The sequence below is a fragment of the Kitasatospora sp. NPDC059160 genome (genome assembly GCF_042755465.1).
Lineage (GTDB): Bacteria > Actinomycetota > Actinomycetes > Streptomycetales > Streptomycetaceae > Kitasatospora.
This window is the reverse complement of record NZ_JBHZCN010000035.1, coordinates 1-56,007: the sequence shown is the minus strand read 5'-3', so window position 1 is coordinate 56,007 and position 56,007 is coordinate 1. Positions and strand designations below refer to the sequence as shown.

Here is a 56,007-nt window from a genome sequence, read left to right as displayed (position 1 = left end):
CAGGTGGTGCGGATCCCCGGCGTGGCGGCCGTCCTGGCCGTCACGGCGACCTTCGTACTCGCCCACAACGTCCTCTACACCTACGTCGCGGCCCTGCTCGAACCGCTGCACCTCGGCGGACGGACCGACACCGTGCTGCTCGTCCTCGGCCTGGCCTCGCTGGTGAGCATCGCCGCCACCGGAGCCCTGATCGACCGGCACCTGCGCACCCTGACCCTCACCGCCTGCCTCCTCGTCGGCGCCGCGACCCTGACCCTCGCCGGCGCCCTGCTCGGCTCGTCCCCCTGGCCCGTCCACGCCGCCGCCGCGATCTGGGGCCTCGGCTTCGGCGGCGTCGCCACCCTGCTGCAGACCGCCGTCGCCGACGCCGCCGACACGGCCGCCGACCTCGCCCAGTCCCTGCTGGTCACCTGCTGGAACCTCGGCATCGCCGCCGCCGCGTCGGCCGGCGGCCTCCTCCTCGACCACGCCGGACCGCGCTCCCTCCCCTGGTCGGCCCTCGCCCTGCTGGCCCTCGCCCTGGCCGTCACGGCGGCCGCCCGCCGCCACGGGTTCCCGGGCAAGGGGTGACGCCCGTCCGGGTGAACCGGCCGCCCCGGGCCAGAGATCAGGACTGCTCGACCGGGTGGCGGCCGGGGAGTTGATCGGAATCACCCGCGAGGGACGGCTGATCGCCGTACTCACACCGCCGGCCCCGGAGCAGCGGGTGCTGGAGGACCTCGTACGCGACTGCACCAGTGGCCGACTGGATCCCGCCCTCGATCGCCGTCCGACTCCCGTCGGCCACCGAGGCCCTCCACGGGATGCGCGACGAGGGAGGTCGCTGATCGGCCTCGGCTCCTGCCCGCTCCGATCCCCCGGGCCACCGGCGGCGCCCCTGCCTAGGCGGCCGTCCCCCCACCCGGGGGCAGTCCGCCGATGAAGGTGTCCAGGCGGGCGACGGCGGTGCGGAGCAGGTCGATGGATCCGGTCGGGTCGTCCGGGAGTTCGAGGCCGTGGTCGGCGGCGGGGAGTTCCAGGACCTGGTGGCCGGTGGCGTCGGCGACGCTCCGGTCCCACAGCCTGTCGGCGCTGCCGCCGATCAGGAGGGTCGGCGCGGTGGCCCGGCCGAGGGCGTGGGCCACGTGGTCGAGGGTGAGCACCGGGGTGAGCCAGGCGGCCGGGAGGGCGCGGTCCGCGGCGAGGCCGGCGGCCAGGGAGCCCAGCGACTTGCCGACCAGCAGGCGGCAGGCACCGCCCTCCGCGTCGACGGCCGCGCCGACCTGCCGCTCGACCCAGGCGATCCGCTGCTCCGTCGTGAACTCGGCGAACGCCTCTGGGATCCACCACCACAGCTCCTGGACCGTCCAGCCGTGCCGGGCCAGGACCGAGGAGGCGAAGTGCAGCAGTGGACGGGCGGGCGAGTAGCCGACGCCCGGGACGACCAGCGCGACCCGGTCCGGGTCGCCGTCGATGCGGGTGGGGAGGCTCGGTGCGGGGGAGGCGGACATGCCCGCAGGCTACTGCCGTCCGCCCTGGCGGGTGCCGGTCAGGCCCGGCTCCCCTCCGGGAGGACGGCCTGGGGCCGGGTGCCGACCACCGCGAGGATGCCGGCCACGGCGATCGCGGCGAAGACGGCCAGCGCCCCGGTGACGCCGACCGCACCGGCCAGCGTGCCGCCCAGCAACGCGCCCACCGGCATGACGAGTTGGCCGATCGAGCGGGACAGGCCGAGCACCCGCCCCAACTGCTCCGGCGGGGACAGCTGTTGCTGCAGGGTCACCCAACTGACGCCCCAGACCGTCGCGCAGAAGCCGAACACCGCCTGGTAGACGACCAGCACCGGAAGGGCCGCCCCGAGCGAGGCCAGCGGGATCAGGAACAGGGCGGCCGCGGCCAGCGGGCCGAAGAGCGGGATCACCCTGGTCAGCCCGACCCGCCGGATCACCCGCTTCGCGGTGAGCACCGCCGTCACCGCGGCGATGCTGTAGACGGCCTGGGTCAGACCGAGCTCCCCGGGGCTCAGGTCCACGACCTGGTAGGCGAAGTAGGCGAACAGCCCGGCCAGCCCGGCCCCGCCCAGGTTGAGCGCCGCCGCGGCGACGGCCAGCCGGGCCAGCAGCGGCCGGCCGCGCAGGACGTCGACGCCCTCCCGCAGCGAGGCCGCGACCCCCGGCCGGGCGGCGGCCTGCGGCGGCTCCTCGTCCCGGCGGAGCCGGGGCAGGCTCATGGCGAGGGCGGACAACCCGTAACTGACCGCGTCCGCGACCATCGCGGTGGCCGCCCCGACCGCCTGCACCAGCGCGGCGGCCAGCCCCGGCCCGGCGATCTGGCCGACCGAACGGGCCCCGGCCAGCTTGGCGTTGACCGCCACCAGGCCGTCCTTCGGCACGAAGTCCGCCACCACGGTCGGCACCGCGATGGCGGAGATCCCGCCCAGCGCCCCGGAGACCGCCGCGACCGCGCAGAGGTGGGCCAGCGTCAGCGCACCGGCGGCGTGCGCCAGCGGGACGGTGGCGATCAGCAGCAGCTGGGCGAGGTCCACCGCGACCAGCAGCCGCCGCCGGGAGGCGACCCGGTCCACCAGCACCCCGGCGAACGGGCCGGTCAGCCCCTGCACCCCGTACTCCAGGGCGAACAGCAGCGAGGCCGCCAGCGGCCCGGCGTCCAGCAGCAGGATCGCCAGCGCGGGCAGGGCCAGCGCCGTGACCTGGGTGCCCGCCACGCTGACGCCCTGCGAGAACATCAGGGCCGGTACGGCGTTCCGCGAGGCCCGCGGAGTGACCGACGGACCGGCCGCGGGGGACGTCCTGCGCCATCATCTGCCATGCGCCCCAAGCTACTTCAGCTATGGCGGACGGGCACCCCGGTCCGCGATACTTGGTTCGCACAGTGATCGAGTCCGAAGGAAGGGGGAGCTCATGAGCTTCGTTCTCGCGTTCCTGGCCGCCCTGGCGGCCGTCGTCGTCGGCACCACCCTGTTCCTGGCCCGTCGCGACCGGGCCCACCGACGGTGGGCGGACGGCACGGAGGGCCTGCTGATCGAGCGGCGGCGGACCTCCCAGGCCGCCCGGATCCGCACCACCCACTCCACCTGGGCCACCCACCACGGCAACGGCCTGTTCCCCGACGACCTCCAGACGCACTACGTCTGACGGGGCGACGCCAGGGCGGACGCGGCGGTACGGCGCCGGGCGGAAACCCGGGTGCACCCACCGGCCCGGCCGCGCGACACTACCCGGCATGAGCTCCGACGCCGCCCCGACCCCGCAGGTCCGGGCCCTCGACCACGTGGCCTCGCTCGCCGCCGGCCCGCCGGTCGACCCGGCCCTGCGGGTGACCCTCAACTTCCACCCGGACCGGGTCTCCCGCGGCCGGGCCGTCCTCGACGCCCTGGCCGAGGACGGCGTCTACCTCTCCCAGTTCGCCACCGGCACCAGCAACGGCGGCCTGACCGCCCACCCGGGCGGGGACCGCTGGCGCTGGGAGAGCCGGATCTTCAACGGCGCCTACGACGACGCGGCCCCCGGCGAACGCCCCGTCTACGGTGCCCTCGACCACCGCCGCAATCCCGTCGGCGCCGCACCCCGCTTCGGGTCCGCGCACTTCCGGCTCACCGCCCCCGCCCTGGAGCGCACCACCTTCTGCTACCCGGACAGCTTCCTGGAGCCCACGGACTTCGGCACCGCGGCCCACATGGGGCTCATCCCGCTCGCCCTGGCCGACGACCGGGACGCCCTCGACGACTGCATCGAGGCGCACGTCCACGGCCCGGTCCGGCTGGCCGTGGACGTCGAGGCCCTGGTGCTGGACCCCTGCTACCGGAACACCCCGGTCGAGGACGCCGCCCGCCGCCTCCCCTGCCCGCTGGAGTGGCACCCCGGCTTCCGGCTCACCGTCGAGGAGCTCCGCCGCCACCCCGACTACCGCGGCCGGGAGTTCGTCGACCTCGGCGCCCGGATCGCCGAGGACGGCGCCCTCGACCCCCGGATCATCGGCGCCGCCGCCGCGACCGGCCGCCACGACCCCCAGGACCTCAAGAGGGTGTGGCACTACCTCGCCCGCTTCGGCGCCCCCGCGTAGGGGGGTCGGCGGATCCTCGCGGCCCGGTGCGACAGTCCGGCGCCGCCCTGCTCCGGTGACCCGCGTCGCTCCTCCCGCCGCGGTTACCCTGGGGGCGGCGCCGGAGCCGGGGCGCGATCGAGAACCGAGGTCTCCCCTTGTCCGAGTACCAGGCCGCGCCGCGGACGGTCGTCGAGGCCTGCTTCGACCCGCAGGGCACCGCTTCCCTCGCCTACGTCTACGACCTCGCCGCCGCGGCCGGACTCGCCGACCAGCCGGTCCGGCTGGCGATCCGCCGGCTGGAGGCCGCGGGCGTCCTCCGGCAGGAGGGCCGCGGCCGCAAGGGCCGCCTCCTGCTGACCGACGCGGGCCGGCTCCGCTCCGACACGGACGTCCGCCTCGTCCGCCTCGCCTACGCCCAGGACGCCGGACTCGCCCCCTGGGACGGGCTCTGGCGGCTCCACACCTTCTCCGTACCGGAACAGCGCCGCCCCGAACGCGACGCCCTCCGCACCGCGCTGACCCGCCTCGGCGCCGCCCCGCTCGCCCCCGGCGCCTACCTCAGCCCGCACGACCTGCTGGCCGAACTCGTCGGCGAGACCTCGGAGTCCACCGTCGGCAGCTACCTGGTCACGGCGGAGGCCACCCGGCTGACCGGCCCCGGGTTCACCGACCCGGCCTCCGTCGCGGAGCGCCTGTGGCCCGCGGCCGACACCCTCGCCGCCTACCGGCCGCTCGCCGAGGCGCTCGCCGCGGAACCGGTCGGCACCGACCACGGCTCCACCGCACTCGTCGCCTCCGCCCTGGGGTTGGCCGACGCGTTCAGCCGGGCACTGGAGCACGACCCACTGCTGCCGCCCGAACTGCGGCCCGCCCCCTGGCCGCCCGCACGACTGCGCCACGCCTTCCGGGAGCGGTGGGCGGCGATCCGGCGCCAGGCCCCCGACCTGTCCCTCTTCCGCTCCTTCGACCCGCCCGGGGCAGAAAAGGCCTGAGTGCCGAGAAAAGCAGTTGGCCCGGCGGCGCCGCCGCTCCGACAATCGCCGGATGACCGATGACCAGATCGACCCGGCCCGCCTGCGCGCCGCCCGCCGGGCCTGCACCCGCTTCCTCTCCGGCGCCCGCCCGCTGACCATGCGCGAGCGCCTCACCGCGCTCGCCGAGGCGGTCGAGCCGGACGCCCACCCCGACATCTACGGGAACGGCGGGCCGGTCGGGGAGCTGGAGGAGCGCACCGCCGAGCTCCTCGGCACCGAGGACGCGGTGTTCTTCCCCAGCGGGACGATGGCCCAGCAGGTCGCCCTGCGCCACCACGCCGAGCGGACCGGCAACCCGGCCGTCGCGCTCCACCCGCAGAGCCACCTCGAACGGCACGAACGCCACGCCCACATCCAGCTCACCGGCCTGCGCAGCCTCTGGCCCACCACCGAGGCGCGGCAGCCGACCGCCGACGACCTGCGCGGTCTCGGCGAACCGTTCGGCACCCTGGTGGTGGAACTCCCACTCCGCGACCCGGGCTTCCTCCTGCCCAGCTGGGACGAGCTCACCGAACTGGTCGCCGCCGCCCGCGAGGCCGGTGCCCGGGTGCACTTCGACGGCGCCCGCCTCTGGAACACCACGACCCACTTCGGCCGGCCGCTGGACGAGATCGCCGCCCTGGCCGACAGCGTCTACGTCTCCTACTACAAGGACCTCGGCGGCATCAGCGGGGCCGCCCTCGCCGGGGACAAGGCCTTCACCGCCTACGCCCGCACCTGGCGCCACCGTTACGGCGGCCAGCTCTACCAGCAGTGGCCGGCCGCCCTCGCCGCGCTCGCCGGCCTGGACACCGAGCTCCCCCGGATCCCCGGCTACACCCGCCACGCGGCGACCCTCGTCCCCGCCCTGGCCGCCCTTCCCGGGGCGCGGATCCTCCCGGAGGCGCCGCCCACCCACGACTTCCAGCTCTGGCTCCCCCACCCGGCGCGCGTCCTGAACGCCGCCACCCTCGCCCTCGCCGAGCGGGAGGGGACCTGGTTCCTGGACTGGACCGACGCCGCCCCAGGCCTCGCCATGGCCGAGGTCCGACTGGCGGGCTCGGCCCAGGACTGGACGGCGCAGGAGGTCACCGGACTCGGGCTGCGCTTCCTGGAGCTGGTCGCCGCCGCCGAACGGGACTGACCCCCGGGAGGGCCGGCCCTCCGACGGAGCCCGCCGTCAAACGGATGGCGGGCGCCCGACCCTTCGTGTCAGAATGACGATTATGAGCAAGCAGCAGGCCGGAGACTTCGCCGACGTCCGCAGCCGCGAGCAGTTGGCGGGCCTGATGGCCACCGGGGCGCGGCCGAAATGGGTGATGTTCTGGGGGCACACCGCCCGCAAGGGCGGCGGAACGCGACAGGAGTGCCTGAGCCAGTGGTGGCCCGGGCAGTTCACCGTCGACGGAGTGGCGTACGCCTCCGCCGAGCACTGGATGATGGCCGGCAAGGCCCGGATGTTCGGCGACCGGGCGATCGAGCAGCAGGTGCTGGCGGCCCGGACGCCCGCCGAGGCGAAGAAGCTGGGCCGGCTGGTCCGGGACTTCGACGACGAGACCTGGACGGCGGGCCGGTTCGACCTGGTGGTCGAGGGGAACGTCGCGAAGTTCGGCCAGGACGAGGCCCTGCGGGAGTACCTGCTCGGCACGGGCGGCCGCGTCCTGGTCGAGGCCAGCCCGGTGGACCGGATCTGGGGCATCGGCCTCGGCGCGGACGACATCCGGGCCGAACGCCCGCTGGAGTGGCGGGGGTTGAACCTGCTCGGGTTCGCACTGATGGAGGCGCGGGCGCGACTGGCCGGATGAGGCCGGTCGCTCCCCGGCCGGACGGGGCGGCCCCGCCGCGGAGCGCGACCGGCGCACTTCTCGCAACGGCCGCCCTCTGCGCGCTCCTTGACACCACTCGGGCACGACTGGTCGCGCTCTCGTAACTCCATCGCCACATTCCGACGCCAGGATGTCCCGCAGTCAGGGTACAGATGGACAGGTTGGGGCGATCATGCGCATGCGGTCGACGGAAGAATCCGCAGGCCAGCAACCGGAGGGCGAGCAACGGGCCGCCGAACTCCGGTCGGAACTGGACGAGTTGCTCCGCGCGAGCCGTTACGCGGGCCAACGCGAACGCCGGCTGAACGAGGCGATACGGGCGGCCCCGGGCCGCCGGCGCCCGGACGACGACCTGCTGCGGCAGCTCGCCCAGGCCCGCACCCTGCGCGAGGGCCTGGGTGCGCGCTGCCTGCAACTGAGCGATCAGTTAAGGGAATTGGAGATCCACCTCAGACAGCGGCCGCACCCCCGACCCGCCCCGGAGCAGGCGGATCACCCGCCCCTCTCTCCTCACCAGCCCCCACCGCCCCCGCCACCGGCGCCGACCCCACCCCCGGCCCCGATCCCGGCGACGGCCCCGCCCCCCGCAGCGGCGCCGTCTCCCGCTCCACCCGTCCGCCCCGACCTCGGCGCCCTCACCGAGCGGATCACCGGACTCCACCGCAGCGGCGCCCTCCCCGAGGCCGGGGAGCTGCTGGACCGGGCCGCCGCCCACCTCGCCCCCGCCGACGCCGCCCTGCTGGTCGGGATGCTCTCCCGGCGCGGCCCGACCGGCGCCTCGCTCCAACTGGCCCGGACGGCCGCCCGGGGCGCCCCCGAGCACGCCGTCACGGTGCTGGCGGAGCTGCGGGAGCTGGGCCTGGCCGAGGAGGCCGCCGAACTGTTCCACGCCTTCCGGGCCTACCCGGCCGCCGCGGTCCCGGCCCTGCTCGCCGCGCTGGAGCGGGCCGGGCAGCACGCCGACAGCGCCACGCTGCTCTGGGAGTGGGGCTCGGCACCGACCCCGGAGCTGACCTCGCTGGCCGCCGGCCTCCAGCAGCACGGCCGCCCCGCCGACGTCCGCACGCTGCTGCGCCAGGCGGCCGGCCGCCCGACCGCGGACCTGGCCGGACTCGCGACCGAGCTGCCGCCCGCGCTCGCCACCCTCCTGCTGCACGAGCTGGCGGCCCTGCGCCCGCCGGTCGAACTGGTGCGCCTGGCCGCCGCGTTGGAGAACCACCGGGACCTCTACGGGCAACTGCTGGCCGCACTGCTCGCCGACGGCACCCGCCACCGCACCACCCTGGCCGCCCTGCGCACGGCCGGCCTGCCGACCGCCCCGCCGGCCGCCCCCCGCTCCCGCTGGGGCCGGCGGTAGCCCCCCGCCCCCGGAACGACAGGAACGCAGGGAGCCCCCGGCCCGCCTCCACGAAGGAGGACGGCCGGGGGCTCCCCGAAGTACCGCAGTACCGGACTACCGCAGTACCGGACTACCGAAGGACCGGACTCAGCAGCCGATCAGCCGCGCCGCCAGGTAGCCCTTCACCTGGTCGAGCGACACGCGCTCCTGCGACATGGTGTCGCGGTCGCGCACGGTCACCGCGTTGTCCTCGAGGGTGTCGAAGTCGACCGTGACGCAGAACGGCGTGCCGATCTCGTCCTGGCGGCGGTAGCGCTTGCCGATCGCGCCCGCGTCGTCGAACTCGACGTTCCACGCGGTGCGCAGGTCGGCGGCCAGGCCGCGGGCCTTCGGGGAGAGCTCGGCGTTGCGCGACAGCGGCAGCACGGCGACCTTGACCGGGGCCAGGCGCGGGTCGAGCCGCATGCCGACGCGCTTCTCCATGACGCCCTTGGCGTTCGGCGCCTCGTCCTCGAAGTAGGCGTCGATCAGGAAGGCCAGCATGGCGCGGTTGAGGCCGGCCGCCGGCTCGATGACGTACGGGAAGTACCGCTCGCCGCTCTCCTGGTCGAAGTACCGGAGGTCCTTGCCGGAGGCCTCGCTGTGCACCCGCAGGTCGTAGTCCGTGCGGTTGGCGACGCCCTCCAGCTCGGAGAACTCGGAGCCGCCGAAGTTGAAGCGGTACTCGATGTCCACGGTGCGCTTGGCGTAGTGGGAGAGCTTCTCCTTCGGGTGCTCGAAGAAGCGCATGTTCTCGGTGCGCATGCCGAGGTCGACGTACCAGTCCCAGCGCTGCTGGAGCCAGTACTCGTGCCACTGCTCGTCGTCGCCCGGCTTGACGAAGAACTCCATCTCCATCTGCTCGAACTCGCGGGTGCGGAAGATGAAGTTGCCGGGGGTGATCTCGTTGCGGAAGCTCTTGCCGGTCTGGGCGATGCCGAACGGCGGCTTCTTGCGCGACGTGGTCTGGACGGAACTGAAGTTGGTGAAGATGCCCTGGGCGGTCTCGGGGCGCAGGAACGCCAGGCCGCTCGCCTCCTCGGTGACGCCGAGGTGGGTCTTCAGCATGCCCGAGAAGTCCTTGGGCTCGGTGAACTGGCCCTTGGTACCGCAGTCGGGGCAGTTGACGTCCTTGAGGCCGTTCGGCGGCGGGAAGCCGTGCTTGGCCTCGTACTTCTCCTCCAGGTGGTCGGCCCGGTGGCGCTTGTGGCAGGAGAGGCACTCGGTCAGCGGGTCGTTGAAGGTGGCGACGTGGCCGGAGGCCTCCCAGACCTCGCGGGCCAGGATCACCGACGAGTCGAGTCCGACGACGTCCTCGCGGGCCTGGACCATCGTGCGCCACCACTGGCGCTTGATGTTCTCCTTGAGTTCGACGCCCAGCGGCCCGTAGTCCCAGGCGGCACGCGTGCCGCCGTAGATCTCGCTGCAGGGGTAGACGAAGCCTCGGCGCTTGCTCAGGCTGACGATCGTGTCGATCTTGTCGGCGGCCACAGTGCTCTCTTCAGTACGTACGGCACGGTCAGGGCACGGCTGGTTGCTCGTACCCGAATACCCAAGGTTACCGGCCGGACGGGTACGGGTTTCAAATCGATATGGTCCGGCTCCCCCCGTCCACGGCCACCTGTCGTTCACCCGTCCGAGTGAGTTGACAATCATTTCCACTTGAGATGAGAATGATTGTCATGATGATCGGACTGCTCAGCCGCCGGACCCGCAAGACCGCCGCCCTCGCCGTCGCCGCCCTCGCCTCCTCACTGGCCCTCACGGCCTGCGGCGGCAGCAGCAGCGCCCAGGGCACGGACGGCAAGCTGAACGTCGTCGCCTCCTTCTACCCGATGGAGTTCCTGGCCCAGCAGATCGGCAAGGAGCACGTCTCGGTCACCGACCTCACCGCGCCCGGCGTCGAGCCGCACGACCTGGAACTCACCGCCAAGCAGGTCGCCGGCGTCCAGAAGGCCGACGCGATCCTCTACCTCAAGGGCCTCCAGCCCACCGTCGACCAGGCCGTCGACCAGTCGGGCAGCAAGCACAAGATCGACGCCACCGCCGCCAGCCCGCTGGTCGACCACCACCTCGACGAGGGCACCGCCGAGGGCGACGGCCACAAGCACGAGGGCCCGGCCGGCGACCCGCACGTCTGGCTCGACCCGAGCCGCTACGCCGCGATCGCCAAGAGCGTCGGCGCCGAGTTCGCCAAGGCCGACCCCGCCCACGCCGCCGACTACCGGAAGAACACCGACGACCTGGTCACCCGGCTCACCGCCCTGGACCAGGAGTTCCGGACCGGGCTGCAGGACGTCAAGACCAAGACCTTCGTCACCAGCCACGCCGCCTTCGGCTACCTCGCCGACCACTACGGCCTCACCCAGGTCGCCATCAACGGCGTCGACCCGGAGTCCGAGCCCACCCCGGCCCGCCTCGCCGAGGTGCAGAAGGCCGCCAAGGACAACGGCGTCACCACGATCTTCTTCGAGACCCTGGTCAGCCCCAAGCTCGCCGACACCGTCGCCAAGGACCTCGGCCTCAAGACCGCCGTGCTGGACCCGCTGGAGGGCGTCAAGACTGATGCATCCAACGGCGCCGCCAAGGACGACTACCTGACCGTCATGAAGCAGAACCTGGCCAACCTCCGGGCCGCCCTCGGCGCGCCCACGGCGACCGCCGCCCCCACCCCCGCGAGCTGACGGGACGCACCACCATGACCCACCCGATACCCCCGGCCGTCCGCCTCCTCGACGCCGTCGCCTCGCGCGGCGGCCGGCCGGTGCTGCGCGGCGTCGACCTCACCGTCCGACCCGGCGAGGTCGTCGCCCTGCTCGGCGCCAACGGCTCCGGCAAGTCGACCACCGTCAAGGCCGTGATCGGCTCCGTGCCGCTGGAGCAGGGCACCCTGGAGCTGTTCGGCACCCCGTACGGCTCCTTCCGCGCCTGGCACCGGATCGGGTACGTCCCGCAGCGCACCACCGCCGCCTCCGGCGTCCCCGCCACCGTGCGCGAGGTGGTCTCCACCGGGCGGCTGGCGCAGCACCGGCTGCTGCCGTTCCGCCGCCGGGACCGCGCCGCGGTGGACGGCGCGCTGGCCGCCGTCGGCATGCTGGACCGGGCCGGGGACGGCGTCGCCGACCTCTCCGGCGGCCAGCAGCAGCGGGTCCTGATCGCCCGCGCCCTGGTCGGCACCCCCGACCTGCTGATCATGGACGAGCCGATGGCCGGCGTCGACGCCGCCAGCCAGCAGGTGCTCGCCGACACCCTGCGCGCCGAGGTCGGCCGCGGCGCCTCGGTGCTCCTGGTGCTGCACGAACTCGGGCCGCTGGAGCCGCTGATCGACCGCGCCGTGGTGCTGCGGGACGGCTGCGTCGCGCACGACGGCCCGCCGGTCCCCAACACCGGCCTGCACGCGCTGCCCGGCCACGACCACGTCCACCCGCACGCCGACCTCACCCCGCCGAGGCTGCTCGCATGACCGAGATGCTCTCCTACGACTTCATGCAGCGCGCCCTGCTGGCCGCCGTACTGGTCGGGATCACCGCCCCCGCCGTCGGGATCTACCTGGTGCAACGCCGCCAGGCGCTGATGGGCGACGGCATGGGCCACGTCGCGATGACCGGCGTCGGCCTCGGCTTCATCTTCCAGACCAGCCCGGTCTGGATGGCCGTGCTGGTCTGCGTGCTCGGCGCCGTCACCATGGAGCTGGTCCGCTCGCGCGGCAACCAGCGCGGCGACATCGCCCTGGCGATGCTCTTCTACGGCGGCATGGCCTGCGGCAAGCTGCTCGTCTCGATGTCCGCCCAGGCCGGGGCCGGCTCGCTGGAGAGCTACCTGTGGGGCTCGATCCTCACCGTCGCCCCCGCCGACCTGGCCACCATCGCGGTGCTCGGGGCCGTGGTCATCGCGGTCACCGTCGGCCTGCGCCGCCAGCTCTTCGCGATCTGCCAGGACGAGGACTTCGCCCGGGTCACCGGCGTTCCGGTGCGCACCCTCAACCTGCTGCTCGCGGTGATGGCCGCGGTCACCGTCACGGTCGCCATGCGGGTGGTCGGCCTGCTGCTGGTCAGCGCGCTGATGGTGGTCCCGGTGGTCGCCGCCCAGCAGTTGACCCGCTCCTTCGCCGCCACCCAGGCCGCCTCGATCGCGCTCGGCGTGGTGGTCTCGCTGGCCGGCGTCACCGGCTCCTACCAGCTCGACGTGCCCTCCGGCCCGGCCATCGTGCTGCTCGCCATCGCGGTGTTCGCGGTGTTCAGCGCGATCGCCGCCCCGCTGGCCCGCCGCCGCCACCGGCGCCGCGGCGACGCCGACCCGGCCCCCCAGGTCTGCGACGTCCGGCTCCCGGACCGAATCCCCGACGCCTTCCCCGACGGAATCACCGACGCCTTCCCCGACCCGATCCCCGGCCGCGGCACCGGCCGGATCCCCGGCCAGGACCCGGGAAGGACTTCCTCCGACACGACCACTCCGGAGCGGCGGGCCGGGCTGGCACAATGAGGTGCGTGACGCCCACGACCCCAGGAGGACCCACGGTGACCACCGCAGGCCCGTCGCCGCGCGCCCGCTCGACCCGGCAGCGAGCCGCCGTCTCGGCGGCCCTGGACGAGATCGCGGACTTCCGCAGCGCCCAGGAGCTCCACGACCTGCTCAAGCACCGCGGGGACTCCGTCGGTCTGACCACGGTCTACCGCACCCTCCAGTCGCTCGCCGACGCCGGTGAGGTGGACGTGCTGCGCACCGCCGACGGCGAGGCCGTCTACCGCCGGTGCAGCAGCGGGCACCACCACCACCTGGTCTGCCGGCACTGCGGCGCCACCGTCGAGGTCGAGGGCCCCGCGGTCGAGCGCTGGGCCAACTCGGTCGCCGCCGAGCACGGGTTCAGCGACATCGCGCACACCCTGGAGATCTTCGGCACCTGCGCGGACTGCGCGAAGAAGGGCTGAACGGCCGTCCGTACGGGGGCAGCCCGCGCGGACGACGGCCGAAGGGCCCGCGGGAACGGTTCGTTCCCGCGGGCCCTTCGGCATGCGCGCGCCGGTCGGCGTCAGCGCTGGGTGGGCAGCTCCAGCGGCGCGGCGACCTCGTTCGGGATCGCCCCGCCGAAGCGGCGGTCGCGCATCGCGAACTGCTCGCAGGCGCGCCACAGGTCGCGGCGGTCGAAGTCCGGCCAGAGCACGTCCTGGAACACGAACTCGGCGTACGCGGACTGCCAGAGCAGGAAGTTGGAGGTGCGCTGCTCGCCGCTGGGGCGCAGGAAGAGGTCCACGTCCGGCATGTCCGGGTGGTACATGTACTTGGCGATGGTCTTCTCGTTGACCTTCTTCGGGTCCAGCCGACCGGCCGCCACGTCCAGCGCGATCGCCTGCGCGGCGTCGGCGAGTTCGGCCCGGCCGCCGTAGTTGACGCACATGTAGAGCGTCACCGCGTCGTTGCCCTTGGTCTGCTCCTCGGCGACCTGGAGCTCCTGGACGACGCTCTTCCACAGCTTGGGCATCCGGCCGGCCCAGCGGATCCGCACGCCCATCGCGTCCATCTCGTCACGGCGGCGGCGGATGACGTCCCGGTTGAAGTTCATCAGGAACTTCACCTCGTCGGGCGAGCGCTTCCAGTTCTCGGTGGAGAACGCGTACAGCGAGATGTTCTTGACGCCGAGCTCGATCGCGCCCTTGAGCACGTCCAGCACCACGGACTCGCCGATCTTGTGGCCCTCGGTGCGGGGCAGCCCGCGCTCCTTGGCCCAGCGGCCGTTGCCGTCCATCACGATGGCGACGTGGTCCGGGACCAGCTCGCCGGGGAGCTTCGGGGGCTTGGCGCCGCTGGGGTGCGGGGTCGGGGGTTCGTAGACCCGCTGCTTGCCGCCGCCGAAGAGCCGTCGCGCTGCCATGTGCTCACTTCTCCACGTATCTCATCGAGCGGATGCCCCGCTCCAGGTGCCACTGCAGATAGGCCGCGACCAGGCCGCTGCCCTCCCGCCAGTACCGCGGCTCGCAGGCGTCGGCCGTCCGCCAGTCCCCTGACAGCAGCGCCCCGAGCAGTACCAGTGTCTCAGGGGAGGGTACGGCACATCCGGGCACTCGGCAGTCCGCGCAGAGCACCCCCCCTGCGGGGAGGGAGAAGAAACGGTTCGGCCCGTCCAGGCCGCATTTGGCGCAGTCCGTGAAGCTCGCGCCGTACCCGTTCACCGCGAGCGAGCGCAGCAGGAAGGCGTCCAGCACCAGGTGCGACTCGTGCGTCCCGGCCGCCAGCACCCGCAGCCCGCCCACCAGCAGCAGGTACTGCTGGACGGCCGGCTCGCCCTCGTTCTCGGCGAAGCGCTCGGCCGTCTCCAGCATCGCCGTGCCGGCGGTGTAGCGGCCGTAGTCGGTGACGATCGATCCGCCGTACGGGGCGATGGTCTCCACCTGGGTGCACAGCGGCAGCCCGCGCCCGACCAGCTCGCTCCCCCGGCTGAAGAACTGCACGTCCACGTGCGAGAACGGCTCCAGCCGGGCGCCGAACTTGGACTTGGTCTTGCGCACCCCGCGCGCCACCGCCCGCACCTTGCCGTGGTGGCGGGTCAGCAGGGTGATGATCCGATCGGCCTCGCCGAGCTTCTGCGCCCGCAACACGACGCCGTCGTCCCGGAAAAGACTCATGCCCCCCATTGTCCCCCAGGGCTCTGACAGCCGTGGACAGCCGTGTTGCCCGCACCGGGGGCCGTGGGGGAGGACCACTGCGGTGCGGGTCACGGCGGGCCCGGAGGGGGGGCGGGCCCGTTTGTGGGGGATACGGAAGGTCCGGAGGGGCGGGGCCGAGGCCCTACAGGTTCTCGTACGGTGCCCGGGTCGCCGCCTCCAGCAGCGCCGGCACCTGGCTCTGCGGCAGGTCCAGGCAGCTGCCGACCGCGGCCAGCGCCTCGCGCTCCTGCGGCAGGTAGCGCCCGTCCGCCAGGGCGATCGCCGCACCCAGCAGCAGCAGCCGCTCCCGGCCCTGCTGGGCCAGGTGCGGGGCGAGCGGTTCGAGCACCGCGTGCAGTTCCACGGTCAGGCCGCCGGCCATCCCGTGGGCGTCGTGGAGTTCGCCGCCGAGCCCGGACAGCGCGGCGAGCGCGGCCAGCACCTGGGCCTCGCCGCAGTCCTCGAACCCGGCCTCGCGCACCGCCGTGCAGGCCGCCTCGCGGGCCGCCCGGTGGGCGGTGCCGCCGGCCGCGAGCAGGGCCAGGGCGATGGTGTACTGGGCGTCCCGCAGCATCGCGCCGAGGCGCACGCTGGTGGGCTGCTCCAGGGACTCGACGCCGTAGCGCCCGTGGCAGCTGGTGCACTGCACGCTGCCGATCACCGGTCCGAGCGGCGCGACCGGCGTCCCCAGCAACCGCAGCCACCGCCGGCCGTGCTGCCGGCGGTAGTTGCGGTCCCCGCCGCAGCCCGGACAGAAGAAATCACCGAGAACATCGGTCCGCCACCTCGGGCGAACACCCCACAACCTGGTCACGGCGCCACTCCCCAGACATGGCAGGCGGCCTGCACAACTATGGACAGGTCACGCGACCGGACACCGAGGCCGTCCCACCGACCCGGCTTGCCGGTGGATCGATGTTGCCACGGTTACCGGCACGTGTCAGTACCTCGAACGGCTTCCGATCCGAAAAAATGTGGCGCAGGCCACAGCCCGCCCGGGACGCCCGACGGACACGGCGAAGGGCCGTCCCGCGGGACGGCCCTTCGCGTACCACCCGCGGGAGTCAGCCGCGCTGCGAGCGGTTGACGGCACTGATCATCGCCTTCAGCGAGGCCAGCACGGTGTTGCCGTCGATGCCCACGCCCCACAGCACCTTGCCGTCCACCGCGCACTCCACGTACGCGGCCGCCTGGGCGTCGCCGCCCTCGCTCAGCGCGTGCTCGGCGTAGTCCAGCACCCGTACGTCCACGCCGATCCGGGCCAGCGCGTCCGCGAAGGCCGAGACCGGGCCGTTGCCGGTACCGGTCAGGGTCACCGGCGCACCGTCCACCACGGCCTCGGCGGTCAGCGCGTCCCGGCCGTCCTCGGTGGTCAGGGTGCGCGAACCGGCCAGCGACAGCCGGCCCCACGGGTTGCCGGTGGTCGGCAGGTACTCGTCCTCGAAGACCCGCCAGATCTCCGCCGGGCTGACCTCGCCGCCCTCGGCGTCGGTCTTGGCCTGGATGATCCGGGAGAACTCGATCTGCATCCGGCGCGGCAGGTCCAGCTTGTGGTCGTTCTTGAGGACGTACGCCACCCCGCCCTTGCCGGACTGGCTGTTGACCCGGATGACCGCCTCGTAGGTGCGGCCGACGTCCTTCGGGTCGATCGGCAGGTACGGCACGCCCCAGGTGTGCTCCGCCACCGGCACCCCGGCCGCCTTCGCGTCCGCCTCCAGGACGTCGAAGCCCTTCTTGATGGCGTCCTGGTGCGAGCCGGAGAAGGAGGTGTACACCAGGTCCCCGGCGTACGGGTGGCGCGGGTGCACCTCCATCTGGTTGCAGTACTCGGCGGTGCGGCGCACCTCGTCGATGTCGGAGAAGTCGATCTGCGGGTCGATGCCCTGCGAGAACAGGTTCATCCCCAGCGTCACCAGGTCGACGTTGCCGGTCCGCTCGCCCTGCCCGAACAGGCAGCCCTCGATCCGGTCCGCTCCCGCCATGTAGGCCAGCTCGGCGGAGGCCACGGCGGTGCCGCGGTCGTTGTGGGGGTGCACCGACAGGCAGACGAACTCGCGGCGCGACAGGTTGCGCGACATCCACTCGAACTGGTCGGCCTGGACGTTCGGGGTGGCCCGCTCGACGGTGGCCGGCAGGTTCAGGATGATCTCGCGGCCCTCACCGGGCTGCCAGACGTCCATCACCGCCTCGCAGACCTCCAGCGCGAAGTCCAGCTCGGTGTCCACGAAGATCTCCGGCGAGTACTGGTAGCCGAAGACGGTGTCGTCGCCCAGCAGCTTCTCCGCGTACTCCATGACCAGCCGGGTGCCGTCCACCGCGATCGCCTTGGTGGCCGCCTCGTCGTTGCGGAACACCACCCGGCGGAACAGCGGCGCGGTCGCGTTGTACAGGTGGACGGTCGCCCGCGGGGCGCCGACCAGCGCCTCGACGGTCTTCTCGATCAGCTCCTCGCGGGCCTGGGTCAGCACCGAGATGGTGACGTCCTCCGGGATCGCCCCCTCCTCGATCAGCGACCGCACGAAGGCGTGGTCGGTGGCGCCGGAGGACGGGAAGCCGACCTCGATCTCCTTGTAGCCCATGGCCACCAGCAGGTCGAACATCTTCCGCTTGCGGGCCGGGGACATCGGGTCGATCAGCGCCTGGTTGCCGTCCCGCAGGTCGGTGGAGAGCCAGCGCGGCGCCTTGGTGATCACCTGGTGCGGCCAGGTGCGGTCCGGCAGGTCGACGGTGCCGAACGGCAGGTAGCGCCCGTGGCGCATGCCCGAGGGCCGCTGGCGCACGGAGGCGGCGGTGATCGGGGTCGGCCGGTCGACGAAGGCGCGAGCGGCGGGGACGGACGCGGCGGAGGTCTGCTCGGTCATGGAGGGGACTCTCGGCTTCCTGTGGATGCGTGGTGCGGGCGGTCGGGAGGGATCGACACCGACTGGCCGGCCGCTGCTGCGCCCCGCGATACGCCGTCGCATCGCCGTTTCCGCGCACAGCTCGTTCCCCGCGGCGAGGGAGCCGGCCCGGTGGACTACAGGCCCTCGACGCGGCAGCTAAGAAGAAGCAGCCCGTTGCGCATGATGTGGCCCAGCGTAACCCAGGCCCGCGCGCCCCCGAAGTGATCCGGGCTTCCGTTCCACCCCTTGAGACGTGGAACGGTCCTGCCACGGGTGGTGACATCCGGTCATCCAGGCCTCACCCTGGGCCACATGACTGCAGGAGTCCCGCGCTGCGCGATCGTCCCGCCGTACGTCCTGGACCGCCTCGCCGAGGCCGGTCACCAGCCCGCCGTCCACTCCCTCGCCCTGGACGCCGCGCACCGCGCGGCCCGCCTCGCCGCTCCCCCGCCGACCACCGGCGCCCCCGGCCTCAGCCGGCTGGTCTACGACGCCGGGCACGGCCAGCGGCTGCCCGGGCGCACCGTCCGCACCGAGGGCCACGCCCCGGTCGCCGACGCCTCCGTCAACCACGCCTACGACGGCCTGGGCGCCACCTTCGCGCTCTACTCCGACGTCTTCGGCCGCGACTCGATCGACGGCCGCGGCCTGCGGATGGACGCCAGCGTCCACTACGGCCGCAACTACGACAACGCCTTCTGGAACGGCTCGCAGATGGTCTTCGGCGACGGCGACGGCCAGGTCTTCGGCGACTTCACCGCCTGCATCGACGTCATCGGCCACGAACTCACCCACGGCGTCACCCAGTTCACCGCCGGACTGGACTACCAGGACCAGCCCGGCGCGCTCAACGAGTCGGTCTCCGACGTCTTCGGCTCGCTGGTCAAGCAGTACGCCCTGCACCAGGACGCCGCCTCCGCCGACTGGTTGATCGGCGCCGGACTGCTCGCCCCCGGCGTCCAGGGCGTGGCGCTGCGCTCGATGAAGGCGCCCGGCACCGCCTACGACGACCCCCAGCTGGGCAAGGACCCGCAACCCGCCCACATGCGGGACTACGTGGACACCACCGACGACAACGGCGGGGTGCACATCAACTCCGGCATCCCCAACCACGCGTTCTACCTGTTGGCCACCGCCCTGGGCGGGTCGTCCTGGGAGCAGGCCGGGCGGATCTGGTACGACGCCCTGACCGGCGGCGGGCTGCCCGCCACCGCCGACTTCACCGCCTTCGCCCGGGCCACCGTGGCCGCCGCCAAGGCCCGTTACCCCGACAAGCCCCCGGTCGCCGACACCGTGACGGCCTCCTGGGCCCAGGTCGGCGTCAGCCCAGGCTGACCGCGGACGACCGGTTCACCACCGGTCCGGAGCGGTTTGAGACCGCCTTAAGGTCACGGTCGGGGAAAAGAGCCGCAAAAGCCTCCCCTGCGTAGCACCATGGACACCATGCGTATCCAGGTGACCCGGACCGGCGGACTCGCCGGAATCCTCCGCCACGCGGAGCTCGAAACCGTCGACCGCACGGACGCCCCGCACGTCCACGCGCTCGCCCGCGAGGCCGTCGCGGGCGGGCTGCGCGCGCCCTCGTACGGGGTGCCGGACGGCTTCCACTACGAGATCACCGTCGACGGGCGGACGGTGTACTGCGCCGACCCCAAACTCACCGACTCCCAGCGGGAGCTGGTCTCGCTGGTGCTCCGCGAGGGGGCGTAGGCCCCTCCCGGGCCCGGCGCGGCACGGGCCCGCCCGGACGCGCACGGCGTCCGGACGGGCCCGGGGCGGCTCACCGCCCGTCGCCGAACTCCCCGGTCAGAAGCCGAGCTTGCGCAGCTGCTTGGGGTCGCGCTGCCAGTCCTTGGCCACCTTGACGTGCAGGTCCAGGTAGACCGGCGTGCCGAGCAGCGCCTCGATGTGCTTGCGGGCGGTGGTGCCGACGTGCTTGAGCCGGGAGCCCTTGGCGCCGATCACGATCGCCTTCTGGCTCTGCCGCTCGATGTAGACGTTGGCGTGGATGTCCAGCAGCGGACGGTCCGCCGGGCGGCCCTCGCGCGGCAGCATCTCCTCGACCACGACGGCGAGCGAGTGCGGCAGTTCGTCCCGCACGCCCTCCAGGGCGGCCTCGCGGATCAGCTCGGCGACCATGATCTGCTCGGGCTCGTCGGTGAGGTCGCCCTCCGGGTAGAGCTGGTCGCCCTCGGGCAGCAGCTTGGTGAGGAGGTCGGCGACCAGGTCGACCTGCTGGTCGCCGACCGCCGAGACCGGGATGATCTCGGCCCACTCGAAGCCCAGCTCGATGCCGAGCTGGTGGATGGCGATCAGCTGCTCGGCCAGGCGCTTGGAGTCGACCAGGTCGGTCTTGGTGACGATGGCGACCTTGGGGGTCTTCTTGATCCCGGCGATCTCCTTGGCGATGAACTTGTCGCCGGGGCCGAGCTTCTGGTCGGCGGGCAGGCAGAAGCCGATCACGTCGACCTCGGCCCAGGTGGTGCGGACCAGGTCGTTGAGGCGCTCGCCGAGCAGGGTGCGGGGCTTGTGCAGGCCGGGGGTGTCGACCAGCACGAGCTGGGCGTCCGGGCGGTGCACGATGCCGCGCACGGTGTGGCGGGTGGTCTGCGGGCGGTCGGAGGTGATCGCGACCTTCGTCCCCACCAGGGCGTTGGTCAGGGTCGACTTGCCCGCGTTGGGACGGCCGACGAAGCACGCGAACCCGGAGCGGTACGAGGAGGAAGGGGCATTCATGCGCCCCATTCTCCCTGATCACCGGAGCCCCGCCGTCCGGGGCCGGTCCGTCCGGGGCGCTCAGCCCTTGCCGCCGCCCCGTCCGACCAGCGAGAACACCACCAGCAGCAGCAGGAAGGCGAGTGAACCCCAGAGCCAGTAGACCGTGCCGGTCTCCTGCCACTTGCCCATGCCCATCACGAACAGCACCAGCCCGGCGACGAACGCCAACGCCCCCATGCCCCAGCCCCTCACCGAGTCCACCCCTCCGGTGAGATTATCTGCTGAGTGCAGGGGGCGCGGTCTCCCCGCACCGGCCCCGAGGGGGCCGCCGGGGGCCGCTCAGCGGGCCTCGGCCACCACCCGCAGCGTCCCGTCCGGCCCGGCCAGCAGCACCGGCGTACCGGCCCCGCCCAGGTCCCGCACGGCCGCCAGATCGGCCTCGGCGGGCTGCTCGGCCTCGCTCACCACGGCGGCCGCCTCCAGCGACTTCGCACCGCTGGCCACCGCCATCGCCACCGCCGTCCGCAGCGCGCTCAGCCGTAGCGACTCCAGCGCGACCGTCCCGGCCACGTAGGTGCGGCCGGTCTCGTCACGCACCGCGGCCCCCTCGGCCACGCCGTTGCGGGCGCGGGCCGAGCGGGCCAGGGTGATGATCTTCTTGTCTTCGGGGTCGAGTTCGACGATGTCACTCATGCCGCCGAGCATAGGCGGCACCCTCCCGGCGCCCTCGGTCAACCCGGCTCAGTGGCCCACCGGGTGGGTGCGGCCGGGGTTCGGGTTGAGCACCTTGACGAAGGTCTTCGCGGCGCCGGACGGCAGCGGCTCCTCGTGCGAGGCCCGCTCGCGCCAGAACGGGTTGTCGTGCGGCAGGTGGCTGCTCACCCGGCCGTACATTCCGAAGGTGGTCACGACGATCCCGAAGACGAACGCGAACAGCACGTTCGACATCCGGAAGTTGAGGATGTTCGCGTCCGGCCGGCCGAGCACCGTCAGCCCGTAGAAGCCGGACAGGACGAACAGCACGCCGATCACCATGTTGAGGTTGGACGCGAAGTTCCCGCCGATCACCGCTCCGACCAGCAGGACCGCACCCGCCACGATGGACAGGATGCTCAGCGCCCCGTTGGTCGACAGCCCGGCGATCCGGTCACCGTGGGTGGCCAGGAAGCCGGGGTGGTCGGCCAGCCCCAGGATCCCGAACACGATCAGGAAGATCCCCCCGAGCCCCGCCCCGACCCGCCACACCAGGGCGAGCCGTCGATCGACGGTCGGCAGTTCGTCTTGCAGCTTCATGGCGACCTCCAGAGCCCGGCCGTCGCCGCGGGGCACGGCCGGGAGGCACGGCTAGCTGTAGGGATGGCTCCCCTGCATGTGGGGCGTCTCGTGCATGTAGAGCGAGCCGCACTGCTGGCAGCAGCGCAGCCCGGTGCCCCATTCCTGCTCGGGCCGCGTCTCGGCGTCGTCGGGCATGCTCCGGCCGCAGAGCGCGGTCGACGGGTCCTCGTCCCGCACCACGTGCCAGGACTTGACTCCGCCGGCCGCCCCCTGCGGGCCGTACTCCGCGCGAAGTTTGTGCGTCATGCCCTCCATGGTCGCGCGGCGACCGCCCACCCGCTACTCGCCCGCGGCCCGCACCGTTTCCGACCGGCGCACCGGCGAGGCGACCATCGAACCGATCCGGTTGCGGCGCCCGGCCGAGGACTCCGCGGTCAGCAGGATGCCGGTCAGGCCGTCCGCGGCCGGCTCGGGCAGCGGGATCTCGCAGGCCGACCCGGGGATCGGCACCCGGCCCAGGTGCTTGGCCAGCAGGCCGCCGACGGTCTCGACGTCCTCGTCCTCCAGCTCGATCCCGAACAGCTCGCCCAGGTCCTCCACCAGCAGCCGGGCGGTGATCCGGTACGAGCCGTCGCCGAGGTCCTCGACCGGCGCGATCTCCCGGTCGTACTCGTCGGTGATCTCGCCGACGATCTCCTCCAGGACGTCCTCGATGGTGACCAGGCCCGCCGTGCCGCCGTACTCGTCGATCACGATCGCGACGTGCGAGCGGCGCTGCTGCATCTCCCGCAGCAGGTCGCCGGCCGGCTTGGAGTCCGGGACGAACACGGCCGGGCGCATCACCGCACCGACCTCCTCGGCCTCCGCCTCCCGGTTGATGTGGGTGCGGCGCACCAGGTCCTTGAGGTAGACGATGCCGACCACGTCGTCCTCGTTGTCGCCGACCACCGGGATCCGCGAGAAGCCCGAGCGCAGCGCCAGGGTGAGCGCCTGCCGGACGGTCTTGTGCCGCTCGATCATCACCAGGTCGGTGCGCGGCACCATCACCTCGCGCACGATGGTGTCGCCCAGTTCGAAGACCGAGTGCACCATCCGGCGCTCCTCGTCCTCGATCAGGTCGTCCTTCTCGGCGAGGTCGACCAGCGCCCGCAGCTCCGCCTCGGAGGCGAACGGCCCCTCCCGGTACCCCTTCCCCGGGGTCAGCGCGTTGCCCAGCAGGATCAGCAGCCGCGGGATCGGGCCGAGCACCGCGGCCAGCGGCAGCAGCACGAAGGAGGCCGCGGTCGCGGTGGAGATCGGGTGCTGGCGCCCGATCGTGCGCGGCGAGACGCCCACCGCGACGAAGGACACCAGCACCATCACGCCGAAGGCCAACAGCACGGCCTGCCAGGTCGGGTGGATGTTGCGCACGCACACCGCGGTGACCAGCACCGCGGCCGCCATCTCGCTGGCCACCCGGATCAGGGTGGCCAGGTTGAGGTAGCGGAACGGGTCGGAGGCGACGGCCAGCAGCCGCGCGGAGCCGCGCCGGCCGTTGCGCACGGCCTCCTCCGCCCGGAACCGGGAGACCCGGGAGATGCCCGCCTCGGCGCACGCGGCCAGCCAGCCCAGGACGACCAGGGCCACGGCACCGAGGATGAAGCTCGTACTCTCACCGCTCACAGGAGTTCGGGCCCCGCGCTCAGTGGGTGGTGGGGGCCGGGGAGATGCCGCCGAGGCCCCGGCCCGCCCGCCAGTCGTCCAGGATCCGCTTCTGGAGGGCGAACATCTCTTCCTCCTCCTCCGGCTCCTCGTGGTCGTAGCCGAGGACGTGCAGCACGCCGTGGACGGTGAGCAGCTGGAGCTCCTCGTCCATCGAGTGCTTGGAGGGGGCCGCCTTGCCCTGCTGCTCGGCGACCTCGGGGCAGAGCACGATGTCGCCGAGCAGGCCCTGCGGCAGCTCCTCGCCCTCCTTGCCCGGACGCAGCTCGTCCATCGGGAACGACATCACGTCGGTCGGTCCGGGCAGGTCCATCCACTGGATGTGCAGCTCCTCCATCGCCGCACCGTCCACCAGGATCACGGACAGTTCGGACTGCGGGTGGATCCGCATCTTGTCCAGGGCGAAGCGGGCGACGTCGAGGATGGCTTCCTCATCGGCGTCCCAACCGGACTCGTTGGCGATGTCGATCGACATGACGGGCTGTGTGCTCAGCTTTCGGTGCGATGGGACTGTCGGGGTGCGCGCGCCGCGGCGGTCTTTCCGGGGCGCCGCTGGGCGGGCTTGCGGGCGGCCGGGGAGTTCTCCTCGGCCTCCTGCCGCGCGTCCCAGCGTTCGTAGGCGTCCACGATCCGGCCGACCAGCTTGTGGCGGACCACGTCGGTGCTGGTGAGGACGGAGAAGTGGATGTCCGGGACGCCGGCCAGGATCTCCTGGACGACCTTGAGCCCGCTGCGGGTGCCGCCCGGGAGGTCGATCTGGCTGGTGTCGCCGGTGACCACCACCCGGGAGTTGAACCCGAGGCGGGTGAGGAACATCTTCATCTGCTCGGGCGAGGTGTTCTGGGCCTCGTCCAGGATGATGAAGGCGTCGTTGAGGGTGCGGCCGCGCATGTACGCGAGCGGCGCGACCTCGATGGTGCCGGCCGCCATCAGGCGCGGGATGGAGTCCGGGTCCATCATGTCGTGCAGCGCGTCGTACAGCGGGCGCAGGTACGGGTCGATCTTCTCGTAGAGGGTGCCGGGCAGGAAGCCCAGCCGCTCGCCCGCCTCGACCGCCGGGCGGGTCAGGATGATCCGGTTGACCTCCTTGGCCTGGAGGGCCTGGACGGCCTTGGCCATCGCCAGGTAGGTCTTGCCGGTGCCGGCCGGGCCGAGGCCGAAGACGATCGTGTGCTTGTCGATCGCGTCGACGTAGCGCTGCTGGTTGAGCGTCTTGGGGCGGATCGTGCGGCCGCGGTTGGACAGGATGTTCGCGGTGAACACCTGGGACGGCGCCGGGCTGTCCGGGCCCTCCTCGCGGAGCATGGCGATGGAGCGCTCCACGGAGTCCTCCGTCAGGGGCTGGCCGGTGCGCAGCACCAGCATCATCTCGTTGAAGAGCTTCTGCACGAGGGCGACCTCGGCGCGCTCCCCGGTGGCGGTCACCTCGTTGCCGCGGACGTGGATGTCGGCGGCGGGGAACCCCTGCTCGATCACGCGCAGCAGCGAGTCCGCCGTGCCGAGCAGGGTGACCATCGGATGCTTCTCGGGGATGACGATCCGGGCGCTCACCCGGCCGTCGTCGGTCGGTTCGGGGCGCGACTGTCCATCGGTACGGGTCTGCGATGTGTCACTCATGGGTCGGCGCTGGGCCTGCCTCATCCCATCCGTGGTCTCGTGTGCCGCTCGGTCTCTCCGGGGCACCAGGGTACGCCGCGAGCGTGATCGCTGCGGCGGGCGGCGGGGCCGCACCCGACGATGCTGCGGCAGATCGCGGGGCGGCGCGAGCCCTTTTCGCGGGGAGCCCGTGCGGCGTCCACCCCCGGCGCCGCGCCGTCCACGGGTGACGGCGGGTGCTCCACGGGTGGCGGCGGACCGTTCACGGGTGGCGGCGGGCGGGGACGGGCACCCGGGCGAGGTCCTCGGCGAGCACCAGGTCCCCGTCGAAGTGCTTGCGGGCGTCGGCCAGGTGCTGGCCCAGGTCCGGGTAGCGCTGCGAGAAGTGGGTCAGCACGAGGGTCCGCGCCCCGGCCTCGGCCGCGACCTTGGCGGCCTGGCCGGCGGTGAGGTGGCCGTGGTCCTCGGCGAGGTGGGCGTCGGCGTCGGTGAAGGTCGCCTCGACCACCAACAGGTCGGCCCCCTCGGCGAGTTCGTGCACCCCCTCGCAGAGCCGGGTGTCCATCACGAAGGCGAAGCGCTGGCCCCGGCGGTGCTCGCTGACCTCGTCCAGGGTGACGGTGCGGCCGTCCACCTCGACCGCGCCCTCGTGCTGGAGCCGGCCCACGGCCGGGCCGCGCACGCCGGCCGCGGCGAGCCGCTCGGGCACCAGTCGGCGGCCGTCCGGCTCGGACAGCCGGTAGCCGAAGGACTCCACCGGGTGGTCCAGCCGGACGGCGTCCAGCGCGAAGCGGGCGCCGGGCGCGGGCAGCGGGCCGGGCTCGTCGATCGGCCGCGGCCGCAGCACGGCGGTCTCGTGGTACGCGGTGGCGTGCCGCAGCCGCTCGAAGTAGACCTCGCCGGACGCCGGGAAGTAGACGTCCACCGGGTGCGGGACCCGGTCAAGGTTGATCCGCTGGATCACCCCGGCGAGGCCCAGGCAGTGGTCGCCGTGGAAGTGGGTCACCGCGATCCGGGTGATCTGGGTGGCCGAGACCCCGGCGTGCAGCATCTGGCGCTGGGTGCCCTCGCCGGGGTCGAACAGCAGGCCCTCGCCGTCCCAGCGGAGCAGGTAGCCGTTGTGGTTGCGGTGCCGGGTGGGCACCTGGCTGGCGGTGCCGAGGACGACGAGTTCGCGCTGGGACACCTGGGATCAGACCATGCTCTCGTTCATCGGCATCCCGCCGAGCACGTGCACATGGGCGTGGAACACGGTCTGCCCCGCGCCCGCGCCGGTGTTGAAGATCAGCCGGTAGTCCTCGATGCCCTCGTCCCGCGCCACCGCGCCCGCCTCGGCCAGCAGTTCGCCGGCGACCTCGGGCTCGGCGGCGCCCAGCGCCGCGGCGTTCGGGTAGTGGACGTGCGGGATCACCAGGACGTGCACGGGGGCCTTGGGGGCGATGTCGCGGAAGGCGAGGACGCGCTCGGTCTTGCGCAGCACGGTCGCCGGGATCTCGCCCGCCACGATCTTGCAGAACACACAGTCGGACTGCGGCTCGCCGGCCATCGGAATCTCCTCGGTTCGGTCGTCGATCACGGTTGCACGGGCCGTACGGGCGCAGCCTAGCCGAGCCGCCCGAGCGCCTGCTGGTACTCCTGCAGGTGCTTCCAGCGCACCGAGCGCATGCCGATGATGTCCCCCTCCTCCAGGTCGAACTCGTCGAAGACGAACGAGAGCACCAGGACGACGAAGCCGACCAGCCAGCGCCGGGTCAGCCGCCAGGTGTTGGGGCGCATCACCCGCTTGCGGCGCACCACCCGCATCGCCAGGATCCCCTTGCCCACGCTGAACCCGACCAGCCGGGCCAGCACCACCTGGTTGAGGAACGAGACCAGCACGCAGACGCCCAGGAACGCCGCCCAGAACGGCACCACCGGCCCGCTCGCGTGCTGGACGGCGTGGCCGGCCGCGGCCGCGACGGGCTTGGTACGACCCGACGCGACGTCGGAGGCGACGGCGGCGGCGAAGCCCGCGCCCAGCGCGAGGCCGGCGTCCAGCACCATCGCCAGGAAGCGCCGGAAGCCGCCCGCCTCCCGGGGGCACGGCGGCAGCGCGGGCTGCGGGTGGGGCTGTTGCTGCGGGTACGGGGCCGGCCCGTACGGCGGCTGCGCCTGCGGGTACGGCTGGGGCTGACCGCACGGCTGGGGCTGCGGCGGGTACGGCTGCGGGGGCTGGGCGTACGGCCCCTGGCCGTACGGGTTCGGCCCCGGGCCGCCCGGCGGGTACTGCTGCTGCGGGTACGGCTGGTTCTGCGGGTACTGCTGCTGTTGCGGGTACTGCGGCGGCGGATAGCCCTGCGCCATGGTGTGCTCCCCCGTGAGCCGTCGACCAGATCAAGATCGCGATCAAGAACAGCCCCGCATCCTACCCACGCCCCGGCGCGGGAGCCCGGCCGCGCCGGACCCCCGCGCCCCGCAGGGCCCCGCAGCGCCCCGCGCCGGCTACGCCCAGGGCAGCGGCGGCGCCGTGCGGGCCGGGGTGGCGGCCAGGGTGTCGAGGGCGATCCGCACGGCCTCGGCCAGCTGCGGGTCCTCGCCGGCCGCCCAGTGGTGCGGGGCGAACGGCACCTCGACGTCCGGGTCGACGCCGTGGTTCTCCAGGCCCCAGCCGTAGTTCTCCATCCACATCGCGTACTTGGGCTGGGTGACCAGGGTGCCGTCGACCAGCTGGTACCGGCTGTCGATGCCGATCACCCCGCCCCAGGTCCGGGTGCCGACCACCGGGCCGATGCCGAGCGCCTGGATGGCGGCGTTGACGATGTCGCCGTCCGAGCCGGACAGCTCGTTGGCGATCGCGACCACCGGCCCGCGCGGGGCGTCCATCGGGTAGGGCACCCGGCCCTCGGTGTCCCGGATCGCGTACCAGCCGATGATCCGCCGGGCCAGCTTCTCTATCACCAGCTGCGAGGTGTGGCCGCCGCGGTTCTCCCGGACGTCCACGATCAGGCCGTCCTTGGCCATCTCGGTGGAGAGGTCGCGGTGCAGCTGCGCCCAGCCGGCCGTCTGCATGTCGGGGATGTGCAGGTAGCCGAGCCGGCCGCCGGACAGCTCCCGCGTCTTCGCCCGCCGGCCGGCCACCCAGTCGTGGTAGCGCAGCGCCTCCTCGTCGGCGAGCGGGACGACCACGGGGTGGCGCCGGTCGCTGCCGTCCTTGCGGGCCACGGTCAGCTCCACCGGCTGCCCGGCGGTGCCGGCCAGCAGCGGGGCCGGGCCGGTGACCGGGTCGACCGGGCGGCCGTTGACGGCGAGCAGGGCGTCGCCCGGGCGGATCGCGGCGCCGGGCGCGGCCAGCGGCGAGCGGGCCCGGGGGTCGGAGGACTCGCCGGGCAGGATCCGGCCGATCCGCCACTGCCCGCCGTCCCGGACCAGGTCGGCGCCGAGCAGGCCCTGGCGCCGGGCGGGCTCGGTGTAGCGGCCGTACGGGACGACGTAGGCGTGCGAGGTGCCGAGTTCGCCGTGCACCTCCCAGAGCAGGTCGACCAGTTCGTCGTGCGAGCCGACCCGCTCGACCAGCGGCCGGTAGCGCTCCAGGACCCCGGCCCAGTCGACGCCGCCGAGGTCGGGGCGCCAGAAGTTGTCCCGCATCAGCCGGCCGTTCTCGGCGTACATCTGCCGCCACTCGGCGGCCGGGTCGACGGTCACCCGCAGCCGGGTGAGGTCGACGGCGGTCTCGTCGTCCTCGCCGCCGGACTTGCGGTCGGCCGGGACGATCCGCAGCTCGCCCCCGTCCAGCACGGCCAGCCGGGTGCCGTCCCCGCTGACCGAGAACCCGTCGACGCCGTGCACCAGTTGCTCGACCCGGCGCTTCCTGAGGTCGAAGCGCTCCAGCACCGGGCGGGGCCGGTCGTCGTCCAAGGAGGCGGCCTCGTCGCCGAGTTCGCCGAGCAGCGGCGCCCTGGTCCACAGCACCCCGTCCTTGGCGGCGCGCAGCGTGTGGAAACGGCCGCCCTCGACCGGGAAGGGCACGATCCGGTCGGCGATGCCGTCCAGGTCCACCCGCACGGCCGGCACCGCCCCGTCCGCGGCCTCCTCGCCGTCCGCCGTGCGGGCCTTGGGCTCGTCCTCCTCCCCGCCGGGCGCCCGCCCGGCCCGCTGCGGGCCGAACGGGGAGGGCGTCTCGGCGGCGAGCGTCACCAGGTAGGGGCGGCAGCCGTTCGGGAAGGACAGGCCGAAGGCGTGGGCGTCGTAGACCGGGTCGAAGCTGCGCACCGAGAGGAAGGCCAGGTAGCGGCCGTCGGCGGTGAAGGCGGGCGAGGTGTCCAGGAAGCGCTGCGAGGTGACCTCGCCGACGGTGCGGGTGGCCAGGTCGGCCAGCACGATCTGGCGCAGCGAGTACGGGCCCATCCGGTGCACCGGGCGCGACCACGCCAGCCAGGCCGAGTCCGGGCTGAACACCAGGCCGCCGACCTCGCCGTCGGTGCTGCGGTCCAGCTCGTGCACGGCGCCGTCGGCCAGGTCGACCACCAGCACCCGGCCGTCGTGCACGCCGACCGCGGCCCGCCGGCCGTCCGGGGAGACCACCAGCGAGTTGACCCGGCCCAGTCTCCCGGCGGCCAGCCGGCGCCGCTCGGGGTCGTGCACGGCGGGGGCGTACTCCAGGGCGTCCTCGCCCTCGGCGTCGGACACCCAGAGCACGCCCTGGGCGCCGTCCTCGCCCGGCACCACCCGGGCCAGCCGGGCGCGCACGCCCGGGGTCTCGTCCAGCACCCGGGCCGGGCCCTCGCGGTGGGTCAGCCAGTGCACGCTGCCGCGCACCACCACGGCGCCGGCCCGGCCGGTGCGGTCCGGGGAGACGGACTCCAGCCAGTGCGCGGCGTGCACCGGGTGGGGGCGGCGGCGGGCCCGCGAGCCGGCCGGGCGGACGTCCAGCCGGCGCGGGGAGGCGCTCTCCAGGTCGTCCAGCAGCCACAGGTCGCCGGCCCGGTGGAAGACCACCCGGGTGCCGTCGGTGCTGGCGTTGCGGGCGTAGAAGCCGTCCGGGTCGGTGCTGTGGCGGCGCAGGTCGGAGCCGTCGGGGCGGCTGGACCACAGGTCGCCGACGCCCTCGTGGTCGGACAGGAAGGCGATCCGGCCGTCGCCGTCCCCGGCCACCCAGAGCGGGGAGTCGAGCTGCCCGGCCAGGTCCTGGTGGATCCGGACGAACCGGTCCCGCCCGATCCACAACTTGCCGGCCCGGCCGCCCCGGTAGCGCTTCCACCAGGCCGGCTCGCGGTTGTTGACGGTCACCAGCAGCACCCTCCCCCCGACTTCGGCCGCAGGGTCCCCGACGCCCGCCGGCTCGAAGGCGAGCCCGCCGACCGGCCCGTACGGCAGCCGCACCGGCTCGCCGCCGTCCAGCGGCACCGCGTGCGCCCAGCAGCGGCGCACCCCGGACTCGCCCGCGCCGGTGGTGGCGATCGGGCGCCCGTCGGCGGTCCACCCCTGCACCCGGGTCTCGGCGTTGCCCCAGTACGTCAGCCGCCGGGACGGTCCGCCGTCCACCGGCACCACGTGCACCTCGGGGGCGCCGTCCCGGGTGGAGGTGAAGGCGAGGTGGCGCCCGTCCGGGGAGAACCTGGGGTGCTGCACCGGCAGGTGATCGGCCGTCAGCCGCCAGGCCCGGCCGCCCTCCAGCGGGGCGAGCCACAGGTCGTCCTCGGCGACGAAGGCGACCAGGTCACCGTGCAGATGGGGGTGGCGCAGATAGGCGCCCGCGGAGGTGCTCAGGGAGTCCGTCACGCCGCCAGCGTAGGCAGGTGCGGGTACGAGCCGCTCCGTTTTCCGCAGACTCCGGGCGGGCGCACGGGAGTTGCCGGTGGGGTCAGGCCCAGCGGCCGGTGCGCCCCAGCAGCAGCGCCCCGGCGGCCACCCCGGCGGTCGAGGTGCGCAGCACCGAGGGGCCCAGCCGGTACGGCTTCGCGCCGGCCTCGGCGAAGGCGGCCAGCTCCTCCGGGGAGACCCCGCCCTCCGGGCCGACCACCAGCACGATGTCCCCGCCGGCCGGCAGCGCGGCGTGCGCCAGCGGCTCGGCGCCCTCCTCGTGCAGCACCGCGGCGAGCGCGGCCCCGGCCAGCAGCGGCGCCAGCTGCCGGGTGGTCATCGGCTCGCGCACCTCGGGGAAGCGCAGCCGGCGGGACTGCTTGCCCGCCTCCCGGGCGGTGGCCCGCCACTTGGCGAGCGCCTTGGCGCCGCGCTCGCCCTTCCACTGGGTGATGCAGCGCGAGGCGGCCCAGGGGACCACCACGTCCACGCCGACCTCGGTCATGGTCTCCACGGCCAGCTCGCCGCGGTCGCCCTTGGGCAGCGCCTGGACGACCACGATCCGCGGCGCCGGCTCCGGCTCCCGCCGCACGGCCTCCACCGTGACCTCGATCGCGTCCTTGCCGAGCACCGCGGCGACGGTGCCGTCCACGCCCAGTCCCAGCCCGTCCGCCAGGGTGACCGCCTCGCCGGCCGCCAGCCGCTTCACCGCCGCCGCGTGCCGCCCCTCGGGCCCGTCGAGGCGCAGCACGGCCCCGGGTGCGGCGGCGGCGATCCGCTCGGTCTCGACGACGAAGACGGGCGCGGTCATGGCGGGGAACCTCCTGGGATGGAACGGGAACACCGAAGGGGTGCCGGGGGTCCTCCCCCGGCACCCCTCCTCGGACGACTACCGGCCGTTGAAGGCGTCCTTCAGGCGTGAGAACAGGCCCTGCTGGCCCGGCGCGAACTGGCCGGACGGCCGCTCCTCGCCGCGCAGCACGGCGAGCCGGCGCAGCAGCTCCTCCTGCTCGGGGTCGAGCTTGGTGGGCGTCTGCACCTCGACGTGCACTATCAGGTCGCCCCGGCCGCCCCCGCGCAGGTGGGTGATGCCCCGGCCGTGCAGCGGGATCGACTGGCCGGACTGGGTGCCGGGCCGGATGTCGACCTCCTCCAGCCCGTCCAGGGTCTGCAACGGCACCTGGGTGCCGAGCGAGGCCGCCGTCATCGGGATGGTGACGGTGCAGTGCAGGTCGTCCCCGCGCCGCTGGAAGACCGTGTGGGTGGTCTCGGCGATCTCGACGTACAGGTCGCCGGCCGGGCCGCCGCCGGGGCCGACCTCGCCCTCGCCGGCCAGCTGGATCCGGGTGCCGTTGTCCACGCCGGCCGGGATCTTCACGGTCAGGGTGCGGCGGGCCCGCACCCGGCCGTCGCCCGCGCACTCGGGGCACGGGGTCGGCACCACGGTGCCGAAGCCCTGGCACTGCGGGCACGGGCGGGAGGTCATGACCTGGCCCAGGAAGGAGCGGGTGACCTGGGAGACCTCGCCCTTGCCGCGGCACATGTCGCAGGTCTGGGCCGAGGTGCCGGGGGCCGCGCCCTCGCCGCTGCAGGTGGTGCAGGTGACGGCGGTGTCGACCTGGAGTTCCTTGGTGGTGCCGAAGGCGGCCTCCTCCAGGGTGATCTCCAGCCGGATCATGGCGTCCTGGCCCCGGCGGGTGCGCGAGCGCGGGCCGCGCTGGCCGGCCGCGGCGCCGAAGAAGGCGTCCATGATGTCGGAGAAGCCGAAGCCCGCCGCGCCGGCGCCGAAGCCGCCCGCGCCACCGCCGCCCGGCGACAGCGGGTCACCGCCCAGGTCGTAGACCTGGCGCTTCTGCGGGTCGGAGAGCACCTCGTAGGCGGCGTTGATCTCCTTGAACCGCTCCTGCGTCTTCGGGTCCGGGTTGACGTCCGGGTGCAGTTCGCGTGCCAGGCGCCGGAACGCCTTCTTGATCTCGTCCTGCCCCGCATCCCGTCGGACGCCGAGTACCGCGTAGTAGTCCGTGGCCACCAAATGCTCCGCTTGTTCCGCCTGTAGTAGTGCTGCGACTGGACGCCGCCGTTAGATTTCCAACGGTCGGCCGTGTGCTACGACTCGGCCAGGATCTGGCCCACGTACCGTGCCACCGCCCGCACCGCCCCCATTGTGCCCGGATAGTCCATCCGGGTCGGACCGATCACACCCAGCTTGGCCACACTCTCGTCGCCCGAACCGTAGCCGACCGAAACGACCGAGGTGGAATTCAGCCCTTCGTACGCGTTCTCCCGCCCGATCCGGACCGTCATCGCGGCGTCCGTGGTCTCACCCAGGAGGCGGAGCAGGACGACCTGCTCCTCCAGGGCCTCCAGCACCGGCTGGATGGTGAGCGGGAAGTCGTGCCCGAAGCGGGTCAGGTTGGCCGTGCCGGCCAGCATGATCCGCTCCTCGTTCTGCTCGGCGAGCGCCTCGAACAGCGTCGCCAGGACCGTACTGACGGTCGGCCGGTCGGCCGGCTCGAACGCCGCCGGGAGCTCCTCCAGGAGCCCCGGGACGTCCGGCAGCCGCTGGCCGGCCGCCCGGGTGTTGATCCGCGAGCGCAGGTCCGCCAGGACCGTCTCGCCGACCGTGCCCGGGCAGTCGACCATCCGCTGCTCGACCCGGCCGGTGTTGGTGATCAGCACCAGCATCACCTTGGCCGGGGCCAGCGCCACCAGCTCGATGTGCCGGACGGTGGAGCGGGTCAGCGAGGGGTACTGCACCACGGCGACCTGGCGGGTCAACTGGGCGAGCAGCCGCACCGTACGGGTGACCACGTCGTCCAGGTCGACGGCGCCGTCCAGGAAGTGCCGGATCGCCCGGCGCTCCGGGGAGCTCATCGGCTTGATCTCGGCGAGCTTGTCGACGAACAGCCGGTAGCCCTTGTCGGTGGGGATCCGCCCGGCGCTGGTGTGCGGCTGGTGGATGTACCCCTCCTCCTCCAGCGCCGCCATGTCGTTGCGCACCGTGGCCGGGGACACCCCGAGGTTGTGCCGCTCCACCAGGGCCTTGGAGCCGACCGGCTCCTCGGTGCCCACGTAGTCCTGGACGATCGCGCGCAGCACGGCGAGCTTGCGGTCGTCCAGCTGGCGGACCTCTCCGGCCATGGGGCACGCACCTCCGTCTTCGCACGTTGTCCGTCTGTGATGCTGCGAGCCGCTCCGGTGAGGACCCCGACCCTGGCACTCTGCACGCACGAGTGCCAAAACCGTACCTGCCAGTGTACGGCCCGGGTCGTACCGCAGGAACGGCCCGGCCGGGGTGATCCTGCCCGCAGTTCCGGACGGCCACCGCGACACTCCGCGTGCGCGGGTGGTGCCCCGGGGCCGTCCGGGTGGCAGCATCGAAAGCGACGGCGAACGGAGGAGCAAGCGATGTCGAGCTCGGGCCAGCACACCCGTTTCGCGCCCGACCGCGGCCTGACCAGCCGCATGGTCGGGACGATGTTCGTGATCGGGCTGTTGTACGTCGGTTTCACGGGCCTGCTGATCGCGCTGCTGCGCGGGGCCTGGCCGCTGATCGTGCTGATCTCCGGCGGGCTGTTCGTGGCCCAGTTCTGGTTCAGCGACAAGATCACCGAGCGGGCCATGGGCGCCCACCGGGTGACCGAGGAGCAGTACCCCCAGCTGCACGGCACCATCGACCGGCTCTGCGCCCTGGCCGACATGCCCAAGCCCCGCGTGGCGGTCGCCGACAGCGACATGCCGAACGCCTTCGCCACCGGCCGCAACCCGCAGAACGCCGTGGTGTGCGTCACCACCGGCCTGCTGCGCCGACTGGAACCCGAGGAGCTGGAGGGCGTCCTGGCGCACGAGCTGTCGCACGTCGCCCACCGGGACGTCGCCGTGATGACCATCGCCGGCTTCCTCGGCGTGCTCGCCGGGGCGATGACCCGGGTCGCCATGTACGGCGGGTTCATGGGCGGCAACCGCAACAGCAACGACCAGAACGCGGCCATCGCGGCGCTGGTCATCCCGCTGGTGTCGATCGTGGTCTACGCGATCAGCTTCCTGCTCACCCGGCTGCTGTCCCGCTACCGCGAACTGGCCGCCGACCGGGCCGCCGCCCAGCTCACCGGCCGGCCCAGCGCCCTCGCCTCGGCGCTCACCAAGGTCACCGGGCAGATCGCCGCCATCCCCACCGAGGACCTGCGCCGGGCCCAGCCCTACAACGCCTTCTACTTCGCCCCCGCGCTGAGCGCCAAGGAGACCGCCTCCCAGCTGCTCTCCACCCACCCGACGCTGGAGAAGCGGCTGGCCCAGCTGGCCAAGATCTCCGAGCAGCTCGGCCGCTGACCCCCCTGGGCTCCGGCCCCGCCCGACTCCCGGAAGGACCGCCGTGGGATTCCTGGACGCCCTGTTCGGCCGCACCAAGCCCGTCAAGCCCGACCTCGACCAGCTGTTCGGCGTGCCGTCCGCCGCGCTCACCCTGGAGGCCGGGGCCGGGTTCCTCCCCACCGGGCTCGGCTCGGTCTGCTTCGCGGCCGTCGAGGGCGCCGCCTTCGTCCAGGTGGAGCAGCAGGTCCGGGCCCTGCTGGACGCCGACACCGAACGCGGCGGCGTCCCGGTGGAGGCCTCCAAGGACGGCTACGGCTACTCCTGGCTGCTCACCCGGCACGCCCCCGAGGAACTCCCGGAACTGGTCAACGACCTGCACGCGGTCAACAGCGAGCTGGAGGCGAACGGCTTCGGCCCGCAGCTGCTCTGCTCCCTGGTCGCCTTCCGCAACCCCCAGGGCCAGTCGCTGGCCCTGGTCTACCTCTACAAGCGCGGCACCTTCTACCCCTTCGCCCCGATGCCCGGCGGCGGCGAGCGGCGCAACAGCCCGCTGGAGCTCCAGGTCAACGCGATGCTGGGGAACGACCTGCGGCTGGAGAAGGACCTCAGCCGCTGGTTCCCGGTCTGGGGGGCGCCGGGCCTCTGACGCCCCGTCCGTAAAATCGCCCCATGCGCAGCCACCAGTACGGACCCGACCTCACCCCGCCGTGGAAGAAGCAGCAGCCCGCACCCGAGGTGCCGGCCGAGCGGGACCTGGTGGTCGAGGAGGCGGCCACCGGCTACTGCGGGGCGGTGGTGCGCTGCGAGCGGACCGCGGAGGGGTTCACCGTCACCCTGGAGGACCGCTTCGGCAAGCACCGGGTCTTCCCGCTGGTGCCGCGCGGCTTCCTGCTGGAGGGCGAGGTGGTCACCCTGGTGCGCCCGGCCGCCCACGCCGCGCCCCGCACCCCCGCCCGCACCGCCTCCGGCTCCGTCGCCGTCCCCAGCGCCCGGGCCCGGGTCGCCCGCGAGTCCCGGATCTACGTCGAGGGCCGGCACGACGCCGAACTGGTCGAGCGGGTCTGGGGAGACGACCTGCGCATCGAGGGCGTCGTCGTCGAGTACCTCCAGGGCATCGACGACCTCCCCGCGATCGTCGCCGACTTCGCCCCCGGCCCCGGCCGCCGCCTCGGCGTCCTGGTCGACCACCTGCTCCCGGGGACGAAGGAGCACCGCATCGCCGCCCGGATCACCGGCGAGTCGGTCTTGGTCGTCGGCCACCCCTACATCGACATCTGGCAGGCCGTGAAGCCCTCCTCCGTCGGCATCCCCGCCTGGCCCGCCGTCCCCCGCGGCGAGGACTGGAAGCAGGGCACCTGCCGCCGCCTCGGCTGGCCCGTGGACACCCCGGCCGCCTGGAAGCACATCCTCTCCAAGGTGAACAGCTACAAGGACCTGGAGCCCGAACTCCTGGCGAAGGTCGAGGAACTGATCGACTTCACCGCCCTGCCAGGTCAGGAGTAGGTCTGAAACTCCGAGGTGTCGAGCGTGATGCCCAGCAGGTCCACCGGAATGGGCTCGCCGAACTTGGTGGTCCGAGAGGAGACGTAGTCCGGCGACCCGGACGCGCTCGCCCGGGTCGGCTCGGTCAACAGCACGCAGACGGCCTTGATCGGGTCGACGATCAGATAGGCCGGAATCCGGCCCTCCGCGTAGAGCTCCCGCTTGGTCTGGTAGTCGCGCAGGACGCTGGTGTTCGAGACCACCTCGAGCACCAGCGTGAGGAGAGGCGAAGGGATCAGGCGACCAGGACCCTCGACCGCGTCTCGCTCATAGACGACCAGATCGGGCTGAGGTTCGCTGGTGAGCCCGGGGATGTCGATGTCCTGCGTGACCGAGCGGTGCCATCGCATCCGGGGAATCTGGTCCTGGATCGACTCGACAATCCAGTTGTGGACCCGGTCGGGCCCGGCCGTCATCACGATCTCCCCCCTGATGAGCTCGGCCTTGAAACCCTCCGGGATCTCCAGATTCTCGAAGATCCCTATCACCCGGTCATCGATGGCGGTCATCCCACACTCCTCCTGACGGCTGATACCACGTTAACGACACTCAGTCCACGAGGTCACGCACTACTGCATCCGCCAGGAGGCGGCCCTGGAGGGTGAGGGCGGCGCGGCCCCGCCGGTAGGAGTCCTCGGCGAGGAGGCCGTCGGCGAGGGCCTTGGCGGCGGCCTTGCGGCCGGCCTCGGCCAGGAGGTCGAGGGGGATGCCGTCGGCCAGGCGCAGTTCCAGCAGGATGCGCTCGACCCGGCGGTCCTCGTCGCTCAGCAGCTCGCGGCCCAGGGCCGGGGTGCGGCCCTCGGCGAGGGCCTGGGCGTAGGCGGCGGGGTGCTTGGCGTTCCACCAGCGGACGCCGCCGACGTGGCTGTGGGCGCCGGGGCCGGCTCCCCACCAGTCGGCGCCGGTCCAGTAGAGCTCGTTGTGGCGGCAGCGCCCCTCGGGGGTGGTGGCCCAGTTGGAGACCTCGTACCAGGAGTAGCCGGCCGCGCTGAGCGCCTGTTCGGCGATGAGGTAGCGGTCGGCGTGCACGTCGTCGTCGATCATCGGCAGTTCGCCGCGCTTGACCCGGGCGGCCAGCTTGGTGCCGTCCTCGACGATCAGGGAGTACGCGGAGACGTGGTCGGGCCCGGCGCCGATCGCGGCGTCCAGGGAGGCCCGCCAGTCGTCGTCGGACTCGCCGGGGGTGCCGTAGATCAGGTCGAGGTTGACGTGGTCGAAGCCGGCCGCGCGGGCCTCGGCCACGCAGGCCTCGGGGCGGCCGGGGGTGTGGTGGCGGTCGAGCAGCCGCAGGACGTGCGGGCGGGCGCTCTGCATGCCGAAGGAGATCCGGTTGTAGCCGCCCTCGCGCAGCTCGGCGAGGTACGCGGGGTCGACGGACTCGGGGTTGGCCTCGGTGGTGACCTCGGCGTCCGGGGCGAGCCCGAACTCCTCGCGCAGGGCGGCGAGCATCTTCACCAGGTCGCGGGCGGGCAGCAGGGTGGGGGTGCCGCCGCCGAGGAACACCGTCCGCACCGGGAGGTCGGTCTCGCCGAGGACGCGGCGGGCCAGCCGGATCTCGGCGACCACGTTGTCCGCGTAGGTCTCCTGCGAGGCGACGGCCCCGGAGGAGCGCAGTTCGGTGGCGGTGTAGGTGTTGAAGTCGCAGTAGCCGCAGCGGCTGGCGCAGTACGGGACGTGCAGGTAGAAGCCGAACGGCCGGTCGCCCAGCCCGGTCAGGGCGTGCGCGGGCAGGGAACCGTCGGACGGCACCGGTTCGCCGTCGGGGAGTGCGGAGGGCATGACCCCATTGTCCCGTACGACTCACCCGGACTCGTGAGCCGTACGGGAGGAGGGCCGGCTCAGGCCTCGTTGGCGCCCGCGTACATGGCGGTCACCGCGTCCGCGTAGGTCCGCTCGACCACCGGGCGCTTGATCTTGAGGCTCGGGGTGAGCTCGCCGTGCTCGATGTCGAGGTCGCGCGGCAGCAGGTGGAACTTCTTGATCGTCTGCCAGCGCTGGAGGTCGGCGTTGACCCGCTTGACGAAGCCCTCGATCAGCTGGTGCACGGCCGGGTCGGCGGCCAGCTCGGCGTAGCTCTTGCCGGCCAGGCCGCGCTCGGCGGCCCACGGCATCAGCACCGCCTCGTCCAGGCCGATCAGCGCGGTGCAGAAGTTGCGGCCGTTGCCGATCACCAGGATGTTGCTGACGAACGGGCAGACCGCCTTGAACTTGCCCTCGACCTCGCTGGGCGCCACGTACTTGCCGCCGGAGGTCTTGAACAGGTCCTTCTTGCGGTCGGTGATCCGCAGGAAGCCGTCGGGGGTGAGCTCGCCGATGTCCTCGGTGTGGAACCAGCCGTCCGGCTCCAGCACCTCGGCGGTCTTCTCCGGCAGGTTGTGGTAGCCGCGCATCACGCCGGGGCCGCGCAGCAGGATCTCGCCGTCCTCGGCGATCCGCACCTCGGTGCCGGGCAGCGGGCGGCCGACCGTGCCGATCCGGACGTCCTCCTTGCGGTTGACGCAGGAGCCGGCGCTGGTCTCGCTCAGCCCGTAGCCCTCCAGGATCGGCACCCCGGCACCGAGGAAGAAGTAGCCGATCTCGGGGGCCAGGGCGGCGCTGCCGGAGACGGCGCCGCGCAGCCGGCCGCCGAAGGCGGCCCGGATCTTCGCGTACACCAGCTTGTCGGCGAGCGCGTGCTGCAGCCGCAGGCCCAGCGGGGCGCTCCCGACGCCGGTGGCGACCCGGCTCTCCTGGACCACCCGGGCATGCTCGCGGGCGACCTTGGCGGCCCACAGGAAGATCTTGTACTTGGCGCCGCCCTCGGCCCGGGCCCGCCCGGCGATGCCGTTGTAGACCTTCTCGAAGATGCGCGGCGCCGAGGCCATGGTGGTCGGCCGGATGACCGGCAGGTTGTGGATGATCCGGTCGACCCGGCCGTCCACGGCCATCACGTGGCCGGTGGCGATCTGGCCGGAGATCAGCGTCTTGCCGAAGACGTGCGACAGCGGCAGCCACATGAACTGGACGTCGTCGGGGCCGAGCAGGCCGCTGGCCTCCTGGGCCCGGCCCTCGTAGGCCCAGCAGTCGTGCACCAGGCGCACGCCCTTGGGGCGGCCGGTGGTGCCGGAGGTGTAGATGAGGGTGGCCAGCTGCTCCTTGTCGAGCCCGGCCACGGCCTTGTCGACCGCGTCCGGGTGCTGCTCCAGGTACTCGGCGCCGCGCCGTTCGAGCTCGGCCAGGGTGAGCAGGTCCAGGCCGGCCGTGTCGAGTGCCTCCGCCCCGGGCGCCCCGGCGGGGGCGTCGAAGAGGATCACGGTGCGCAGCTCGGGCAGCTCGTCGATGTGCTCGACGGCCTTGGCCAGCTGGGCGGCGTTCTCGGCGAACATCGCCCGGGAGCCGGAGTTGGAGAGGATGAAGGCCGTCTCGTCGGCGTTGGTGCTCGGGTAGACGGTGGTGATGGCGGCGCCCGCGCACATGGCGCCCAGGTCGGCGAGGATCCACTCGACCCGGGTGGAGGAGGCCAGCGCGACCCGGTCCTCCGACTGGATGCCGAGCGCCATCAGGCCGGCGGCCACCGCCTTGACCCGGACCGCGGTCTGCGCCCAGGTGAGCGAGCGCCACTGCTCGGCGCCGGGCGCGCCGTCCGCGGCGTGCTCGTCGACCGAGGCCGGGTAGCGGTAGGCCTCGGTGTTCGGGGTCAGGGCGACCCGCTCCAGGAACAGGTGGGCGACGGAGGCGGGACGCCCGGCGACGATGTCGGCACTGCCGGAGTCGATCAGGGACTGCGCGGAACTCAACGAGGACCTCCGGGGGCGGGTGGCCGTCTGAGGGATTGTCGCGGCGTCCGTGGGGGCGTCCGCCGGGCCCCCGTTAACGTGGTCGGTACCGGTCAGTAACAAGGGCGTAGTCAGCAGCCTAGGGGGAAACCGGTCATTCCGTAAGGGGGCGGCCCCAGCTGGCACGCCCCCTCGGCGCCGGTGCCCGCCGGAGGGCGCGAACCGGGCCGCCGATGGCAAAGGCCCGGCAAACCTCCGCCGGACGGCCCCCGAATCGTCTGTACGACGCTACAGAACGACGAGAATTGGGGTGCGAACCCGACCGGCGAAGACAAGAGTGTGCCAGTGCTGATCAGACTGCTCCGGGCGTACCTGCGCCCATACTCCCGACCGATCACCCTGCTGGTGGCCCTCCAGCTGGTGTCCACCCTCGCGGCGCTCTACCTGCCCACGCTCAACGCCGACATCATCGACAAGGGCGTGGTCACGGGCGACACCGGCTACATCCTGCGCCTGGGCGCCGTGATGATCGGCGTCACCCTGCTCCAGGCGCTCTGCTCGATCGGCGCCGTCTACTACGGCGCCCGCACCGCCATGGCCTTCGGCCGCGACCTGCGGGCCGCCGTCTTCGACCGGGTGCAGAGCTTCTCCTCCCGCGAGGTCGGCCAGTTCGGCGCCCCGTCGCTGATCACCCGCACCACCAACGACGTCCAGCAGGTCCAGATGCTGGCCCTGATGAGCTTCACCCTGATGGTCGCCGCACCGATCATGTGCGTCGGCGGCATCATCATGGCGCTCAACCAGGACGTCCCGCTGTCCGGCCTGCTGCTCGCCGTCATCCCCGTGCTCGGCATCGTCGTCGTCCTGCTGGTGCGCGCCCTGCGGCCGAAGTTCCGCAGCATGCAGGTGAAGATCGACACCGTGAACCGGGTGCTGCGCGAGCAGATCACCGGCATCCGGGTCATCCGCGCCTTCGTCAAGGACGGCCACGAGCAGCAGCGCTTCGCCGACGCCAACGAGGACCTCACCCAGGTCGCCCGGCAGGTCGGCCGGCTGATGTCCGTGATGTTCCCCGCCGTCATGCTGGTCGTCAACGTCTCCAGCGTCGCCGTGCTCTGGTTCGGCGCCCACCGCATCGACAGCGGCGGCATGGAGATCGGCGGGCTCACCGCCTTCCTCTCCTACCTGATGCAGATCCTGATGAGCGTCATGATGGCCACCTTCATGTTCATGATGGTGCCGCGCGCCGAGGTCTGCGCCGAACGCGTCGAGGAGGTCCTCGGCACCTCCTCCAGCGTCGTCCCGCCCGCCGCCCCGGTCACCGAGGTGCTGCGCCGCGGCAACCTGGAACTGCGCGACGTCGACTTCCGCTACCCCGGCGCCGAGGCCCCGGTACTGCGCGGCGTCGACCTCACCGCCCGCCCCGGCGAGACCACCGCCATCATCGGCTCCACCGGCGCCGGCAAGTCCACCCTGCTCGGCCTCGTCCCCCGGCTCTTCGACGTCACCTCCGGACAGGTCCTGCTCGACGGCACCGACGTGCGCGAGCTCTCCGCCGACACGATCGCCGACAGCGTCGGCATCGTCCCGCAGAAGCCCTACCTCTTCACCGGCACCGTCGCCAGCAACCTCCGCTACGGCCGCCCCGACGCCACCGACGAGGAGCTCTGGCACGCCCTGGAGATCGCCCAGGCCAAGGACTTCGTCGAGAAGCTGCCCGAAGGCCTGGACGCCCCCATCTCCCAGGGCGGCAGCAACGTCTCCGGCGGCCAGCGCCAGCGCCTGGCCATCGCCCGGGCCCTCGTCCGGCGGCCCGACGTCTACCTCTTCGACGACTCCTTCTCCGCGCTCGACTACGCCACCGACGCCAGGCTGCGCAAGGCCCTCGCCCGCGAGACCTCCGACGCCACCGTCCTGATCGTCGCCCAGCGCGTCTCCACCATCCGCGACGCCGACCGGATCATCGTCCTCGACGAGGGCGCCGTCGTCGGCACCGGCACCCACCGCGAACTGATGGCCGACAACCCGACGTACCGGGAGATCGTGCTCTCCCAGCTCACCGAGCAGGAGGCGGCGTGACCACCCCAGGAAAGCCCGCCGGAAAGCCGGCCGGGGCCCCCGCCGGACCGGGCGCCGGACAGCCCGCGGACAAGCTCCCCAGCGACTCCCAGGCCGCCGCCGCCCGCCGCGGACCGGCCGGACCGGGCCGCTTCATGGGCGGCCAGGGCACCGAGAAGTCCATGGACTTCAAGGGCTCCGGCAAACGCGTGCTCGGCCTGCTGCGCCCCGAACGCAACGTCCTGATCGGCGTCCTGCTGCTCGGCGTGCTCGGCATCGGCTGCGCCGTCACCGGCCCGAAGATCCTCGGCGACGCCACCGACCTGATCTTCGCCGGCGTCATCGGCGCCCGCTTCCCCGCCGGCACCTCCAAGGCCGAGGTCATCGCCGGACTGCGCGTCCACGGCGACGGCGGCGTCGCCGACCTGCTCTCCGCCGTCGACTTCACCCCCGGCCAGGGCATGGACTTCGGCGCCATCGGCTCCATCCTGCTCTGGGTGCTCGGCATCTACCTCGCCTCCGCCCTCTTCGGCATCGTCCAGGGCCGCCTGGCCACCCGGGCGATCCAGTCCGCCAGCTACCGGCTGCGCCAGGACGTCGAGGCCAAACTCGCCCGGCTGCCGCTCAGCTACTTCGACAGGCAGCCGCGCGGCGAGGTGCTCAGCCGGGTCACCAACGACATCGACAACATCGGCCAGTCGATGCAGCAGACCATGGGACAGATCGTCAACTCGCTGCTCACCGTGGTCGGTGTGCTCGCGATGATGTTCTGGATCTCCCCGATCCTCGCCGCGATCGCCCTGGTCTCCGTACCGCTCTCGGTGGTCGTCGCCGCCAAGGTCGGCAAGCGGGCCCAGCCGCAGTTCGTCCAGCAGTGGAAGTCCACCGGCCAACTCAACGCCCACATCGAGGAGATGTACACCGGCCACACCCTGGTCAAGGCGTTCGGCCGGCACCGCGAGTCCGCCGAGACCTTCCGCGAGCACAACGACGCGCTGTTCCACGCCAGCTTCCGCGCCCAGTTCATCTCCGGGATCATCCAGCCCGCGATGATGCTGATCGGCAACCTGCAGTACGTGCTGGTCGCCGTGGTCGGCGGCCTGCGGGTGGCCAGCGGCTCGCTGTCCACCGGCGACGTCCAGGCCTTCATCCAGTACTCCCGGCAGTTCAGCCAGCCGCTCACCCAGGTCGCCAGCATGGCCAACCTGGTGCAGTCCGGGGTCGCCTCCGCCGAGCGCGTCTTCGAACTGCTCGACGCCCCCGAGCAGAGCCCCGAACCGGCCATGCCCGAGAAGCCCGACACCGTCCACGGCCGGGTCGCCTTCCAGGACGTGTCCTTCCGCTACGACCCCGACAAGCCGCTCATCGACGACCTCTCGCTCAAGGTCGAACCCGGCCAGACCGTCGCCATCGTCGGCCCCACCGGCGCCGGCAAGACCACCCTGGTCAACCTGCTGATGCGGTTCTACGAGGTCAGCTCCGGGCGCATCACCCTCGACGGCATCGACATCGCCGCGATGTCCCGCGAGGACCTGCGCTCCGGCATCGGCATGGTCCTCCAGGACACCTGGCTGTTCGGCGGCACCATCGCCGACAACATCGCCTACGGGGCCGGCTCCGCCACCCGCGACGAGGTCGTCGAGGCCGCCCGGGCCGCCCACGTCGACCGCTTCGTCCGCACCCTCCCGGACGGCTACGACACCGTCATCGACGACGAGGGCACCGGCGTCAGCGCCGGCGAGAAGCAGCTGATCACCATCGCCCGGGCCTTCCTCGCCCAGCCGTCCATCCTGGTCCTCGACGAGGCCACCAGCTCCGTCGACACCCGCACCGAGGTGCTCATCCAGCGGGCCATGGCCCGGCTGCGCACCGGCCGCACCAGCTTCGTCATCGCCCACCGGCTCTCCACCATCCGGGACGCCGACGTGATCCTGGTGATGGAGAACGGCTCCATCGTGGAGCAGGGCTCGCACGACGAGCTGATCGCCGCCGACGGCGCCTACGCCCGGCTCTACCAGGCGCAGTTCGCGGAGGCCGTGGCCGAGGTGGACTGACCCGTCGGCACGCCCGGAGCCGGGACGGAACCCGCCGTCCCGGCTCCGCGCGCACCCGCCCCTCGCGGGGCACGACCGCCTTCGCTACGGTGGCCCCCGTGACCGCCCAGCCCACGGCCCCCGGACCGGCCCCCGACGCCTTCGAGGCGAACCGCCGCTACCTGGGCTCGGTCGCCTACCGGCTGCTCGGCTCCTTCACCGACGCCGAGGACGTCCTCCAGGACGCCTGGCTGCGCTGGCAGGACGCCGACCGCGCCGCCGTCGCCGACCCGCGCGCCTTCCTCACCACCGTGGTCACCCGGCTCTGCTACGACCAGCTGGGCTCCGCCCGCAGCCGCCGCGAGGCCTACTACGGCGAGTGGCTGCCCGAACCGTCCGTCTCCTACGCCGACGGCCCCGACTCCCCCGCCGACCTGGCCGAACGCGGCGAGTCCGTCTCCCTCGCCCTGCTCACCGTGCTGGAGCAGCTCACCCCGGCCGAGCGGGCCGCCTTCGTCCTGCACGACGTCTTCGCGGTCGGCTTCGAGTCCATCGCCGCCTCCCTGGACCGCACCCCGGACGCCACCCGCCAGCTCGCCTCCCGGGCCCGCCGCCGGGTCAAGGAGGGCGGCCGGCACCCCGGCGGCACCGACCCGGCCGAACACCGGCGGGCCGTCGAGGCGTTCGCCTCCGCCAGCGCCCGGGGCGACATCCTCGGCCTGATGGCGGTCCTCGACCCCGACGTGGTCTGGCACGCCGACGGCGGCGGCATCGTCCGCGCCGCCGCCCGCCCGGTGCGCGGCGCCGACAAGGTCGCCCGCCTGGTGGCCGGACTGGTCGCCAAGTGGTTCACCCCCGACGCCGCGATCGGCCTCGCCGCCGTCAACGGCGAACCCGGCCTGGTCTGGTACGAGCGCGGCACCGGCAGCGTCGGCGGGGTGCTGGCCTTCGCCGTGGCCGACGGCCGGATCACCGAGGCCTTCGTCGTGGTCAACCCCGAGAAGCTCGGCCGGATCGACCCGGTCACGACCCGCTGAACCGGGCCCCGCCGGGCTGTGACGCGGGTCACCGTCACACTCCGGCCGCCCGCGTCGTCCCCTTCCCGAACAGCGCTCCACCGGAGCGCCCCACGAGGAGGCGGACGAGATGAGCAGCACCACCAGCACCGATCAGCGGATCGTCGTCCTCGGCGCCGGGTACGCCGGGATCACCGCGGCCAAGGGCGCCGGACGCCGCCGCGCCGTCACCCTGGTCGCCCCCGAGGAGCGGCTCCTGCACCGCATCCGCCAGCACGAGACCGCCGCCGGCCGCGGCCGCGACTGGCCCGCGCTCACCGAACTCGCCCGCGGCCGCCGGATCGAGCACCGCCGGGCCCGGGCCGTCGCACTCGACCTGGCCGGGCACGAGGTGCTCCTCGACGACGGCACCACCCTCGGCTACGACACCCTGGTCCACGCCCTCGGCAGCCGCACCGCCTGGCACGGCGTCCCCGGCGCCGCCGAGCACGCCCACCCCGTGGAGCGCGCCGCCGAGGTCCGCCGGCTCATCCGCGAGGCCGCCCGCCCCGGCACCCTCGCCGTCGTCGGCGGCGGCGCCACCGGCATCGAACTGGCCGCCGAACTCGCCGAGGCCCACCCCGACTGGCGGGTGCGGATCGTCGCCTCCGGCACCGTCGGCGGCGCCTACTCGCCCAAGGGCCGCGCCCACATCCGGCGCGTCCTCGACCGCCTCGGCGTCGACGTCCACGAGGACGCCACCGTCACCGAGGTCACCCCCGGCGGGCCACTCACCACCGCCGGCCCGGTCGACGCCGACCTCACCCTGTGGGCCGCCTCGCTGGAACCCCACCCGCTGGCCGCCGAGGCCGGACTGGCCGTCGACGAGCGCGGCCGCGCCCTGGTGGACGACCACCTGCGGTCGGTCTCGCACCCGGACGTCCACGTGGTCGGCGACGCCGCCGCCGTCACCGTCCCCGGCGTCGGCACCCTGAGGATGGGCTGCGCCACCGCGCTGCCGCAGGGCCAGTACGTGGGCCGGCTGCTCGACGGGCGCACCTCGGCGCCGTTCTCCTTCACGTACCTCGTGCAGTGCCTCAGCCTGGGCCGGCGGGACGGGCTGCTCCAACTGGTCCACCCCGACGACTCGATGAAGCCCACCGTGCTCACCGGCACCGCGGGGCGGCTGGCCAAGGCCGGGATCGTCGGCCTCGTCCTCGGCGCGCTCAAGTAGCCGCCGGGGGCCACCGGTTCCGTCCGGGTACTACCGGTTCCTGTGCCCGGCGGGAACGCGGAAGGGCCCGGGCAGTCCCGCCCGGGCCCTCCTCGTACCGCTTCCCGCTACGCCTACTTCTTGTCCTTCGGCGTCTCGGCGTCGGTGGACAGCGCGGCGATGAAGGCCTCCTGCGGGACCTCCACGCTGCCGACCATCTTCATCCGCTTCTTGCCTTCCTTCTGCTTCTCCAGCAGCTTCCGCTTACGGGAGATGTCACCGCCGTAGCACTTGGCGAGGACGTCCTTGCGGATCGCGCGGACCGTCTCACGGGCGATCACCCGGGAGCCGATGGCGGCCTGGATCGGCACCTCGAACTGCTGGCGGGGGATGAGCTTCTGCAGCTTGCCGGCCATCATCACGCCGTAGCCGTAGGCCTTGTCCTTGTGCACGATCGCGGAGAACGCGTCCACCGGGTCGCCGTGCAGCAGGATGTCGACCTTCACCAGCTGGGCGGCCTGCTCGCCGATGGGCTCGTAGTCGAGCGAGGCGTAGCCGCGGGTCTTGGACTTCAACTGGTCGAAGAAGTCGAAGACGATCTCCGCGAGCGGCAGGGTGTAGCGCAGCTCGACCCGGTCCTCGGAGAGGTAGTCCATGCCCTGGAGGTTGCCGCGGCGGGACTGGCAGAGCTCCATGATCGCGCCGACGAACTCGTTCGGCGCCAGGATGGTGCCGCGCACGACCGGCTCGAACACCTCGGAGATCTTGCCGCTCGGGAACTCGCTCGGGTTGGTGACGGTGTGCTCGGTGCCGTCCTCCATCACCACCCGGTAGACCACGTTCGGGGCGGTGGAGATCAGGTCGAGGTTGAACTCGCGCTCCAGGCGCTCCCGGATGATCTCCAGGTGCAGCAGGCCGAGGAAGCCGCAGCGGTAGCCGAAGCCCAGCGCGACCGAGGTCTCCGGCTCGTACACCAGGGCGGCGTCGTTGAGGCGCAGCTTGTCCAGGGCGTCGCGCAGCAGCGGGTAGTCCGAGCCGTCCAGCGGGTACAGGCCCGAGAACACCATCGGGCGCGGGTCCTTGTAGCCGCCGAGCGCCTCGGTGGCGCCCTTGTGCATCGAGGTGATCGTGTCACCGACCTTGGACTGCCGGACGTCCTTCACACCGGTGATGATGTAGCCGACCTCGCCGACGCCGAGGCCGTCGGCGACCTTCGGCTCGGGCGAGATGACGCCGATCTCCAGCAGCTCGTGGGTGGCGCCGGTCGACATCATCGCGATGCGCTCGCGCTTGGTGAGCTGGCCGTCCACGACACGGACGTAGGTGACCACGCCGCGGTAGGAGTCGTACACCGAGTCGAAGATCATCGCGCGGGCCGGGGCGTCCTTGACGCCGACCGGGGCCGGGACGGTGTTGACGATGTGGTCCAGCAGGTCCTCGACGCCGAGACCGGTCTTGGCGCTGACCTGGAGCACGTCGGAGGGGTCGCAGCCGATGATGTGGGCGATCTCGGCGGCGTACTTCTCCGGCTGGGCGGCCGGCAGGTCGATCTTGTTGAGGACCGGGACGATCGTGAGGTCGTTCTCCAGCGCCAGGTACAGGTTGGCGAGGGTCTGGGCCTCGATGCCCTGGGCCGCGTCGACCACCAGGACGGTGCCCTCGCAGGCCGCGAGGGAGCGGGACACCTCGTACGTGAAGTCCACGTGGCCGGGGGTGTCGATCATGTTGAGGATGTGGGTCGTCCCGGCGTCCGGCCCGGTCTTCGGGGCCCACGGGAGGCGGACCGCCTGCGACTTGATGGTGATGCCGCGCTCGCGCTCGATGTCCATGCGGTCGAGGTACTGGGCGCGCATCTGCCGGGGGTCGACGACGCCGGTGATCTGCAGCATCCGGTCTGCGAGCGTCGACTTGCCGTGGTCGATGTGGGCGATGATGCAGAAGTTGCGGATCAGCGCCGGGTCGGTACGGCTGGGCTCTGGCACATTGCTGGGGGTCGCGGGCACCTTGGTCCGATTCTCCGTTGGTCCGGGGCCGGGGGTGTCCGGATCATCGCTGACCGGCTATCCCGGGGACCGGACAGTCTCGTCCGATCGAAATAGTTCCTCCCATCCTCCCACGACTACGGGGCGGGACGCCGTTCGGGCACCTCACAGCCCCCCGAGGGCGCCCCGAAGGGCTTCGCCCGGCCGCACCGAGGGGTTCCGCGGCTCGGCCGGGTACGTGCGGTGGCGGGAGCTGCCGCACCACTTCTACCCGCCTTCTACCGGCCGCGGACCGACCGCGGACCGGCCGCCGGTTTGGGGCGGGCGGTGGGCCCCTGGTAGCGTGGTCAGCTGCACCTGGCCTCGGCATGCCCTCTCAGCTGGTCCGACGGCCGCACAGTGCAGCCCGTTCAAACCATTCAGACAAGACTGAGGCTCCTTCGTGGCGAACATCAAGTCCCAGATCAAGCGCAACAAGACCAACGAGAAGGCGCGCCTGCGCAACAAGGCCGTCAAGTCCTCGCTGAAGACCGCTCTGCGCAAGGCCCGTGAGGCCGCTGCCGCCGGTGACACCGAGAAGGCCACCGTGCTGGCCCGCGCCGCCTCCAAGGCGCTCGACAAGGCCGTGAGCAAGGGCGTCATCCACGCCAACCAGGCCGCCAACAAGAAGTCGGCCATCACCAAGCGCGTCAACACCGCCGTCCAGGCCTGACGCCCCCGGGGGCTCCGGCCCCCACCGCCTCAGGGCGACCGGCCCTCTACCCGGAACCCCGAGGCGTGCGAGACTCGCACCGCACGCGGCCTGCGTTCGCCACGCGGGTGCGGTGCAGCACGAGCTGTACGACAGGCGCCGCAGTCATCCTCTCCCCGAGGGCGACTGCGGCGCCTGTCGCGTTCCGCGCCCCGGCCGCTAGGGTCGGTCAGGCGCGACCGGGGGTGCGGGGAGCACCCACGGCGGCCAGTCCCGAGGGGGGAACTTCCATGACGACGCCACCGCCGCCACCGCCGTCGCCGGGTCCGGGTCCGGGTCCGGGTCCGGGTCCGGGTCCGGGTTCGAACGGACCGGGCTACGGCTTTCCGCAGCAACCGGCCACGGCGCCCGTACCCGGCACGGGCGGGCCGGGCGGACCCGGTGGATCCGGCGGGCTCGGCGGGCCGGGGGCCGGCAGCTTCGGGCCGCCGCTCGGGCTGCCGACCGCGCCCGGGCTGCCCGCCGCGCCGCCCAAGGGCGGTGGGCTGCGCCGCAACGCCGTCTGGGCCTTCGTCGGCGCGGTCCTCGCCTCGGCCGGCTGGGCCGCCGCCGTGGTGGCCGTCCCGGACCTCGTCAGCAACGACTCCTCACCGCGCAGCCTCGGCAACTACCACCTCTCCGACGACTTCTGCGCCACCGCGAAGCCCTCCCGGCTGCTGGAGACCTACACCGTCACCACGGACAGCAGTTCGCCGTCCCACCACACCGACCGGACCGCCGCCCTGGACAGCATGAACTGCTCCATGTCGCTCAAGCGGACCGGCGGCGGCACCGACAGCGAGTACGCCAGCGTGTACATCCGTGCCGACCTGCACAAGGCCGTCAACCCGGCACCCGAGCAGACGGCCGGCAAGGAGCTCTACCGGGCCCGGGGCTACCAGATCACCGACATCCCGGGGATCGGCGAGGACGCGTTCTTCATCTACAAGGACGACGGCGGTTCGGGCTCGTACCACAGCCTGTTCGGCGAGGTGCAGATCCGCGACGGCGGGATGACCTACTACATCAGCTACAACGCCAGTTACACCCAGGGGAAGGCCAACCCGCCGTCCATGACCGAGCTCCGCAACGACCTGCAGACCGACGCCGACAACGCCGTACGGGCCATGCGCAAGTAGCGGTCCGCCGCCGCGGTCAGTACGAGGGACGGGAGCCGGCCCGGGCGGCCTTGGCGACGGCCACCACCGCCCGCTCCAGGGCGAAGGCCGGGTCGGCCGAGCCGCCCTTGACCGCCGCATCGGCCTGGGCGATCGCGGTGAGCGCCGTGGCCACCGCATCGCCGGTCCACCCGCGCATCTGCTGACGGACCCGGTCCACCTTCCACGGCGGCATGCCCAACTCGCGGGCCAGATCGGCCGGACGCATGTTCCGCCCGGTCGTCGCCAGCCGGCCGATGCTGCGCACGCCGGAGGCCAGCGCGTAGGTGATGCCGGTCGGCGGCTGGCCGACGGCCAGCGCCCAGCGCAGCCGCTCCAGCGCCTCGGCCGCCCGGCCGGTGACCGCCAGGTCGGCCACCTCGAACCCGGTCGCCTCGGCCCGGCCGCTGTAGTAGCGGGCCACCACCGTCTCGTCGATCGTGCCCTCGACGTCCGAGGTCAACTGGCTGCACGCGGCGGCGAGTTCGCGCAGGTCGCTGCCGAGCGCGTCCAGCAGTGCCTGGCAGGCCTCCTGGGTCGCGGAGCGGCCCAGCGTACGGAACTCGCCCTTGACGAAGGCCAGCCGCTCGCCCGCCTTGGCCAGCTTGGCGCAGGCCACCTCGCGCCCGCCCGCCTTGCGCCCGAAGTCCAGCAGGCCCTTGCCCTTGGCCCCGCCGGCGTGCACCAGGACGATGATCACTTCCTCGGCCGGGGCCTCGATGTACGCCTTGACCTCCTTCACCGACTCGGCGGAGAGGTCCTGCGCGGCCCGGACCACGATCACCTTGCGCTCGGCGAACAGCGAGGGCGTGGTCAGCTCGGCCAGACTGCCCGGCTGCAGGCCGCCGGGCGGGAGGTCCCGCACGTCGGTGTCCGGGTCCGCCGCCCTGGCCGCGGCCACCACCTGGGCGACCGCACGGTCCAGCAGCAGCTCCTCCTGACCGACCGCGAGGGTCAGCGGGGCGAGCAGGTCGTCGGGTGCACTCTTCCTGGCCATCGTCTACCAGCATCCCACGCGCCGCGGACACTCCCGCCCGGACGGGCGGGAGCGTACGGGCGGGGGCGTACGGGCGGGGGCGGGGGACGGGGGCGGGGGACGGGGGCCAGTGGTCCGGGGCCGGGGCCGGGGACGGGGCTCGTGAAGGCCGACCGCCCTGCGGGGGCGCGCGGCCCGACCTGGAGAATGGCCCGGTGACCGAGAACCACACCCCCGACCTGCCGGACGTCGAAGACCCGTTCGTCCGCCAGCTGCTCGTCCTGCCCGACCGCGACACCGCCGACGAGGCCGCCGAGGAGCTCTCCGCCGCCCATCCCGACCTCGGCGACCTGGAGATCGTCCGCGACGCGCTGGCCGGCGAGGACGACGCCGAGGACGCCCAGTGGCTCGTCGTCCTCGACCCCCCGTCCGACGGCTGGACGCCCACCCTCCTGCACGCCCTCGACACCGTCGCGGCCTCCTACGAGGGCTGGCGCGAGGAGGCCTGACCCGACCGTCGCCCGCCCCCGGCGCTCCCGGCGCTCCCGGCGCTCGCCGAGGTGGTCAGTTCGGCAGCACCCAGTCCGGCCGCCAGGTCCCAGGGGCGTCGTGGGCGGGCGTGGTGGCGGCGAGGTGGGCCCGGAGGGTGGCCAGGGCGGGGTGGGGGTTGTCCCGGTGCCACAGCAGCGAGTGCGGGTAGACCGGCGTCGGGTCGGTCACCGGGATGCGGCGCAGACCGTGCCCGGCGGGCCAGACCAGCCGGGTGCGCTCGCTCATGAAGGTGGCCAGGGCCGGGGTGTCGGCGACGGTGTCCAGCAGCGCGTCGGAACCGAAGTTGGGGCCGGTCGCCTCGATGGTGAGGCCGAACTCGGCGACCAGGTCGTCGTAGTAGGCGGCCCACTCGGTGCCGGGGGCGATGCCGGGCATCCAGATCCGGTGGCCGACCAGCTGGGCGACGGTCACCGAACGCGCGCCCGCCAGCGCGTGCGCCGGACCGGTGAGCAACTGCAAGGGCTCGTCGAGCACCCGGACGGACTCGACGTCCTCCGGGAAGGGCCGCCCGGGTGCGGCGACGGCACGGAAGGACGCGTCGATCGCCCCCGAGCGGATCGCGGCGACGGCCGCCGCCACGTCGAACAGCATCACCACGTCCAACTCGATCCCGGGGTGCGCGCGGTGGAAGTCGCGCATCAGACCCGACCCGGCGCCGCGCGAGGCGATGATGTCGACCCGCAGCGGCCGACGGCCCGTCCGCACCGAGGCGACGGCCCGCTCGGCGGCGCGCAGCAGTTCACGTGCGTGGGGCAGGAACGCCTGTCCGTCGATGGTGAGTTCGGCGCCGCGCGGGGTGCGGGTGAACAGGCGCACCCCGAGGTCGCGCTCCAGGGCGGCGATGCGCTTGGAGACGGCCTGCTGGGTGACCGCCAGGTCGACGGCGGCCTTCTGGAACTGGCCGGCCTCGGCGGCGGCGGCGAAGGTGCGTACGGCTTCGAGGTCCACGTCGGCCCACCCTAGGCCGATCCGACGCGCAATGTCAGACACGCCCTTGTGAACAACGGATGGTTGTACCCGTGGGGCGGATCGGTTGTTTGACCTGCGGTCGAGCCGCTCGGTTAGCTCTCCCCGGTCAACGTCGGATTGTTCGAACGGGATGCCGAGGGAGTGCGCCGGACATGGTGGGCACGGGGGACGCGGCAGGTGCGGCAGCCGCCGCAGGCACGGCAGCGACAGCGACAGCGACAGCGACAGCGACAGCGGGCAGGTTCGGCAGGAGACGGCTGGGACCGCGGTTCGGGTGGCTGTGGGCGGCCTACGCGGTCAGCGCGTACGGGTCCGGACTGGGATTCGGCGCCCTGCCGTTGCTGGCCGTCCTGGTGCTGCACGCCGGGCCCGCCCAGGTGTCCGCACTGTCCGCCGTGGGCCCCGCCGTGGGGGCGCTGATCGCGCTGCCGCTCGCCCCCTGGGTGGAGTTCCGGCGCAAACGCCCGGTGATGATCACCATGGACCTGGTCCGGTTCGCGGCCATGGCGACGATCCCGGCCGCCTACGCCCTCGGACTGCTCGGCTTCGCCCAACTGCTGGCGGTCTCGGCCGTCGTCGCCGCGGCCAAGATCGCGTTCAACGCGGCCGCCGGCGCCCACCTCAAGGCCCTGGTCCGACCCGAGGACCTCCTGGTGGCCAACTCCCGCTTCGAGTCGACGAACTGGAGCTCCATCGCGATCGGACCGCCCCTGGGCGGGGCCGCCATCGGCCTGTTCGGACCGGTCACCACCGTGATCGCCGACGCCCTCAGCTACCTGCTCTCCGCCCTCGGCATCGGCGCCATCCGCGGCCGGGAGGAGACCCCGCCGCCCGCCGGGCGGAACCCGGGGCGGGCCGGCTCGGTCCTCGACGGCTGGCGGCACATCCTCGGCGACCCCGAGCTGCGGGCGCTCTACCTCAACAACCTGCTCGTCTCCGGGCTGATCATGGCCACCGAACCGCTGCTGGCCGTCCTCATGCTGCGCCAACTCCACTTCCCGCCCTGGCAGTACGGCCTCGCCTTCGCCGCCCCCTGCCTCGGCGGACTCATCGGCTCCCGGCTCGCCCAGCGCGTCGTGACCCGCTACGGCCGGCACCGGGTGTTCCGGACCGTCGGCGCCCTGCGCGCCGTGTGGCTGATCGGCCTGGTCCTCGTCCGCCCCGGCGTCGTCGGCCTGGTCACCGTGATGGCCGTCGAACTCGCCATCATCATCAACATGAGCCTCTACACCCCGGTGCTCGCCACCCACCGGCTCGAACGCACGCCCGAGCACCTCCTCGCCCGCACCCTGTCCGCCTGGTCCATCGGCCAGCAGACCGCCATCGCCGTCTGCACCACCCTCGGCGGCCTCCTCGCCGACACCACCGGCCCACGCACCGCCCTCGCCGCCGCGGGCCTCCTCATCCTGGCCACCCCCCTCCTCCTCCCCCGGGGCACCCCCGCCCCGGCCCCTCACCCCCCGGCCCCCACCCGTACCTGAGGCCGCCGGGCCCCACGCCTACCCAATTCGGGTGAAGGTCCGTCCACCCACCGACGGGGCGGCGGCGGGCCGCCGTAGCCTCGGTGGCGCCCCGTCGCCGCTCGGGTGCGCGATCCGGGCGAAGGTGCGGGATCCGTCGATCCGGAAGGCCACCGACACCATGACACGCTCAGCGGGCGGACACGACGAGACGCCGACACCCGGCGGGCCCTCCCGCCGCCACCTGCTCAGGATCGGCATCGGCGTCGCCGTGGGGGCCGGGGCCCTCGGCTCCGGCGCTCCCGCCGCGCTCGCCAACGGCCCGTACGACCCGACCGCCCCGACCATCGCGACCAAGATCAAGAACCTCAGCGGCCCGGCCGAGACCGGATCGTTCGGCGCCGCGTGGACCGACCTCGGCATCCCCGTCCGGTGCCCGGACGGCACCATGCTCTTCGTCTGCGGCGACACCTACTCCGGCGACCAGCTCTTCACCGGCCAGTGGAACGCGCCCGTCGGACTGCGCTCCAGCAGCGCCGACCTGGACAACCTGCGCATCGACGGCGTCGTCCAGGGCGCCTACGGCATCAGCCTCGTCGACGAGCCGCACACCCAGGTCGGCGACAAGTTCACGACCGCGATCCCCTCCGACGCCTTCGTCGTCGACGGTGTGATGTACATGCACCTGATGCGCGGGGTCATCTACGACACCCACCACACCGACTTCTGGCGCTCCACCGACAACGGGCAGACCTGGGAGTACCTGTGCCAGTGGCCCGGCGACCTGTACGGCGGGCAGTTCCAGCAGAAGACCTACGCGGTGGCCGACGACGGCTACTGCTACGTGCTGTCCACGGTCTTCAACCGTGAGGTGGAGTCGGGGATGCTGCTGCACCGGGTACGGAAGGAGAGCCTCGGCACCCCGGACGCCTACGAGCCCTGGGGCTACACCGACGGCAACTGGCAGTGGAACGCCCCCGCCCCGACGACCGTCTTCGGCACCCGCAAGTGGGGCGAGCTGTGCTTCCGCGCCATGGACGGCAAGTACGTCCTCACCTGGCTGAACACGGACCCGCTGTCGATCAGGGCGATGGTCTTCGCACTCCCTACCTCGGACCTGACCAGGACGCTGGAACAGGCCATGATCCTCCCCGGCGCCCCGGGCCAGGAGACCGCCAACTTCGTGGCCAGCCCGTACGGCGGCTTCGTCATCCCCGGCTCGACGTTCGGCAACTTCCACATCGTCGTCAGCCAGTGGTACGACGTGACGAACTACCGGATCATGCAGTACCGGATCAACATGCTCTCCTGACCGCCCCTACCCCGGCCTGATCGTCCCCGGCCCAACTGGCCCGGGCCGTAGGCGCATTGCTCCGGTGGCGGGGGGGGGCGGGGGGCGGCCCCGCGGGCGCCCCCCACCAA

53 protein-coding genes (1 of these 53 only partly in view) are annotated in these 56,007 nt (G+C 73.0%); 25 read left to right on the top strand and 28 right to left on the bottom strand.

Going from position 1 to position 56,007, the window contains the following annotated elements; translation table 11 throughout:
• On the top strand, positions 1-570 hold the 3' portion of the coding sequence (locus tag ACFXOZ_RS17280; protein WP_380591194.1) for an MFS transporter. It extends 714 nt beyond the left edge of the window; the window shows 570 of its 1,284 coding nt (coding positions 715-1,284); its start codon lies off the left edge, out of view; the stop codon is at positions 568-570.
• Positions 571-881: 311 nt separating this feature from the next.
• On the opposite strand, the gene ACFXOZ_RS17275 is transcribed toward ACFXOZ_RS17280, so the two are convergent.
• Both ACFXOZ_RS17275 and ACFXOZ_RS17270 read right to left on the bottom strand, forming a co-directional pair.
• Complete coding sequence (locus ACFXOZ_RS17275; protein ID WP_380591191.1) at positions 882-1,490, bottom strand: alpha/beta hydrolase; 609 nt, start codon at positions 1,488-1,490, stop codon at positions 882-884.
• A gap of 38 nt (positions 1,491-1,528) precedes the next feature.
• Positions 1,529-2,725, bottom strand: coding sequence for an MFS transporter (locus ACFXOZ_RS17270; protein ID WP_380591188.1), 1,197 nt, complete (start codon positions 2,723-2,725; stop codon positions 1,529-1,531).
• Between the two features lie 175 nt (positions 2,726-2,900).
• Between ACFXOZ_RS17270 and ACFXOZ_RS17265 the strand changes: the two genes are divergently transcribed.
• The 6 genes from ACFXOZ_RS17265 to ACFXOZ_RS17240 all read left to right on the top strand — a co-directional run bounded on the left by ACFXOZ_RS17265 (position 2,901) and on the right by ACFXOZ_RS17240 (position 8,240).
• The gene (locus ACFXOZ_RS17265; RefSeq protein ID WP_375892498.1) at positions 2,901-3,134 is read left to right on the top strand and encodes a hypothetical protein; all 234 of its coding nucleotides are present in this window, start codon (positions 2,901-2,903) and stop codon (positions 3,132-3,134) included.
• A gap of 88 nt (positions 3,135-3,222) precedes the next feature.
• On the top strand, positions 3,223-4,062 hold the full coding sequence (locus tag ACFXOZ_RS17260; RefSeq protein WP_380524892.1) for a DUF3626 domain-containing protein: 840 nt from the start codon (positions 3,223-3,225) through the stop codon (positions 4,060-4,062).
• 137 nt (positions 4,063-4,199) lie between these two features.
• Entirely contained in the window at positions 4,200-5,036 is an 837-nt protein-coding gene (locus tag ACFXOZ_RS17255) for a PaaX family transcriptional regulator C-terminal domain-containing protein (protein ID WP_380591185.1), read from the top strand.
• 52 nt (positions 5,037-5,088) lie between these two features.
• Entirely contained in the window at positions 5,089-6,201 is a 1,113-nt protein-coding gene (locus ACFXOZ_RS17250) for a threonine aldolase family protein (protein WP_380591183.1), read from the top strand.
• 82 nt (positions 6,202-6,283) lie between these two features.
• Positions 6,284-6,862 (top strand): NADAR family protein, encoded by a 579-nt coding sequence (locus tag ACFXOZ_RS17245; RefSeq protein WP_380591180.1) that lies wholly within the window; start codon positions 6,284-6,286, stop codon positions 6,860-6,862.
• Between the two features lie 199 nt (positions 6,863-7,061).
• Complete coding sequence (locus ACFXOZ_RS17240) at positions 7,062-8,240, top strand: hypothetical protein (protein WP_375892490.1); 1,179 nt, start codon at positions 7,062-7,064, stop codon at positions 8,238-8,240.
• A 129-nt stretch (positions 8,241-8,369) separates the two neighbouring features.
• On the opposite strand, the gene ACFXOZ_RS17235 is transcribed toward ACFXOZ_RS17240, so the two are convergent.
• Complete coding sequence (locus ACFXOZ_RS17235) at positions 8,370-9,752, bottom strand: glycine--tRNA ligase (RefSeq protein ID WP_375892489.1); 1,383 nt, start codon at positions 9,750-9,752, stop codon at positions 8,370-8,372.
• Between the two features lie 191 nt (positions 9,753-9,943).
• On the opposite strand from ACFXOZ_RS17235, the gene ACFXOZ_RS17230 reads away from it, so the two are divergent.
• Genes ACFXOZ_RS17230 through ACFXOZ_RS17215 form a run of 4 tightly spaced genes read left to right on the top strand, consistent with a single transcriptional unit; the run spans position 9,944 to position 13,189 of the window.
• The gene (locus ACFXOZ_RS17230; protein ID WP_375892488.1) at positions 9,944-10,945 is read left to right on the top strand and encodes a metal ABC transporter substrate-binding protein; all 1,002 of its coding nucleotides are present in this window, start codon (positions 9,944-9,946) and stop codon (positions 10,943-10,945) included.
• Positions 10,946-10,959: 14 nt separating this feature from the next.
• Positions 10,960-11,724, top strand: a complete 765-nt coding sequence (locus tag ACFXOZ_RS17225) for a metal ABC transporter ATP-binding protein (protein WP_375892487.1) — start codon at positions 10,960-10,962, stop codon at positions 11,722-11,724.
• Positions 11,721-12,743, top strand: coding sequence for a metal ABC transporter permease (locus ACFXOZ_RS17220; RefSeq protein ID WP_380524886.1), 1,023 nt, complete (start codon positions 11,721-11,723; stop codon positions 12,741-12,743). Before ACFXOZ_RS17225 ends, ACFXOZ_RS17220 begins: the two co-directional genes overlap by 4 nt.
• A 35-nt stretch (positions 12,744-12,778) precedes the next feature.
• Positions 12,779-13,189 carry a Fur family transcriptional regulator gene (locus ACFXOZ_RS17215; RefSeq protein ID WP_360228723.1) on the top strand — a complete coding sequence of 137 codons (411 nt, stop codon included), beginning with the start codon at positions 12,779-12,781 and terminating at the stop codon, positions 13,187-13,189.
• 101 nt (positions 13,190-13,290) lie between these two features.
• On the opposite strand, the gene ACFXOZ_RS17210 is transcribed toward ACFXOZ_RS17215, so the two are convergent.
• From ACFXOZ_RS17210 to leuA, 4 genes are all read right to left on the bottom strand, one after another.
• On the bottom strand, positions 13,291-14,130 hold the full coding sequence (locus ACFXOZ_RS17210) for an isoprenyl transferase (protein ID WP_375892484.1): 840 nt from the start codon (positions 14,128-14,130) through the stop codon (positions 13,291-13,293).
• A 4-nt stretch (positions 14,131-14,134) separates the two neighbouring features.
• The gene (gene recO, locus ACFXOZ_RS17205; protein ID WP_375892482.1) at positions 14,135-14,881 is read right to left on the bottom strand and encodes a DNA repair protein RecO; all 747 of its coding nucleotides are present in this window, start codon (positions 14,879-14,881) and stop codon (positions 14,135-14,137) included.
• 163 nt (positions 14,882-15,044) lie between these two features.
• Positions 15,045-15,596, bottom strand: coding sequence for a TerB family tellurite resistance protein (locus ACFXOZ_RS17200; protein ID WP_375892480.1), 552 nt, complete (start codon positions 15,594-15,596; stop codon positions 15,045-15,047).
• 370 nt (positions 15,597-15,966) lie between these two features.
• Positions 15,967-17,763: a 2-isopropylmalate synthase gene (gene leuA, locus ACFXOZ_RS17195; protein ID WP_380591176.1), complete on the bottom strand. Its 1,797-nt coding sequence runs from the start codon at positions 17,761-17,763 to the stop codon at positions 15,967-15,969.
• Positions 17,764-18,096: 333 nt separating this feature from the next.
• Here leuA and ACFXOZ_RS17190 point away from each other — a divergent pair, with 333 nt between their 5' ends.
• Complete coding sequence (locus ACFXOZ_RS17190) at positions 18,097-19,119, top strand: M4 family metallopeptidase (protein ID WP_380524884.1); 1,023 nt, start codon at positions 18,097-18,099, stop codon at positions 19,117-19,119.
• A 108-nt stretch (positions 19,120-19,227) separates the two neighbouring features.
• The gene (locus tag ACFXOZ_RS17185; protein WP_375892475.1) at positions 19,228-19,494 is read left to right on the top strand and encodes a protealysin inhibitor emfourin; all 267 of its coding nucleotides are present in this window, start codon (positions 19,228-19,230) and stop codon (positions 19,492-19,494) included.
• Between the two features lie 96 nt (positions 19,495-19,590).
• On the opposite strand, the gene era is transcribed toward ACFXOZ_RS17185, so the two are convergent.
• From era to hrcA, 15 genes are all read right to left on the bottom strand, one after another.
• Positions 19,591-20,520, bottom strand: coding sequence for a GTPase Era (gene era / locus ACFXOZ_RS17180; RefSeq protein ID WP_375892474.1), 930 nt, complete (start codon positions 20,518-20,520; stop codon positions 19,591-19,593).
• A 60-nt stretch (positions 20,521-20,580) separates the two neighbouring features.
• Positions 20,581-20,763, bottom strand: a complete 183-nt coding sequence (locus ACFXOZ_RS17175) for a hypothetical protein (protein ID WP_360228745.1) — start codon at positions 20,761-20,763, stop codon at positions 20,581-20,583.
• 78 nt (positions 20,764-20,841) lie between these two features.
• Positions 20,842-21,207 carry a cytidine deaminase gene (locus ACFXOZ_RS17170; protein WP_375892472.1) on the bottom strand — a complete coding sequence of 122 codons (366 nt, stop codon included), beginning with the start codon at positions 21,205-21,207 and terminating at the stop codon, positions 20,842-20,844.
• A gap of 36 nt (positions 21,208-21,243) precedes the next feature.
• Positions 21,244-21,795: a DUF4383 domain-containing protein gene (locus ACFXOZ_RS17165; protein ID WP_380524883.1), complete on the bottom strand. Its 552-nt coding sequence runs from the start codon at positions 21,793-21,795 to the stop codon at positions 21,244-21,246.
• 51 nt (positions 21,796-21,846) lie between these two features.
• Positions 21,847-22,083, bottom strand: coding sequence for a hypothetical protein (locus ACFXOZ_RS17160; protein ID WP_380401735.1), 237 nt, complete (start codon positions 22,081-22,083; stop codon positions 21,847-21,849).
• 33 nt (positions 22,084-22,116) lie between these two features.
• Positions 22,117-23,439, bottom strand: coding sequence for a hemolysin family protein (locus ACFXOZ_RS17155; RefSeq protein WP_375892468.1), 1,323 nt, complete (start codon positions 23,437-23,439; stop codon positions 22,117-22,119).
• A 19-nt stretch (positions 23,440-23,458) separates the two neighbouring features.
• The gene (gene ybeY / locus ACFXOZ_RS17150; protein WP_030061268.1) at positions 23,459-23,953 is read right to left on the bottom strand and encodes an rRNA maturation RNase YbeY; all 495 of its coding nucleotides are present in this window, start codon (positions 23,951-23,953) and stop codon (positions 23,459-23,461) included.
• A gap of 14 nt (positions 23,954-23,967) precedes the next feature.
• Positions 23,968-25,095: a PhoH family protein gene (locus tag ACFXOZ_RS17145; protein ID WP_375892466.1), complete on the bottom strand. Its 1,128-nt coding sequence runs from the start codon at positions 25,093-25,095 to the stop codon at positions 23,968-23,970.
• A gap of 241 nt (positions 25,096-25,336) precedes the next feature.
• Entirely contained in the window at positions 25,337-26,260 is a 924-nt protein-coding gene (locus ACFXOZ_RS17140) for a ribonuclease Z (RefSeq protein WP_380524882.1), read from the bottom strand.
• Between the two features lie 6 nt (positions 26,261-26,266).
• Positions 26,267-26,620 (bottom strand): histidine triad nucleotide-binding protein, encoded by a 354-nt coding sequence (locus ACFXOZ_RS17135; RefSeq protein WP_380524909.1) that lies wholly within the window; start codon positions 26,618-26,620, stop codon positions 26,267-26,269.
• Positions 26,621-26,676: 56 nt separating this feature from the next.
• Positions 26,677-27,417 (bottom strand): RDD family protein, encoded by a 741-nt coding sequence (locus ACFXOZ_RS17130; protein WP_380591174.1) that lies wholly within the window; start codon positions 27,415-27,417, stop codon positions 26,677-26,679.
• A gap of 138 nt (positions 27,418-27,555) precedes the next feature.
• Positions 27,556-30,831: a S41 family peptidase gene (locus ACFXOZ_RS17125; protein WP_380591172.1), complete on the bottom strand. Its 3,276-nt coding sequence runs from the start codon at positions 30,829-30,831 to the stop codon at positions 27,556-27,558.
• Positions 30,832-30,913: 82 nt separating this feature from the next.
• Positions 30,914-31,663, bottom strand: a complete 750-nt coding sequence (locus ACFXOZ_RS17120; RefSeq protein WP_375892458.1) for a 16S rRNA (uracil(1498)-N(3))-methyltransferase — start codon at positions 31,661-31,663, stop codon at positions 30,914-30,916.
• Positions 31,664-31,741: 78 nt separating this feature from the next.
• Positions 31,742-32,881 (bottom strand): molecular chaperone DnaJ, encoded by a 1,140-nt coding sequence (gene dnaJ / locus ACFXOZ_RS17115; RefSeq protein ID WP_188304451.1) that lies wholly within the window; start codon positions 32,879-32,881, stop codon positions 31,742-31,744.
• Between the two features lie 77 nt (positions 32,882-32,958).
• Positions 32,959-33,993 carry a heat-inducible transcriptional repressor HrcA gene (gene hrcA, locus ACFXOZ_RS17110; protein ID WP_375892457.1) on the bottom strand — a complete coding sequence of 345 codons (1,035 nt, stop codon included), beginning with the start codon at positions 33,991-33,993 and terminating at the stop codon, positions 32,959-32,961.
• Between the two features lie 267 nt (positions 33,994-34,260).
• On the opposite strand from hrcA, the gene htpX reads away from it, so the two are divergent.
• Genes htpX through ACFXOZ_RS17095 form a run of 3 tightly spaced genes read left to right on the top strand, consistent with a single transcriptional unit; the run spans position 34,261 to position 36,666 of the window.
• A complete protein-coding gene (gene htpX / locus ACFXOZ_RS17105; protein ID WP_375892455.1) occupies positions 34,261-35,181 on the top strand; it encodes a zinc metalloprotease HtpX in 921 nt (306 codons plus the stop codon).
• 43 nt (positions 35,182-35,224) lie between these two features.
• The gene (locus ACFXOZ_RS17100; RefSeq protein ID WP_380524878.1) at positions 35,225-35,809 is read left to right on the top strand and encodes a hypothetical protein; all 585 of its coding nucleotides are present in this window, start codon (positions 35,225-35,227) and stop codon (positions 35,807-35,809) included.
• Positions 35,810-35,832: 23 nt separating this feature from the next.
• Entirely contained in the window at positions 35,833-36,666 is an 834-nt protein-coding gene (locus tag ACFXOZ_RS17095) for a DUF3097 domain-containing protein (RefSeq protein ID WP_380591169.1), read from the top strand.
• Here ACFXOZ_RS17095 and ACFXOZ_RS17090 read toward each other — a convergent pair.
• Genes ACFXOZ_RS17090 through ACFXOZ_RS17080 form a run of 3 tightly spaced genes read right to left on the bottom strand, consistent with a single transcriptional unit; the run spans position 36,657 to position 40,481 of the window.
• A complete protein-coding gene (locus ACFXOZ_RS17090; RefSeq protein ID WP_380591166.1) occupies positions 36,657-37,214 on the bottom strand; it encodes a Uma2 family endonuclease in 558 nt (185 codons plus the stop codon). The two genes, ACFXOZ_RS17095 and ACFXOZ_RS17090, sit on opposite strands and share 10 nt — an antisense overlap.
• A 40-nt stretch (positions 37,215-37,254) precedes the next feature.
• The gene (gene hemW / locus ACFXOZ_RS17085) at positions 37,255-38,484 is read right to left on the bottom strand and encodes a radical SAM family heme chaperone HemW (RefSeq protein WP_380591163.1); all 1,230 of its coding nucleotides are present in this window, start codon (positions 38,482-38,484) and stop codon (positions 37,255-37,257) included.
• Positions 38,485-38,543: 59 nt separating this feature from the next.
• On the bottom strand, positions 38,544-40,481 hold the full coding sequence (locus ACFXOZ_RS17080) for an AMP-dependent synthetase/ligase (RefSeq protein ID WP_380591160.1): 1,938 nt from the start codon (positions 40,479-40,481) through the stop codon (positions 38,544-38,546).
• A gap of 324 nt (positions 40,482-40,805) precedes the next feature.
• Between ACFXOZ_RS17080 and ACFXOZ_RS17075 the strand changes: the two genes are divergently transcribed.
• The 4 genes from ACFXOZ_RS17075 to ACFXOZ_RS17060 all read left to right on the top strand — a co-directional run bounded on the left by ACFXOZ_RS17075 (position 40,806) and on the right by ACFXOZ_RS17060 (position 46,780).
• Positions 40,806-42,539 (top strand): ABC transporter ATP-binding protein, encoded by a 1,734-nt coding sequence (locus ACFXOZ_RS17075; RefSeq protein WP_380524874.1) that lies wholly within the window; start codon positions 40,806-40,808, stop codon positions 42,537-42,539.
• A 134-nt stretch (positions 42,540-42,673) separates the two neighbouring features.
• Complete coding sequence (locus ACFXOZ_RS17070; RefSeq protein WP_380591231.1) at positions 42,674-44,572, top strand: ABC transporter ATP-binding protein; 1,899 nt, start codon at positions 42,674-42,676, stop codon at positions 44,570-44,572.
• A 98-nt stretch (positions 44,573-44,670) separates the two neighbouring features.
• A complete protein-coding gene (sigJ, locus tag ACFXOZ_RS17065; RefSeq protein WP_380524873.1) occupies positions 44,671-45,588 on the top strand; it encodes an RNA polymerase sigma factor SigJ in 918 nt (305 codons plus the stop codon).
• 109 nt (positions 45,589-45,697) lie between these two features.
• Complete coding sequence (locus ACFXOZ_RS17060) at positions 45,698-46,780, top strand: NAD(P)/FAD-dependent oxidoreductase (RefSeq protein ID WP_380524871.1); 1,083 nt, start codon at positions 45,698-45,700, stop codon at positions 46,778-46,780.
• A 113-nt stretch (positions 46,781-46,893) separates the two neighbouring features.
• On the opposite strand, the gene lepA is transcribed toward ACFXOZ_RS17060, so the two are convergent.
• The gene (gene lepA / locus ACFXOZ_RS17055; RefSeq protein ID WP_375892440.1) at positions 46,894-48,762 is read right to left on the bottom strand and encodes a translation elongation factor 4; all 1,869 of its coding nucleotides are present in this window, start codon (positions 48,760-48,762) and stop codon (positions 46,894-46,896) included.
• Between the two features lie 421 nt (positions 48,763-49,183).
• Between lepA and rpsT the strand changes: the two genes are divergently transcribed.
• Both rpsT and ACFXOZ_RS17045 read left to right on the top strand, forming a co-directional pair.
• A complete protein-coding gene (gene rpsT, locus ACFXOZ_RS17050) occupies positions 49,184-49,453 on the top strand; it encodes a 30S ribosomal protein S20 (RefSeq protein ID WP_375892438.1) in 270 nt (89 codons plus the stop codon).
• Between the two features lie 269 nt (positions 49,454-49,722).
• Entirely contained in the window at positions 49,723-50,610 is an 888-nt protein-coding gene (locus ACFXOZ_RS17045; RefSeq protein WP_380591156.1) for a hypothetical protein, read from the top strand.
• Between the two features lie 16 nt (positions 50,611-50,626).
• On the opposite strand, the gene holA is transcribed toward ACFXOZ_RS17045, so the two are convergent.
• Positions 50,627-51,625, bottom strand: a complete 999-nt coding sequence (gene holA / locus ACFXOZ_RS17040; RefSeq protein ID WP_375892435.1) for a DNA polymerase III subunit delta — start codon at positions 51,623-51,625, stop codon at positions 50,627-50,629.
• A 194-nt stretch (positions 51,626-51,819) separates the two neighbouring features.
• Between holA and ACFXOZ_RS17035 the strand changes: the two genes are divergently transcribed.
• The gene (locus ACFXOZ_RS17035) at positions 51,820-52,113 is read left to right on the top strand and encodes a hypothetical protein (RefSeq protein WP_375892434.1); all 294 of its coding nucleotides are present in this window, start codon (positions 51,820-51,822) and stop codon (positions 52,111-52,113) included.
• A 55-nt stretch (positions 52,114-52,168) separates the two neighbouring features.
• Here ACFXOZ_RS17035 and ACFXOZ_RS17030 read toward each other — a convergent pair whose 3' ends face one another.
• On the bottom strand, positions 52,169-53,104 hold the full coding sequence (locus tag ACFXOZ_RS17030; protein WP_375892432.1) for a LysR family transcriptional regulator: 936 nt from the start codon (positions 53,102-53,104) through the stop codon (positions 52,169-52,171).
• Positions 53,105-53,403: 299 nt separating this feature from the next.
• On the opposite strand from ACFXOZ_RS17030, the gene ACFXOZ_RS17025 reads away from it, so the two are divergent.
• Together ACFXOZ_RS17025 and ACFXOZ_RS17020 are read left to right on the top strand one after the other, a co-directional pair.
• A complete protein-coding gene (locus tag ACFXOZ_RS17025) occupies positions 53,404-54,606 on the top strand; it encodes an MFS transporter (RefSeq protein ID WP_380591228.1) in 1,203 nt (400 codons plus the stop codon).
• A 160-nt stretch (positions 54,607-54,766) separates the two neighbouring features.
• Positions 54,767-55,897, top strand: coding sequence for a DUF4185 domain-containing protein (locus ACFXOZ_RS17020; RefSeq protein ID WP_380532596.1), 1,131 nt, complete (start codon positions 54,767-54,769; stop codon positions 55,895-55,897).
• Positions 55,898-56,007 lie beyond the last annotated feature (110 nt).

Excerpts from the sequence above, each read along its gene's own strand:
- ACFXOZ_RS17275 (WP_380591191.1), bottom strand. The coding sequence starts at position 1,490 with ATGTCCGCCTCCCCCGCACCGAGCCTCCCCACCCGCATCGACGGCGAC.
- ACFXOZ_RS17270 (WP_380591188.1), bottom strand. The coding sequence starts at position 2,725 with ATGTTCTCGCAGGGCGTCAGCGTGGCGGGCACCCAGGTCACGGCGCTG.
- ACFXOZ_RS17265 (WP_375892498.1), top strand. The coding sequence starts at position 2,901 with ATGAGCTTCGTTCTCGCGTTCCTGGCCGCCCTGGCGGCCGTCGTCGTC.
- ACFXOZ_RS17260 (WP_380524892.1), top strand. The coding sequence starts at position 3,223 with ATGAGCTCCGACGCCGCCCCGACCCCGCAGGTCCGGGCCCTCGACCAC.
- ACFXOZ_RS17250 (WP_380591183.1), top strand. The coding sequence starts at position 5,089 with ATGACCGATGACCAGATCGACCCGGCCCGCCTGCGCGCCGCCCGCCGG.
- ACFXOZ_RS17245 (WP_380591180.1), top strand. The coding sequence starts at position 6,284 with ATGAGCAAGCAGCAGGCCGGAGACTTCGCCGACGTCCGCAGCCGCGAG.
- ACFXOZ_RS17240 (WP_375892490.1), top strand. The coding sequence starts at position 7,062 with ATGCGGTCGACGGAAGAATCCGCAGGCCAGCAACCGGAGGGCGAGCAA.
- ACFXOZ_RS17230 (WP_375892488.1), top strand. The coding sequence starts at position 9,944 with ATGATGATCGGACTGCTCAGCCGCCGGACCCGCAAGACCGCCGCCCTC.
- ACFXOZ_RS17225 (WP_375892487.1), top strand. The coding sequence starts at position 10,960 with ATGACCCACCCGATACCCCCGGCCGTCCGCCTCCTCGACGCCGTCGCC.
- ACFXOZ_RS17220 (WP_380524886.1), top strand. The coding sequence starts at position 11,721 with ATGACCGAGATGCTCTCCTACGACTTCATGCAGCGCGCCCTGCTGGCC.
- ACFXOZ_RS17210 (WP_375892484.1), bottom strand. The coding sequence starts at position 14,130 with ATGGCAGCGCGACGGCTCTTCGGCGGCGGCAAGCAGCGGGTCTACGAA.
- recO (WP_375892482.1), bottom strand. The coding sequence starts at position 14,881 with ATGAGTCTTTTCCGGGACGACGGCGTCGTGTTGCGGGCGCAGAAGCTC.
- leuA (WP_380591176.1), bottom strand. The coding sequence starts at position 17,763 with ATGACCGAGCAGACCTCCGCCGCGTCCGTCCCCGCCGCTCGCGCCTTC.
- ACFXOZ_RS17190 (WP_380524884.1), top strand. The coding sequence starts at position 18,097 with ATGACTGCAGGAGTCCCGCGCTGCGCGATCGTCCCGCCGTACGTCCTG.
- ACFXOZ_RS17185 (WP_375892475.1), top strand. The coding sequence starts at position 19,228 with ATGCGTATCCAGGTGACCCGGACCGGCGGACTCGCCGGAATCCTCCGC.
- era (WP_375892474.1), bottom strand. The coding sequence starts at position 20,520 with ATGAATGCCCCTTCCTCCTCGTACCGCTCCGGGTTCGCGTGCTTCGTC.
- ACFXOZ_RS17170 (WP_375892472.1), bottom strand. The coding sequence starts at position 21,207 with ATGCTCGGCGGCATGAGTGACATCGTCGAACTCGACCCCGAAGACAAG.
- ACFXOZ_RS17165 (WP_380524883.1), bottom strand. The coding sequence starts at position 21,795 with ATGAAGCTGCAAGACGAACTGCCGACCGTCGATCGACGGCTCGCCCTG.
- ACFXOZ_RS17160 (WP_380401735.1), bottom strand. The coding sequence starts at position 22,083 with ATGACGCACAAACTTCGCGCGGAGTACGGCCCGCAGGGGGCGGCCGGC.
- ybeY (WP_030061268.1), bottom strand. The coding sequence starts at position 23,953 with ATGTCGATCGACATCGCCAACGAGTCCGGTTGGGACGCCGATGAGGAA.
- ACFXOZ_RS17145 (WP_375892466.1), bottom strand. The coding sequence starts at position 25,095 with ATGAGTGACACATCGCAGACCCGTACCGATGGACAGTCGCGCCCCGAA.
- ACFXOZ_RS17135 (WP_380524909.1), bottom strand. The coding sequence starts at position 26,620 with ATGGCCGGCGAGCCGCAGTCCGACTGTGTGTTCTGCAAGATCGTGGCG.
- ACFXOZ_RS17130 (WP_380591174.1), bottom strand. The coding sequence starts at position 27,417 with ATGGCGCAGGGCTATCCGCCGCCGCAGTACCCGCAACAGCAGCAGTAC.
- ACFXOZ_RS17120 (WP_375892458.1), bottom strand. The coding sequence starts at position 31,663 with ATGACCGCGCCCGTCTTCGTCGTCGAGACCGAGCGGATCGCCGCCGCC.
- hrcA (WP_375892457.1), bottom strand. The coding sequence starts at position 33,993 with ATGGCCGGAGAGGTCCGCCAGCTGGACGACCGCAAGCTCGCCGTGCTG.
- htpX (WP_375892455.1), top strand. The coding sequence starts at position 34,261 with ATGTCGAGCTCGGGCCAGCACACCCGTTTCGCGCCCGACCGCGGCCTG.
- ACFXOZ_RS17095 (WP_380591169.1), top strand. The coding sequence starts at position 35,833 with ATGCGCAGCCACCAGTACGGACCCGACCTCACCCCGCCGTGGAAGAAG.
- ACFXOZ_RS17090 (WP_380591166.1), bottom strand. The coding sequence starts at position 37,214 with ATGACCGCCATCGATGACCGGGTGATAGGGATCTTCGAGAATCTGGAG.
- hemW (WP_380591163.1), bottom strand. The coding sequence starts at position 38,484 with ATGCCCTCCGCACTCCCCGACGGCGAACCGGTGCCGTCCGACGGTTCC.
- ACFXOZ_RS17070 (WP_380591231.1), top strand. The coding sequence starts at position 42,674 with ATGGGCGGCCAGGGCACCGAGAAGTCCATGGACTTCAAGGGCTCCGGC.
- ACFXOZ_RS17060 (WP_380524871.1), top strand. The coding sequence starts at position 45,698 with ATGAGCAGCACCACCAGCACCGATCAGCGGATCGTCGTCCTCGGCGCC.
- ACFXOZ_RS17045 (WP_380591156.1), top strand. The coding sequence starts at position 49,723 with ATGACGACGCCACCGCCGCCACCGCCGTCGCCGGGTCCGGGTCCGGGT.
- holA (WP_375892435.1), bottom strand. The coding sequence starts at position 51,625 with ATGGCCAGGAAGAGTGCACCCGACGACCTGCTCGCCCCGCTGACCCTC.
- ACFXOZ_RS17020 (WP_380532596.1), top strand. The coding sequence starts at position 54,767 with ATGACACGCTCAGCGGGCGGACACGACGAGACGCCGACACCCGGCGGG.